Consider the following 44,860-nt stretch of genomic DNA (forward strand, 5'->3'; position numbering starts at 1 on the left):
ACGAATGCACTTTCTGCGTCTCCTGCACGACCGGTTCGGACAACCGGTGCCCCAGCTGCGGGGCGAGTTGCGGGGCCGCCACCCGGCGAGCCACCGAGAAGGCGTCGTGACCGCGGCCGAAGCGGCGTCCGCGAAACGGCCCGGCTACCTGGCGGTCGCGCTGCTCGCGTCGGGTGCCACATTCCTGGCGATCCTCGACTCCACCATCGCCAATCTGGCGGTCTCCGACATGCGGGAGACTTTCGCGGGTGCGTCGATCGCGGACTTCTCCTGGGTCATCACCCTGTACGCCATCTTCTTCGCGGCACTGCTTGCACCGGCCGGGCGGTTGGCGGACGTGGTGGGTCGACGCGCTCTCTACACCGCCGGCGTCGGACTCTTCACGGCGGCGTCTTTGCTGTGCGCCTTCGCACCGAACCTGCCCCTTCTGCTGGTGGCCCGCGCGGTCCAGGGCGCGGGCGCGGCGGCGATGATCCCGGCATCGCTGGTTGTGATTCTTTTCGATTCGCCCCCGGCGCGTCGGATGGCGGCCATCGGCCTGTGGAGTGCCGCCGGTTCCGCGGCGGCCGCCGTCGGCCCCAGCGTCGGCGGCGTCCTCATCAACGCGTTCGGCTGGCGCGCCGTCTTCCTCATCAATGTGCCGATCGGGATCGCGCTGATCATCGGGGCCCGCGCCGTGCAGCGGTCCCAGCTCGGTGCCGGGCGGATTCCCGACGTGCTGGGGACGCTGGCGCTGGCCGTCGGCATCGGGGGTGTGGCCCTCGGCGTGACGGAAGGCTCGGCTTGGGGCTGGAGGGATCCGCGGACGCTCGGATGCCTGCTGGCTGCCATCGCCGTGCTGGGAATCGGCCTGCTGCGGGCGCGCGCTCACCCGGTCCCGGCGATCGACACCACATTGTGGCGGAACCAGACTTTCTCGCTGGCGAATGTCGTGTCACTTTTCTACGGGGCGGCACTGTACGCCTGGCTGTTGTGCGGGGTGCTGTTCCTCGTGAACGTCTGGCGCTATTCGGAGCTGACGGCCGGGTTCGTACTGAGCCCCGGAGCGGTCTTCTCGGCAGTCGCCGCGGTCGGGATCGGCCGGGTGCTCGGCAAGCGTGCCAGTCCGCGGTTGATGGTAACCAGCGGTTCGCTGCTCATCGTGGCAATCGGGGTCTGGCTGGTCGCCGTGCTGCCCGCCGAGCCGCACCTGCTGGATCTCTGGCTGCCGACGACCGTCATCTCGGGCTTTGGCATGGGCGCGGTGAGCACCGGCGTATCGGCAGCAGCGGCCTTGTCCGTACCGCCCCAGCAGTTCGCCGGTGCGACGGGGCTCAACATGGCGGCGCGGCAGGTGGGCGGTGCGCTCGGCATCGCGGTCCTGGCCGCGATCCTCGCCGGTGAGGGCGCGTCGACGACCCGCCCGTACGCCCACATCCTGCTGTTCTGCACGGTGACGGCGGCGATCGCCGGCCTCGCCGGGCTGGGTCTGTCCCTGAAACCCAGGCCCGAGCCGGCCACGGCCGAGTCTGCCGAAGCCGCCGCCGGCGTCACCGCCCCCGCGAGCGGCGACGCGTGACCACTGGCACATGACACATGGACCAGCGAAGAACGGCGCGATGCAGGAAGTCTTCAACCCGGAGCACCGTGCCAATCCCTACCCGCTCTACGCTGCCGTGCGTGTGGCCGATCTCGTCCATTTCATGGCCCCCGGATACACCTGGCATCGCACCACGCGGACTGCCACAAGGTCCTCGCGGACCTGCGCTGGGGTCGACGGCGCTCGACATCGCCCGATACCGGAACAGCCCGCAGGGCGCACCGCGCCACCTCACCTTCAGCAGCGGCCCGCACCGCTGCCTGGGGGCCCAGCTGGCCCGGATGGAGATGGTCATCGCGCTCGTGCGCTGCTCGCCCGGTCCCGGGGGATGGAACTGCTCACCGACCAGCCGTGCTACCGGGACCTGTACCTCTTCCGCGGCCCGCTGGCCCTCCGGCCCGGATGCGACCCTGACGTGTGGACGTTGACGTCCGATTCCTGCTGGCATTGCCCAGCGCCGGGGCCCATGGTTGACAGATGACGGACGAGGAGCTGTACTACCGTGCCGCGCTGAGCAACGACAGCCGATTCGACGGCCGGTTGTACATCGGTGTGGCCAGCACCGGTATCTATTGCCGCCCGACGTGCCCGGCCATGACTCCCAAGCGCGTCAACATGCGCTTCTACCGGACGGCGGCCGCCGCGCAGGCCGCTGGGTTCCGGGCCTGCAAACGCTGTCGGCCGGACGCAACTCCGGGGTCGCCGGAGTGGAACAGCCGCGCCGACCTGGTCGGCCGTGCCATGCGTCTGATCGCGGACGGGCTGGTGGACCGGGAGGGTGTCAGCGGCCTCGCCGCACGGCTGAACTACAGCGAGCGCCAGCTCCAGCGGCAGCTCGTCGCCGAGGTCGGCGCGGGGCCGCTGGCCCTCGCCCGGTCCCAGCGTGCGCGAACGGCTCAACTCCTGCTGGAGACCACCGACTTGCCCGTCAGCGAGGTGGCCTTCGCCGCGGGCTTCTCCAGCATCCGTCAGTTCAACGACAACATGCGGTCGGTGTTCGCGCTGCCCCCGACGGAACTGCGGGCCCGCGCGGCCCCGCGCCGGCTCCGGGCCGCTTCCCCCGCGCCGCCGTGGGGCAACGGAATCCTGATCCGGTTGCCGTTCCGGACCCCGCTGGACCTGGCGGCGCTGCTGAGACAGGTCGGCGAGCAGGCAGTACCCGGCATCGAGCAGTACGCCGACGGTGTCTATCGCAGGGCGCTCTCGCTCCCGCACGGCACCGCCGTCGCCAGCTTCTCCCAGGACGCAACGAAGCCGGTGAGCAGGACCGACCAGCCCCCGGACCGGGGATTCGTGCAGTGCGAATTGCACCTCCAGGATCTGCGCGACCTGACGGCGGCCGTCCAGCGGTGCCGTCGGCTCCTCGACCTCGACGCGGACCCGCAGGCCGTCGACGAGGTGCTGCGGCGGGACACGCTGCTCGCCCCGCTCGTCGCGCACGCGCCCGGCCGCAGGGTTCCCGGCTCCGTGGACCCCGATGAGTGCGCGATACGCACCGTCCTCGGCCAGGGGGCCACACCGCAGGAGTCCAGAAGTGACGCGGCGTTGCTCGTCGCGCGCTATGGCAAACCGCTGACAAGGGAGATCGGCGAGATCACCCATACGTTCCCGGCGGCGGCGACACTCGCCCGGCTCGCGCCGGAGGACCTGGCCCGCAGCCCTGAGCGAGGACAGGTCGTCAAAACGCTCGTCACCGCCCTCGCCTCTGACGACCTCTTCCTGGACGCGGGCGCCGACCGGGACGAGGCCACCAGGGAACTGCTGAAGGTCGACGGCCTCCGGCCGCGGACCGCCGCCCGCATCAGAATGCGGGCGCTCGGCGACCCCGACGTCTTCATGCCCGCGGAACTGGAGTCGTACGACGCGCCCCAGCGGCCCGTCGACAACACCGTCGATCCGGCCCCGACCGAGTCCCGCGCCGAAAGCTGGCGGCCTTGGCGCTCGTATGCCCTCCACTACCTGTGGGGAGCCGGGAGCACAGGCCGTTGACTCAGACTCAGGACGACGGAGCGCTGTTCGCACGCCCGCCCCTGGCACGTCGGACGGCGGCGACGACTGCTCCATGCCTGCCGGGACTGGGCACGGGGGCCGACTGGTCTGCGCCGACCGAGCATGCCGGACTGCACCCCGATGCACGTGCAGTCGGTCTGTCTCGGATGGCACTACGCCCCGTGGTACGGCTACACCCCCACCACGGCCGATGCCAACGGCGCCCCGGTCAAACCGCTGCCTGGCTGGCTCGCGGCCCTGGCGCGCAGGCCGTCACCGAAGCAGCCCGACTCGACGACGGTCTGTGCGGACGGCCGGAGATGTACAAGGCCGACGCCGCGATCGTCAACTTCTATGACGATCAGGGCCGGTTGGGCCTGCACCAGGATCACGCCGAGGAGAACGCCGCGCCCGTGGTCTCGCTCAGCCTCGGGAACAGGTGTGTCTTCCGCTTCCGAAACACCGAGAGCCGCACCCGCCCCTCTGCAGGACCTGATCCTGCACAGCGGGGACCTGTTCGTCTTCGGAGGCCCCGCGCGGATGGCATACCACTCAGCGGTGCGCACACTGCCGGGCACCGCGCCCGGCGGGCTGGGGGTCCGTCACGGCCGGGTCAGCATCACCCTCCGCGAGTCGGGGCTCGCCACCGGCCCGTCGGCGCTCCACGACGGCTGACGGCGTCGCACGTCAGGAAAATCTCAGTGCCGTATCAGGGCCGGCTGACACGGTTGTCCGGTGCGGGGCCGCTGGGCCGGCGAAGTGCACGTATCGCCGCCCCGGCCCTGTGCGGGAACGACCGCTGAATCCCCTGACAAGCGTGCCTGTCCGGTACCCGGCGAAAGGCCTGCGCACATGTCTGCTCAGCTACCGCACCTTACGTACCCGGTCCAGCGGGCGACGGTCACTGACCCGCCGGAGGAATACACGCGGCTCCAGCAGGTGGCGCCGGTGTGCCCGATCACCCTGGCCACCGGGTTTCCGGCGCTGTTCGTCACCGGATACGGGGACGTCCGGACCGTGCTCTCCGATCCGCGGTTCAGCCGCGACGCGCTGTTCGAGCCCGGTGCGCCGCGCTCCCAGCTGGCCGAGCCCGACCAGGACAGCATCATCAGCATCGATCCACCGCGGCACACCCGGTTGCGCGGACTTATCAACCGGGAGTTCAGCCGTCGGCGAGTGGAGGGGATGCGCCCGAAGATCCAGGCCCATGTGACCGAACTCCTGGATGCGATGGAGGGTAAGGAACCGCCGGGCGACCTGAACGAACTGGTGGGGCGGCCGCTGGCGTTGCAGGTGATCTGCGACCTGCTGGGGGTGCCGTACGCCGACCACATGAGGTTCGGCCGGTGGTGCGATCACTTCATGTCGTACGCGAAGTATCCGTTGACGGAGGTCGGCCGGGCCAACAGCGAGATGCGCGCATATCTGGCCGACCTGATCCAGGACAAGCGGCAGCACCCCGGTGAGGACCTGTTGAGCGCCCTCGTGCACGCCCGGGACACCGACGGGGCGTTGACCGAGAACGAGTTGGTGAGCCTCGGCGTGATCCTGCTGCTCGCGGGACACGACACCACTGTGACCTCGCTGGGCGGCGGCGTGATCACGCTGCTGCGCAATCCAAAGACGCTTGCGGAGCTGCGCCGCGATCCGCTGCTGATACCACAGGCGATCGAGGAGCTGGTGCGGCTGAACGAGCCCGGTGACGGCTCCTTCCTGCGGATCGCGACCGAGGACGTCGAACTCGACGGGGGCCTTGTCACAGCAGGGACCGCGGTCGTCGCGTCCATCAGCACGGCGAACCGGGACCCTTCGGTGTTCAGCAATCCGGAGCTGCTCGATATCCACCGGAAGAGCAACCCACATCTGGCCTTCGGATTCGGAACACACTTCTGCGTCGGCTCCTCGCTGGCCCGAGTCGAACTGGAAAGTGCTCTGGGCGCTCTGCTCGTGCGGTTCCCGGACCTGCGTCTGGCGGTGCCGCTCGAGGACCTCCGCTGGCGCTCCTACGCCCACCTCGGCGGTATCGAGGAACTGCCGGTCAGTTGGTAGCACGGCACCACCCGTACCCCGGTACTTCCCGTCCTACAGCGAGGTCTGATGTTTCTGGACTGGCAGCCCGCTCAGCTCAAGGAGTACGACGACATGCTCTCGGCTGTCCGGGAGGCGTTCGACCAGCCGCAGGGGATGGGAGCCGGCTTGCGGGATGCCTGGCGGCGCTGCGGCGATCTGGGACTGCTGGGGCTCTGTGTCCCGACCGGTCAGGGCGGCGCCGGCAGGTCCGCGCTGGACACCGCGCACCTGGTCGAGGCGTTCGGCCGGGGTTGTGCCGACACCGGGCTGGTCTTCGCTGCGAGCGCCCACCTGTTCGCCTGCGCCGTCCCGATCGCGGCCTTCGCGCGGGAGGAAGTCCAGCAGCGACTGTTGCCCGAGATGTGCGCGGGATCGTTCGTTGCCTCCAATGCCATGACGGAGTCCCACGCGGGTTCGGACGTCTCCGCGATGTCCGCCCGTGCGGTGTCGGACGGCGACAGTTACGTGCTGACGGGGGTGAAGTCCTGGGCCAGCAACGCCCCGGACGCGGATGTCTTCTTGACCTACGTGGTGACCGATCCGGCAGCCGGATTTCTCGGCACCTCGGCCTTCGTCGTCGAGAGGGACACTCCGGGTCTATTCGTCGACGGGCCGTTCGAGAAGATGGGGCTCGACACCTGCGGCGCCGGATCGGTCCGGTTCGAGAAGTGCCGGGTGCCGGCGCGCAACCTCCTCGGCACGGAGGGACAAGGCGGCGCGATCTTCCAGCACTCCATGGCGTGGGAACGCGCTTGTCTGTTCGCCGGCTACGTCGGCCTGATGGACCGGCTGCTGGACCGCTGCGTGGCGCACGCCCGGGAGCGGCGCCAATTCGGGCGCAGAATCTCCGAGTTCCAGGCGGTGTCCCACCGGATCGCGGACATGAAGCTCCGGCTCGAAGCGGCCAGGATGCTGCTCTACCGAGCATGCTTCCGGCTGGACCGGGGCGAATCCCAGGCCATCGACAGCGCGTTGTCCAAGCTCGCGGTGTCGGAGGCCGCGGTGCAGGCGGCCGTGGACGCGGTGCAGATCTTCGGGTCACGTGGCTGTCTGGTGAGCGAGGGACTGGAGCGCGTACTGCGGGACGTGATACCCGCGAAGCTCTTCTCCGGGACGTCCGAGATCCAGCATGAACTCATCGCGAAAGGAATCGGGTTGTGAACCTCGGAACGCTGGTCACCGACAGCGCGCGCCGTGCGAGCGGCGAGCTGGCAGTCGTGAGCCCGGAGGGCGAGGTGACCTACGGCGAGTTGGAGCGGGCCGCCGACGCGCTCGCGCACAGACTCCGCGATCGAGGCGTGGGCCGCGCCGAGCGGGTGGTGATCTGGCTGGACAAATCGGCCACCGCGGTTGCCGCCATGCAGGCGGCGCTGCGCCTCGCCGCCGTCTACGTACCGGTGGACGGTTCGGGACCGTCGCGTCGGACCATGCTGATCGCGCGCGGCTGTTCCGCGGCCGTGATCATCACTGACTCCCGGCGCGCGGCCGAACTGCGCGCGTCGGGCGTCGAGCTGCCGGATCTCTGTGTCGTAGACGCTCTCCCCGGCGGAAACGGCCGGAGTCCGGTGATCACCGAACCGACCGAGCCGGACGACCTCGCCTACATCCTGTACACCTCGGGGTCGACGGGCGAGCCCAAGGGCGTGTGCGTCAGCCACCGCAATGCTCTGGCGTTCGTCCGGTGGGCTGCCGCCGAGTTGGGAGCAACGAGCCTGGACCGCTTCGCCAACCACGCCCCGTTCGGCTTCGATCTGTCGGTGCTCGATCTCTACGTGGCCTTCTTGGCCGGCGCGTCCGTGCATCTGATCCCATCCGAGATGGCCTATGCGCCACAACTGCTCTGCGAGTTCCTGCTGACCGAGCGCATCACAGTCTGGTACTCGGTGCCTTCGGTGCTCATTCTGATGATCCGCGACGGTGGGCTGTGCCAGGCGCCTCGTCGCCCCACACAGCTGCGCGCGCTGCTCTTCGCCGGCGAGCCCTTCGCGGTGGACTACCTGGCCGTCCTGTACCGGCACTGGGAGGGCATCCGCTTCCTGAATCTGTACGGCCCGACCGAGACGAATGTGTGCACATTCCATGAGGTGACCGCACCAGACATCGCCTCCGGGGAGCCGGTGCCGATCGGCCGGGCATGCTCGGGCGACGAGGTGTGGGCGGTCACGGCGGACGGACGGCGGGCGGCCGAGGGTGAGGAGGGCGAACTCGTTGTCGACGGGCCCACGGTGATGGTCGGCTATTGGGGCCTCGGCGCGCAGCGTGGCCCGTACCGGACCGGCGACACCGTGCGGGTGCGGGCGGACGGCGGCTTCGACTACCTCGGCCGACTCGATCACATGGTCAAGGTGCGCGGACACCGGGTGGAACTCGGCGAGATCGAGACAGTGCTGTCCCGGCACCCGGCCGTCGGCGAGGCGGCTGTCCTGGTGGACGGCGCCGGCACCTCCGCGCGGATCGTCGCCGTCGTTGTCCCCAACGGCCCGCCGCCGGGGTTGCTGGCGCTCAAGCGGCACTGCGCCGAACGGCTGCCCCGGTACATGATCCCCGACTCGGTCCTGACCGTGCCCGAACTGCCACGTACCCGGAACGGCAAGACCGACCGGCAGTCACTGCGCGACGCCGTACTCCAGCGATCGGCCGCCCGGCCGTGACCGTCGCATCCACCGAAAGGCAGACGCCACCGCATGGAACTCACGCCGGTGATGAGCGAGCTCGACGCGTACATCCGCAAGGAATTCCTGGATGGGGACACCTCGGTCGAACTGACCGCCGCCTCCCCGCTCCTCGAATGGGGAATCCTCAACTCCATGAACACGACCAGAATCGTCGCGTACATCCGTGAACGTTACGACGTGGCCGTGCCGCCGCAGTCCATGTGCTCGGAAAACTTCCGCACCATCGAGACCCTGGCGCTGATGGTGCTCGAACTGCGGGACCGGCCTGCCGCCTGACCGGACGGCTCGGCACCGAAACCCACCGAGGGAGTCGAAACCCGTGCGCTGGAACGACATCTATATTGCCGGTCTGGGAACCCGCCTGCCGCCGCCGGAACAGGCGGAGCTGGCAGTCTCCGAAGGCCGGTACTCCTCCAAGGAGTTCAAGGACAACGAACTGGTCTCCGCCCTTGTGAGCGAGCGGGAGCCGGCCGTCGACATGGCGAAGGCCGCGGGACGGCAGGCGATGGCGCGCAGCGGATACAGCGCCGAAGAGGTCACGCTGCTGCTGCACGCCCACACCTACCACCAGGGCGAAGACCTCTGGACGCCCGCGACCTACGTCCAGCGCAACACCATCGGCGGCAACGCGCCGTCGATACAGCTCAATCACGCCTGCGACGGCGGAATGGCCTCGCTGCACCTGGCGATCCCGTACCTGCTGACGGGCCCGAAGCGCGCCGCGGCACTGCTGACCACAGGCGACCGGTTCAGCCCGCCCGGATTCAACCGGTGGAGCAGCGACATCGGCCTGGCATTCGGGGACGGGGGCACCGCGCTGGTGGCCGCGCGCGACGGCGGCGTCGCACGGATCATGGCCACCCACTCCTCCTCGGACCCGTACTTCGAGGAGCTCTACCGGGACACCGAACGCGGGTTCACCGCCGCGCCCCACCTCGCCGGGACTCCGCTGGACCTGCGCCGCCGTAAGACCCGCTTCGCGGAACGTGAAGGATTCGTCACGGTGGTCGACCGGCTCTCGACCGCGCTGGCCGACAACGTGGAGCAGGTACTCGCCGACGCCGAGGTCGGCATCGACCAGATGGCCCGGATCGTGCTGCCGAACCTCGGGAAGCCGCTGCTGAGCTGGCAGTTACTCGCACCCCTGAAGATCGATCTGGGCCGGACACTGTGGGACTGGGGGCGGCGGACCAGCCATATCGGGGCGGGCGACCAGTTCGCGGGACTCACCCACCTCTTCGAATCGGGTCAGTTGCAGCGCGGCGACCTGCTGCTGCTGGTCGGTGTCGGGATCGGCTACTGCTGGACGACCGCGGTGGTCCAGGTCGAGAGCGTTCCCGACTGGTCCGGTCCGGACGCCGAAACCCTGCGCCTCCTCCTTGACACATGACGGAGCGGAAGCGGGCGAGCGGGTCCGTCATGGCGACGGGCGAAGCGGATGATCCGTGCTGCCTGGACGAGGTCGAGGCCAGGCAGCTGGTGGCCCGCTCCCCATGGCGTCGCGTAGTGGTGATCGGAGACGCCGCGGCCGAGGGCGTCGGGGAACCCGTCAGCGGCTTCGCCCTCAGGCCCTGGGCCGACCGTGTCGCGGACACGCTGCGCACCGCCCATCCGGAGCTGGCGTACTTCAATCTGGGCAGGCGCGGCCTGCTCGCGACCGATGTGCGCGCCCGTCAGCTCGCCAGGGCGCTCGCCCTGAAGCCCGCTCTGGCGATGATTGCCTGCGGGGGCACCGACATGCTCGGCGACTCGTTCGACGCATATGTCGTCGAGACCGAGCTGAGCCGGATGATCGGACCGCTGCGCGACACCGGTTGCGTGGTGCTGACCATGGGCGTTCCCGACATGTCCTGCTCCGGGCTGCTGCCGGCTCGACACAAGGCCGAAGCGCGGTCCCGGGCCCGGATCATGGCCGAACGCACCGAGGCGATCTCATTGCGGCATGGAGCGATGTACGTCGACCTGGCGCGTCGTCGAATCGGTCCCGGGCCGAGCGTCTGGAGCTCGAAGGCGCTGCACTTGAACAGCCGTGGCCACGCGATCGCGGCCACGGCGGCGATCCGGCGACTCGGCGCCTGGCTGGAGGACAACTCCCGGTAACGACGAGTACGTCGGGGCGAAGGGCGAAGCGGTATGCGCGACCAGCCACTTGTGTACCACCGGTGCCTTGTGGGCGGAGGGGTTGTCATAGATCACGTGGCCCGCCAGGCCTGGATCGTGGAATGGTGGGGCCACGCCGTACACGCCGTCGGAGTCGGGACCGTGATGCGCTCGCTGAGGCCGCCGGCCGGCGCGGGATCGAGGTGGGCCGCTCCCAGGTCCGTATGCAATTGAACGAAATGCCTCTCTAGATGTATTGATCACGAGCGTTGTTGAGTCGCAGGTCTTGATCATGGCGAAGGCCTCCGTGTGTGGTGGAGGTGTCGAATCTTCACCGCTCGGAGGCCTTCGTGTCCCACCGTAATGCCCGGCTGACCGTCTTTGGGAGGCGGCTGCTGGTTGAACGTGTCTGTTCTGGACGGCCGGTCGCTCACGTGGCTGCCGAGATGGGGATCTCGCGGGCCACGGCTCACAAGTGGGTCGGCCGGTGGCGGGCGGAGGGCGAGGCGGGCCTGCATGACCGCTCCAGCAGGCCGCACACCATCCCGCATCGCACGGCACCCGAGGCCGAAGCCCGTGTCTGCGAACTCCGGCAGACCCGCAAGCTGGGACCGGCCCGCATCGGCCCGATCCTCGGGCTGCCCGCCTCGACCGTGCACCCCATCCTCACCCGCCACGGCCTGAACCGCCTGGCCTGGCTCGACCGGCCGACCGGAGAGCCCATCCGGCGCTACGAGCGCACCCGGCCTGGCGAACTGGTCCACGTGGACATCAAGAAGCTCGGCAACATCCCTGACGGCGGGGGCTGGCGCACGGTCGGCAGGGCGACCGGCGACCGCAACCGCCAGGCCACCACCACCGCCCGCAAAAGCTCCCGCCCAGTGATCGGCTACAGCTACATCCACTCCGCCGTCGACGACCACTCCCGCCTGGCCTACAGCGAAGTCCTGACCGACGAACGCAAAGAGACCGCCGCAGCCTTCCGGCAGCGGGCGCACGCCTTCTTCACCGACCTGGGCATCACCGTCGAACGAGTCCTGACCGACAACGGCTCCTGCTACAAATCACGCCTCTGGCTCGACACGCTCACCGCGGCCGGCATCACGCACAAGCGCATACGGCCCTACCGCCCGCAAACGAACGGCAAGGTCGAACGCTTCAACCGCACCCTCCTGGACGAGTGGGCCTACCTGCGGCCCTACACCAGCAACACCGAACGCACCGCAGCCCTGACAGACTTCCTCCACACCTACAACCACCACCGCTGCCACACCGCACTCGCAGGCCAGCCACCCATCACCCGCGTCAACAACCCTGCGGGCCAATACATCTAGAGAGTTTCAATCGCCGGGGTTACGTGCCCGATTGCGCCGGTGACACCTGACGTTGCGTCGGCTACGCCCGTGCGCTCCGCGACGGGCTCGTCGACGCCTTCGTCACCACAACCGGCCTCGACTTCGCCCAAACCCCGGCGATCGAAGCTCTCTGGACACCGGCACGTCGGCGTCGCCACACTCATCCATGTGTGGGAAATTATGATTGGTGCCCTTGCGTGCATAGTTGGAGCTGGCGCAGCGGCGGTCGCCTATGCCCAGTATCGGCACCAGAGGCGCCAAGGAGTCCGCCTCGCCGAGAGGGAGCGCCAACTCCTGGAGAGGGAGCGCGCAGCCGATGAACGCGACAGACTCACGCAGGCTTCCCGTATCCAGGTCGGCTTCGTTCGCCAACACTCACCCTTCGTGGAGAGTGCGACGAGTTGGACGCTCCGAGTGATGAATGGCAGCAGCCAGCCGCTCCGGGGACTTACAGCTCAGTACGACGGTGAGCGACTCACCTTCGAAGAATCCGCTACTGGCCACCTGAACCCGGGCATGATCCGACACGCAAGGGTCCCCTCAAGGCTCGTCATAGACAGGCCACTCCATACGGCCACCATCATCGAGTTCACTGACGCCGCCGGACTGAGGTGGCGCAGGCTGGGCGATGGCTCACTCCAGTGTCAGAGACTGGACTCTAACGGCAGCCTTGAATGGGGCCCCAAGCAGACGCCCATCATCGAAACTGCCGCCCCGGACGTTTGGATAAGACCCGAACACTTCAGATCCCAATCACTATCCGCCGACGACTTACGCTTCGGCGAGGGCCGTTGGGAGGGCCTGGGTGACGCCCAGTAGGTTGCATCGGTGGTTTGTTGACGGCGGGTTTGTGGGGGAGTAGACCGCGAGGTGGAGGCGTCAACTACGGCCTGGGGAACCTGAGATGACGAAGCGACTGCCCTGTCGGCTGTGCTGTCCGAGGCCGGCCGCGGACGACACAGCCCGAGAATGGACCGGATGACAGCGGCTGCGGAGGGTACCGTCGTACACCCACCGCCGTCCCAGTACCCCGTGCTCGGACGTGCCGATGAGCGCCTGATCGGCTCCGTCGAGTGGTGCCCCGCGGTAACTGAGCGGTACCTGATACGTGAGCGGTTGATCGCCGGACCTGTCCGTGGCCACCAAAAGCTCGATTCCCACCTCGCCTTGCGGGTCATCGAGCCGGAAGCCGCCGGCCTTGGTCAGCTCCGGCTCACGCGCCGTGCCGATGTACCACGGCTGCGTGGGAAGCCAGGCCGCAAGAAGCTCCAGCTTGCCGGGCGTCATTGTGGTGTCGTGGATGACAGTCATACCCGACCGACCAGGCTCTGCCACGGTGTCTCGTCCTGATGTTCCGCCGTTTCGGCCCCCTTGACGCAGCGGGGCCCGGGGCAGGCCGGTGCGGGCGCCGTCCGCGTGCTGATGTGCCCGCACGATGGTGGAGTCCACCGCACCCTGCCGGCCTTCGCATTACGATCACCGGAATCCCGTCGGGAATCGGCGACTTCAAGCTGATTCCGGTCTCGCTGATGCCGTTCGGCAGAGAGATCGTCCCGACGGACACGCCCTTCGCAGCGAGGTGAGCCCGCACGTGCAGTTCCGGATAACCGGCGAGACCGAGAACGGGGACGAACCCGAGGAGACGCTGGCCCTTTGCGCGGAGGCTGACGGGTACTACGTGGACTCGCCGCCTCCCGCACGCCACCACTACGAACTTCGAGACTCCGCGCCGGAGGGACAACTGGCGAGTGCGGCGGTTCAGGCGCAGGAGAACGGGTCTGCGCCGCTCGGACTGCTGACCGTGCACGCCCTGGACCGGAACGGGACGCCCGTCGAACCCGCCTGGGACGTGTGGTGCCTCACGGACGTGCGGGTGCTGAGCGTTCGCCCGAGCTTCGCCGACCCGACCCTGGTCGACATCACTGTTGAGGGAAGCCTGGACGACGTGGCGACTGGGGCGAACGAGCAGCCGGAGATTCCCGAAGTACCCCCGGTGTTCCAGGGCTTCCACCTCTACGGCAGTGACGAAAGGCCCTGGGGACAGTGCAGGCAGGTGGCACTGATCGACAAGCGGCCTGAGCCCGACCCGGTACCGCTGCGACTGCTGGGGTGCGAGCCGAGCGGGCGGCTGCTTGCCGCACTGGAATCAGGTGACGACCAGTTAGACCTGGGCGGGGTTTATCTGGGTCCGCTCGACCGCACGGGCCGCGCCATCGAGGAACACTGGATATGCCTGCACGTCGAGTCGTGGTCATACTCCACTCCCGGAACCGGCCAGGTCGACCTCACGCTGAACGTCTCGTGCGACGACTTCCGGACCGCAGCGGCTCGCGAAGCCCATGAGCTCTGGTCGGCAGGACCGCCGACCGAACCCAATCTCTGGGCCCCACTCGGCACGGCCGGCCGCGCCGCGTGGTCAAGGGCGGCGCAGAGCAATCTGTCGGCCCGACGTACGTCCGATGCGCCACCGGGCGCCACGTATCACCTGGACGGCAGGTACATCACCGACGTAGTGGGCTTCAGCCTGGCCCTCGGCGAGGCCATGAACGGACCGGGCGGGTACTTCGGCACATGCTTCGGCACCATCGAGTACTGCCTCGAGAGAGGCCACGGAGTCCAGCGGCCGTTCACCCTGGTTTGGCACGACCACCACATCGCCCGCACCTGCCTCGGTCGGAACCCGCTCACACACGACGCATCCCCTTCCTTCGAGCAGATCCTCGAGTTCTTCGCCGAGCATGAGATCGAAGTCCTCCTGGCCTGACTGTCGGTGCCGTGATCAACGATGAACACGTGACCGGTTGGGGTCCCCGATCTCGCTCGGGTCTGGTCGTGCACCGCCTTCGACTTCCGCCCACGGTACGGACGCTGCTCATGGAGCACCGGCCATTCCTCCGCCGGTAGTTGGCGCAGCGCGCGCGGCGGCACCAGGTGGTCGCGGCCCATGTCGTCGTGGTGACGAATCTGCACATCCATACGGCCGCTCCCTCCGTCCCGCGCGCAGTATTTGATGTCGGCTGCGGGGCAACATCTTCATCAGCACCACGGCCCCACACTGAGCCTTTTCCAACTTGCCGCTGGTGCCTGGGTGCGCAGCAAGTCGAGTGCTGGAGGGGGACCGTTCAGGAGAGCCAGTCGGTGTAGTGGGTGGGGGCGATGCGGGCGTCGTTCGGGGCGGTGAGGACGTCACCGTCGACGGCGGCGAACATGCCGGCGCTGTCGTCGGTGACGACAGACCGTCCGTCGCTCTTGGCCGTGAGGGTGAGCCGGCCGAGTTCGTCGAGGGGATAGACGTCAGGGCCCGCGATGTTGAGGACGCCGTTCAGGGGGGTGCCCACGGCTGCTTCGGCGACAAAGCGGGCAACATCTGCGGCAGCGATCGGCTGGATTGGCGTGCGTGGCAGACGGACGGTGTCACCGTCAGTGGTCCAGGGCAGGACTGCGTCGATGAACTCCATGAACTGCGTGGCGCGGACGATGGAGTACGGGACGGGCCCGGCCTTGAGGATGTCCTCCTGGAGTACCTTCGCCCGGTAGTAGTCCAGGTCCGGAACTTGGTCCACTCCGACGATGGAGAGGATGACGAAGTGCCCGACTCCGCTCTTCTCGCTCGCGGCAAGAAGGTTGTCCATCGAGGTCTGGAAGAAGGCGAGCGAGGCGTCGTCGAAGGTCGGGGAATTCGTCAGATTGATGACGACGTCTGCGCCCGCTACCGCCGCCTCCAGGCCCTGGCCAGTGATGACGTCCACGCCCGTGGACGGGGAGTGCGGTACGGCCTGATGTCCGGCCGTGTTCAGGTTCTCCACGACCTGCGACCCGATCCGTCCGGTTCCACCGATGACTGCGAACTTCATGATCTAGCCTTCCTTCGACGACATTGACCGATACGCGGCTTATGCGGCCTTGGTTGCACCCTACGTGGACCCAAACTCGGACACTCTCTATCCGAGATAATACTCGGACATCGCATGTCCGAGTCAATGGCGCCGCGGGTAGGGTGAAGGGGTGAAGATGTCCGGTGGCGTGGAGTGGGCTCTGCACTGCTGCGTCGTGCTGACCTCGGTGGAGGAGCCGGTGCCGGCAGCGCGGCTTGCGCAACTGCACGACGTCCCGCCCGCATATCTCGCCAAGCAGCTCCAAGCCCTCTCGCGCGCCGGGCTTGTGCAAGCTGTGCAGGGAAAGTCGGGCGGCTACGTCCTGACCCGATCTCCCGCGTTGATCACAGTGCTTGATGTCGTCGAAGCAGTCGACGGGCCCGGCCCGGCATTCGTGTGCACGGAGATCCGCCAGCGCGGCCCAATGGCGACCCCGCCCGAGTCCTGCACTGCGCCGTGTGCGATCGCCCGTGCCATGGCCTCTGCCGAGTCGGCGTGGAGGAAGGCTCTGCGGTCCGTTACCATCGCCGACCTGGCCAACGACGTCGAATCCGACAACGGGGACGGCGCCCTTGCCGGCATCAGCGCCTGGCTGAGTGCAGCCGACACCTAGGGCTGGTCCGGATGATCATGTGCGGAGCCAGCTGACAAGGGCTGCTGCGGTGGCGGTGCCGAGGAAGACGTAGCCGCGTTTGTCGTAGCGAGTGGCCACGGCCCGGGACTGCTTCAGCCTGTTGATCGCCCGTTCGACGGTGTTGCGTTTCTTGTACCGCTCTTCGTCGAAGCCCGGCGGCCGTCCGCCACGTGATCCTTTGCGCAGCATCGGGGGCGGAGATCGACACGAGCTCGTCCGCAGGTGATCGGAATCGGGAACAGCAGCCCGAACAGCAGCCCGAACAGCAGCCCCCCGCGGCGACGGAAACCACGCGCGTCAGTCCTCGCGGTGCGCAGCGAAGGGGCTGATCCTGCGCGACTGGAAATGAGCTGGCGACGAGAAGGTCGACTACTCGTGGCCTTGCGGGGCGCCATCGATGCAGCAGCAGAGCGGGCATAGCCGCACCCGTCGGAGACGTCCGCCGGTGAACGATAAGAACGAAATGATCAGGTCATGGGATTGCGGCCCGCCCGTCCTTAGCATCGCCCCTACCGCGCAACGGTGCGCCAATGAGGACGAGGAGCACACCCATGTCCAGGCCCACATCCATCGCATCGGGTATCCGCAGGTGGTCCGGAACCCGTCGGCGCCGCCGTGCGGTCGTGACGGCATGTATTGCGGGACTTGGTCTCGGTTCGCTCGCCGGCCAGGCTTCACCCTCGGCGGCGGCGGCGGCGAGCGAACCGATATCCGCCGCGTGCCCGGCCGGCATGACGGGAAAGGCCACGTGTTACTCCGGCCAGGATGCCCATGGCGCCTACTACGCGATCGCCATCCCCAAGGAATGGAACGGCTCGCTCGTCATGCACGCCCACGGCGGCCCTGACCTCGGCGAGGGCTCCGACCCGGACCGCAGCATCGGCGACCTGGATCGCTGGTCGGTGATGGTGGACGAAGGCTATGCCTGGGCCGGCTCGTCCTATCGCCGCGGCGGCTACGGGACCCGGATGGCCGCCGCCGACACCGAGAACCTGCGCCGCCTGTTTGTCGAGGAGTTCGGCGAGCCGAGGCGGACCTATGTGCACGGCCAGTCCTGGGGCGGCGACGTCGCCGCCAAGGTCGTGGAGGTCTACGGCGCGGCGAAGCACGGGCGGTACGACGGCGCGCTGCTCACCAACGGTGTCCTCGGAGGCGGTTCGCGCGGGTACGACTACCGTCTGGACCTGCGCGTGGTCTACCAGTACTACTGCCGGAACCACCCCCGCCCGACCGAGGCTCAATACCCGTTGTGGGAAGGGTTGCGCGCTACTTCGACCATGACGACCGCGGGGTTGCGGGCCCGCCTGCAGGAATGCACGGGATTCGCCTCCGCACCGCATGAGCGGACCGCTCTGCAGCAGCGCAATCTCGGCGACATCCTTGGCGTCACAGGAATACCGGAGCGCGCCTTGGAGTCGCATCTGCGGTTCGCGACGTTCACCTTCCGCGACATCGTGCACAACCGGCTCGGCGGGCGTAATCCGTTCAGCAACCAGGGTGTGCGCTATTCCGGATCCCATGACGACGAGGCGCTCAACGCAGGCGTTGAACGGTTCTCCGCCGTCACGACCGCCGTGCGTGACCTCTCCTACGACAGCGACATCACGGGCAAGGTCTCGATCCCCGTTCTCACTCTGCACGCGATCGACGATCCGACGGCATTCGTCGAGCACGAGGCGGCCTACCGCGACAGCCTCCAGGGTGCCCACCGGGAGAGGAATCTGGTGCAGACCTTCACCCAGGAGAGCGAACACAGTGGGCTGAGCAACTCCGAGTACGCCAACTCGATCTCGGCCCTGGACGCCTGGGTACGCACCGGCAAGAAGCCGACGCCGAAGTCGATCGCGGCATCCTGCACGGCATTCGACGGCACGTACGGTACCGGCTGCTTCTACGAGCCGGGCTTCTTCCCCGATGCCTACGCCTCGCGGGTCAACCCGCGGCCGGGCGGTCTGCGCTGGCCGGCCATGACCGCGGCCCAGGAGAAATCCTGGAGCCGGTACGACGGCGTGGGCATCGCTCCCTGAGCCCGCCACCGATCTGGGCCCAAGCCCGCTGCCGCCCATACGCAGCGGGCTCCCCGCACAGACCTCACAACTGACGAGCAAGCAGGGGCCGGTGGGGGTTGACACCAGCCCCTCTCTTGCATCACGCTTCCACTACTCAATTAGTGAAAGGGTGGTGCAGCATCGTGGTCGAGTTCCGTATCGATCGGCGCAGCGGCGTCGCCACCTATCTCCAGATCGTCCAGCAGACCAAACAGGCCCTGCGCCTGGGCCTGTTGGAACCGGGCGACCGGCTGCCCACGGCCCGCGAGGTCGTCGAAGCGACCGCGATCAACCCGAACACCGTGCTCAAGGCCTACCGCGAACTGGAACGTGACGGCCTCGTCGAAGCACGGCGCGGCCTCGGCACCTTCGTCACCCGCACGCTCGGCGGCGGCACCCAGGCCGACCACCCGGCCCTGCGCGCCAACCTCACCGACTGGGTGACCCGGGCCCGCGACGCCGGTCTGGAGAAGGACGACATCACAGCGCTCTTCACATCCGTAATGGAAGAGCAGGACAAGGGGGACCACGCATGACAGTCGCAGCCATCGAGGCAAGGGGCCTCGGCCGGACATACGGCAGGCGGCGCCGCCCCGCTCTGCGCGAATGCTCGTTCCGGGTGCCCACCGGACGGGTCTGCGCCCTGGTCGGCCCCAACGGCGCCGGTAAGTCCACCCTTCTCGCGCTCGCGGCCGGGCTGCAGCGCCCGAGCGAAGGCGTCCTGCGCGTCCTCGGCACCAACCCCGCATCCGTACGCGAGAAGTTCGCGTACGTCGCCCAGGACAAGCCGCTCTACCCGCAGCTGACCATCGGCGCCACCCTGCGCCTGGGCCACGAGCTCAATCCCGGCCGCTGGAACGCCGCGATCGCCGAACGCGTCGTCGTGGAGGGCGACTTGGACCATGACACCCGCGTCCGGTCCCTCTCCGGCGGCCAGCGCACCCGCGTCGCCCTCGCGCTCGCCCTCGGCAAGCGTGCCGAACTGATGCTGCTGGACGAGCCGATGGCCGACCTCGACCCGCTCGCCCGCCACCGCCTGATGGGCACCCTGATGGCTGAGGCCGCCGAGCACGGCACCACCGTCGTGATCTCCTCGCACGTCCTCACCGAGCTGGAGACCACCTGCGACTACGTCCTTCTCGTCGACAGCGGCCGTATCCGCCTCGCCGGCGAGACCGAGGACCTGCTCACCGCACACACCCTGATCACGGGGCCGGTCGCCGACCTGGACCCGCACATCGTCGTCGAATCGCGGACGACGGGACGTCAGCTGACCGCGCTGGTACGGGGGTCCGGCGCGGTCAGTGACGTCTGGCAGACGGACCGGCCGTCCCTGGAGGAAGTGCTCATGGCCCATCTCCGCAGTCCCGGCGCCCCGGCACTGCTCACCCCGAGCGCGGAGGTGGCAGCGGCATGAGCGCCCCCGCCACCCCCCCAGTCCCGGCGGCCTCCCCGGCCCCGGCGGCCCCTGCCTCTCGTGGTCTCCACGGCCTGCCCTGGGCGGTGCTGCGGCTGCACCGCTGCGCGCTGCTGGTCGCCCTCGCCTTCGTAGCCGCCGGCACCGCCGCCCTCGTGTGGCTGCACGCCGCAGGCCCGGAGGCCGCACGGTCCCTCTCCTGCGGATCGCCCGACAGCGGCCTGCGGCCGTGCCTGGAGTCCACCACCACCTCCGCCGCCGCCGAATACGGCGGCAGCATGAGCACGGCGGCCACGCTGATCGCCTGGCTGCCGTTCGCCGTGGCCGTGTACGCGGGCGCCGTACTGATAGGCCGCGAGCTGGAGCGTGGCACGGTCGCCCTGGCCTGGACCCAGTCAGTCACGCCGACCCGCTGGCTGGCCGCGAAACTCCTGCTCCCCGCAGTGCTGATCACCTCGGGCATGGCGCTGCTCTCACTGCTGTACCGCTGGGCGCGCAGCTCCGGCACGGAAGCGCTGGTCGACGAGTGGTACTACGACGACGTGTTCCGTGCGCTCGGGCCCGCAGGCATCGCGTACACGCTCTGCGGCCTTGTCATCGGCGCGCTCGCGGGCCTGCTGCTCCGTCGCGCCCTGCCCGCCGCCGGGCTCGCCTTCCTCGCCACCGTCTTCCTGGCCGTCCTCGGCGACCGGCACCGCGGAGAACTGTGGCCGGCCACAGACCGGACCACCACCGGTTCCGCCTCCGAGCTGACCAACGGCGTCTGGCAGCTGGAGAACGGCGTGCTGAGCACCTCTGGGCAGCGCATCGCGGAGACCCCGTGCTGGGACCAGTACGGCGAGGCTCTGGCACAGTGCCGGTCGCAGGAAGGCATCACCGGCGCCTATGCCGTCTTCCACCCCTCCTCGCACTTCTGGCCGCTCCAGCTCGTCGAGACCGGTGTCGTCCTCGCCCTCACCGCGGTGCTGACCGCCGCGGCGTTCGTGGTGCTGCGCCGCCGCCACACCTGACTCGATCGGCGTACGCGTTCGCAGGGCTTGCGGGTTCCGACCGCCGGGAGCCCTGCCCCGCTGTCCCTCTCGGTCATGGTCGACGATCAGCGTCACCGGGTGGGGCTGAGCAGCCGCCGAGGTGTTCGCGACGCTCTGGTGGGTGGATCTGCCGCGGCCAAGACGCAGCCTGGTGGCCTGTACTCGCGAGCCAGGCGGCAGTGAGGTACGGGCCAGGTCAGGTGCTGGCGAGGGAGCCGGCGGCGGACGCGAGCATCACGGAGTACGACGTTCCTCAGACTCACTGGATCGGGGAGTCGGGCGGGGGGAGGTGGATGGTGCGGTCCCAGTCGACGGATTCGACGCCGGCGACCGCCTCCAGGGCCGGGATCCGGTCCTCCGCGATGGTGCCGGAGAGCGTGCCGAGGATCGGCTGCTCGCCCGTGACGGTCAGCCCGGCCCGTCGCGTGGCCTCGACCACTTCCGCGAACCGGTCGGGGTCGACCGCGAGGATGACCCCGACCGGCTCGGACTCGGACGACTCGCTCACGGGGCCTGGAGCAGACCCGAGCCGACGTCCCTGACGGGTTGCGTCAGCGGGAATGCACTGGACAGCAGACCGGCCTTGAGATCCGCAGGAGAAGCGTTGGGGTTGGCCTGGGCGAGCAGCGCGAGGACACCCGCGACGTGCGGCGTGGCCATGCTGGTGCCCGACATCGACTGGTACCCGCCGCCAGGGGCGGCCGAGCGCACGTCCCTGCCGGGCGCGGCGATGTTGACCTCGCCGCCCGCGCCGTTGATGCCGCCGCAGGAGAAGAACGACGTCGTGAGTGCCTTGTCGAGCGAGCCCACCGCGAGGATGGAGGGGCAGTTGGCGGGTCGGCCGACAGGCTCGATGGACTGGGGGCGTCGGCTCTCGTTGCCCGCGGCGGCGACGATCACCGTCCCGCGCTGGAGCGCACGCTGGGCCAGCTGCTCATACGTCTGGGGGAAGAGCTCACCCGGCCGGACCCGAGCGCCGAGCGACATGGAGATCACCAGTGCGCCGCGGGCGACGGCCCAGGCCATGCCCGCCAGGATCTGGCCGTCGGTGCCGCTGCCCGCGTTGCTGAGCACCTTCGCGGCGAGTACCCCGGCCTCGCTTGCCACGCCGTAGCGGGGCTCCTGCTGGGGATTGGCCGGACCGGCTGCGGTGCCGATGCAGTGCGTGCCGTGGCCATGGCCGTCCTCGACGGTCTCACCGGGCACGAAGGAGGCCGTCTCCTCTATGCGCCCGACCAGGTCCGGGTGGTCGGTGTCCACGCCGGTGTCGAGTACGGCGATCTTCACACCGCGTCCGGTCAGGCTGGACATGTTGGCCCGGATCGCCTGGAGGCCCCAGGTCCAGTTCTGCTCGTCCCAGGCCGGGCCCTGGCCAGCGGCGATTTCGGCCTTGGTGTGGCGTTCAACCACTTCCTCGTCGCTGCGGTAGGCCGGGAAGAACTCGGTCGGTGCCTGCTGCGGGGCGGTGATCACCGAGGCGTAGACCATGCGCTCCGGCTCGGCCGCGATGATCGAGGGCTCAGCCTCGGCCATGGTCACCAGCGCGTGGCGCTGGTCGGGCCGCACTTCGACAACGGCGGCGCCGAGTTCTTCGAAGAGCACCGAGACGTCGGGGCGCTCAAGGAGTTCGGCGACGTTCGCGGCCTCGGTTCCTCGGACACGCTCTACAGGCGCGATGTCGGCGGCGGAACGCAGTGCGTTCAATCCGCTCTCCTGGTTGCTCAGGTCGAGCAGGACCACGTACCGGCCTGTGTACTCCGCGCCCTGGCCCCCGAGGGGGCCACTGGGCCGATCCGGCTGCTCGCCGAAGGCGCGCCTGTCCATGGGTCCGTTTGCCATTGAATTCCCGCTTTCTGTGCGCTTCCCCGGTTCGTGGACGCGCGCCGATTCGCGGAGTTCAGGCGCCAAGGATGGTGGGGCGCGGTTCAGCCGCGTATCGACGCGTGATGCCGTCGCCTGCAAGGCTGTCCCTTGCCAGGCCGTTACCTCGGCAACGCCCCCTCGTACACCGTCGCACTGGGCACGGGGGCCCGCAACACAGCGCCGTCGCCGTCGCAGTCCGTCTGCGGGCCGTCGTACGCTGAGGCCCGTTGAGGATGGCACCGCATGCGCGGAGGGACGACTGACGCTCCTGCATGTCGGCCTGGCCGCAGCCGGCGCCGACAACACCGAGCCTGCAGCGGCCACCACAAACGCCGGGGCCACAGCCCATAAAGCTGTGGTGCCCCGTCACCATAAGCACGGTTGCAGTACGGTGGCAGCCATGCCCTGGGCGCGCATGCGCAGGGTGAATCCGGCGCACCGGAAGGCAAGTCCCTCGGCGAGCCGCTGCCCCAACGAGACGAGGTGACCCCGGACTTGGCCATGGGGGCGGCAGGAACGGATCCGGAGACCGATCGTGGTCCGGGGACCGCGGCAGCCGGGGGCACCACCGCTCCTTCACCGTCACCAGCTCGCGGGTACCTGCGCTGGCTGCGTCGTGTGGTCGCGGTCGTGGTCAGTGTCTGCGCCGTCATGAGCGCGGTGCGGCTGGTCGGGCCCGCCACCACGGGAACGACGGGGGAGCCGCCCGGGGTCCTGCGGCAGCTGGCCTTCCTCCGGGCGCAGTTGAACAGTCAGGCCGGTGACGAGGCACAGCGGCAGTTCCCGGAGGGGTACTTCTTCCTGCACGCGCTGTACGGCCTGAGCTGGGTGGAGATCGGGTTGCGCGATCCGGCCGGTGAGCAGGCGGAGGCGCTGCGGGAGGCACGCTGGGCGTTGCACCAGCTCGACTCGCCGGCCGGCCGCGCTCCGTTCAGCCCCAACCTCGTCCCACCGTACGGTGTCTTCCATCGCGGCTGGAGCAACTGGCTACGCGGCGGGGTACTGAGCCTGCAGCCCGCCGGGCAACGCCCGCGTAGCGAACTGCAGCGATTTGTCAATGATTCCGCCGCCCTCGGGGCGGCGTTCGATGCCTCACCGTCGCCTTTTCTGCCCGCCTACCCCGGGCAGGCGTGGCCGGTTGACTCCACCGTGGCGATGGCGTCCCTGCGGCTGCATGACACGCTGCTGCCGCCCCGGTTCGCCGAGAGCGTCCAGCGCTGGCTAGGGGGAGTACGGCAGCGCCTCGACCCGCGCACCGGACTGCTCCCGCACCGGGTCGACGTCGCCACCGGTGAACCGGTGGAGGTGGAGGGGCAGCTCACAGAGCATCATCCAGCGCTTCCTTCCGGAGGTGGATTCCGTCTTCGCCGACGAGCAGTACCGGCGCTTCCGCGACCAGTACGTGACCTGGCCACTCGGCCTCGGGCCGGCCGTGCGGGAGTACCCCGACGGTGTGGACGGCCCGGCCGACGTCGACTCCGGCCCGCTTCCCCTCGGCGTAAGCCTGTCGGCGAGCGTGGTCACCATCGGCGCGGCCCAGGTTCACCACGACGCTCCGCTCGCTGCGGCACTGGCCAACTACTCCGAGCTCGTCGGCCTGCCGGTCGACACCCCGTGGACCAAACGCTATGCCTTCGGCCTGCTCGCCATCGGCGACGCGTTCCTGGCGTGGTCGAAGACGGCACGTCCCTGGGTGGCGCGCGCCGCTTCGCCACCGCCGAGTACTGTCTCGTCGTTGTGGCCCACACCGCTGCTGTCGCTGCTGGCCGTCCTCGGTGCCGCGCCGTGGTTGCCCGCCCTGCTGCGGCACCGCCCACGCAGCCGCGCCAATCCCAGGGGCCTGGAGACGCTGTGATGCGTGCTGTCTCAGGGAGGTTCTGTTCCGGCTTCGCCTGATGCACCGCGAGACCACCGTGTCTGGGCCGACTCCGCCTACTTCGGCCAGCTCGTCACCTGGGCGAAGAAGTACTTGAGCCTCACCATCAACATCGTCGCCCGGCCTCCGGGACAGCCAGGCTTTGTGCACCCACCAGCGGAACCGGTCTGCCTGGCCGAACACGGCACCGGCCCTGCTCGCGCAGGCCGTGTGAGACGCCTCCGGCGAGTGGATGACGGTGGGTGTCGTTCATGAGGCGGGCCGCGTTGCTGGCCCTGGCACCCGCCGCGGTGGCAGCGGCCGCCTACCTGGGCGCTGTCCAGGCCGCCCTCGCCTACGGGGAGTCAGTGCACAGTGCCTTCGACCTCCATCGCTTCGATCCTCTGAAAGCATTGCACCTGCCGCTTCCCGCCAATCGGGAGGCCGAGATCACCCTGCACACGTCGCTCTGCAACGAATGGCGTCAGGGGCTGCCCTTCAGGCCGACGTACCGCCACCCCGAACCATGAGCATGACCAGCCAGTGGTTTCCCTGGCTCGGTGTGCTCGAGGTGACTCAGGACCTTGACGGCGATCAGGCTCGGCCGAATATGAGTACGTCAGGACGAACGAGCTGAGTACATCGTTCGATTCGCGCCCGCGCCGCTGCTGATCGAATGAGCACCATGATTCCTGAGGCACCGCGGAAGATCCGCTTGCAGCACGTCACCACCACCGGCTGGGCCTTGGCCCCGGCCCTGCTCCCGCTGGTGGCCGGCGTACTGCTGGCCAAGACGATGGCCGCGGATCCGCTCACGCCGGTCAATGCGATGATCACGCAGCGGGGGCAGCGTGTACGTATCTCACCGTCGCAGTGGCGCAGTTGCGGCCAGGATGCGCTGCGCAGGGGAAAGGCCGCTGCTGCGCAGGTCGGCAATGCGCCCGGTTGCCGGCATGCCGAGTCCTGTACCTGGCGATGCCGGACGTCTCGTATGCGGTCCGTCCCAAGGGCGGCACTGGGCTGCTCTTGTGGTTGCACTGCCGGGAGGCCCCCGGGACCGCCGATACGTTGATCAGGCATGCCGTTTCAGCGCTCGCGCGGCCTGTTCACGCGTTCCACTTTGCCCGGCTCTGTCCCGGGGTCCGGAAGCCTGCCGACTCGTCACTTCCCAGCCACCACAAGGGTGTTGGAGCGCGCAGGATTCTCGGGAGAGCGGCTGCAGAGGTATGTGCGGCCGACCTGCCCGCACACGGACCGTTCGCCTGCATCGCCGAGTTGGAGGACGAGCGGGACGAGCCGGGTCGCCGTCTGGTGGTCCGCAACGGCGGGAGTCGGCCGAGTCCTGGGCGGCGTTGAGCCCCCTATTTCCGGCCACCCCTCAGGCAGGCGTACCCAGAGGCGGGTCGGCTCGTCGGGGACCCGTCGGCGGCCCAGGAGGTTCACCTCGAGCGCCCGTCGCCGGGCGTCGGTGATTGGTGTCGGTGTCGGTGTCGGTGGGCTTCCTGGAGGGAGGCAGTCGCGGTGCCGGTGCCTCGGCTGCGGCCCGGGGACGGTGACGGGACGTGAGTGGTGGGTGGCCGGCTGTGGGATCGGGGTTGGTTTTGATCAAGCAGTTGTGTGGGTGAGTGGATAGAATTTGGGTGTGGGTGAGTGGCCTGTTGGTTCGGCTGCGCCGGGGTGTGTCTTCGGGGCCGATTCGGGTTGCGTGGCGATGGGTTCGAGCGGGCACCGCGGGGTGTGGGGTGTCGGGCCGGGGAGGGTCGTCTGCTTCGGTGATCCGGCTGGTGGTCGGTGTGTCTGTCTCGCGGCTGTCGCACGGTTGGATGGTGGTGGCGTGTGATGGGCGCGGCGTCGGATGGGATGAATCTGTATTCGGGTCGGGCTTCGGGCCTGATCGGGGCGCAGATTGCTGGTTACCGGGTGGAGCGTGAGATCGGTCGTGGGGGTATGGCCGTTGTGTACTGTGCACGGGATTTGCGTCTTGACCGTACGGTTGCGCTGAAGCTTCTTGCCCCGGAGCTGGCCCGCAATGACACCTTCCGTCGCCGTTTCACGCACGAGTCGCGTGTGGCTGCAGCGATCGACCATCCTCATATTGTGCCGATCTTTGAGGCCGGTGAGATGGATGGTGTCTTGTATATCGCCATGCGTTATGTCTCGGGGCTGGATCTGCGGGCATTGCTCGACCGGGACGGTCCGTTGCCGGTTGCGACTGCGCTGCGTATCGCCGCTCAGGTGGCGTCGGCACTTGATGCGGCCCATGAACATGACTTGGTGCACCGGGATGTCAAGCCCGGCAATATTCTGGTTGCCCGGGGCACTGACAGTGATCACCCTGAGCATGTCTATCTCACGGATTTCGGGCTGACGAAGAAGTCGCTGTCGCTGACCGGGTTCACTGAGGTGGGCGAGTTCGTCGGCACACTCGACTATGTGGCACCGGAGCAGATTTCGGGCCGCCCGGTGGATGGCAGGTGCGATCTGTACAGCCTTGCCTGCGTCGTCTACGAAACCCTCGCGGGTGGGCCGCCTTTCCAGCGGGATGAGGACATGGCGCTGCTGTGGGCGCATCAGTACGATCAGCCGCCTGCCCTGAGCGAGAGACAGCCGGGGATCTCGTCGGCGGTGGACGGCGTTCTGGCAAAGGCCCTGGCGAAGGTTCCCGCGGACCGTTACGGCTCCTGCCTGGAGTTCGTGGCGGCTCTGCGTGCCACTGCGAGCGGTGTCGGCAGGGGTTCGCATCCGCCGACACAGGTGGATCCCGGGGTTGTCGCAGTTGCGCGGCACCCCGGGCCGGCCCCGGATCCGCCTGTCTGGGCCCGGCCGGTCTTTGTCCGTCCGCCCGGTTAGGTTCTGTCCGGCGGACCATGCTGGGTTACGAAGGGCCCGTAAACGCTCCCCGGCTGTGGCCGACAGGCCGGCTGCCGCCTGCGGTGGGGGGGGGTGTGAGCGACACGCCTTGAGCGCCTAACCCGACAGGCACTCCTGCACTGGCGGCTTGGTCGTGACCGGTCCTGGAAAGACCTCGACCCCGTTCGCACGCCGCAGGCTCGGACATCGTCGAGACCGCGCGGCTAGCACGCCTCGGTGGCTGGGCTGGCCCGGCAGGTCGGCACGAGCACTTGGCGCACTGTGTGGCGCTCTACGCGGGCTCCACATCGGTCGGGGGGCGCAGGCCGTCGAGCGCAGCCTGGAGGATTGGCTCGAGGTAACGGGTGTCGCCATGGATCGTGGCGATGGCGATGATCATGTCGAGGATCTGCTCGAGCGTGAGGTCGTCACGGACTTCCTGGACACGCTGTGCGGCGGCGAGGAGTGGTCGGCCGGCGGCGAGCACTCGGGCGCGGTTTTCGCTGAATACGGGGTTGCTGCTGTCCAAGTGCGCCAGCAGCTCGGAGGCGATGTGGCGCTTGCTGGTCGAGAAGGCGAAGAACTGGTGCAGCCAGGCCATGAGCACCGCTCCCGGCGTCTCGCCGTCGACAGTCTCGGCGGCCTCGCAGATGGCGTTGACCTCGTCGGTGTAGAGGGCCTCCAGGAGCTCTCGGCGGCCAGGGAAATTGCGGTAGAGAGTCGCCATGCCGACCCCGGCGCGACGCGAGATCTCGGCCATCGACACCTGAGCGCCGGGTTCGGCGAATGCGGCGCGAGCGGCCGCGAGGATCTTGTCGCGGTTGCGCTCGGCGTCGGCACGTCTCGACGGTGAGGGCAGCTGGGCCGAGGTCATGAGTTCCTAAGTGGAGAGGTTATCCGGTACGTTGAACGGACAGGCTATCCGTTTCTGCGTGGAGCCTGATTGTACCCACCTGCCGCGACTGATTCGCGGTGACTTGAGGAGCCTCCATGGACTACCGACCTCTCGGACGCACCGGCGTCTCCGTCAGCCAGCTGTGCCTGGGTGCGATGATGTTCGGCGCTTTCGGCAACCCTGATCACGACGACTCGGTCAAGATCATCCACCGCGCCCTCGACGCCGGGATCAATTTCATCGACACCGCCGACGTCTACTCCGGCGGGGAGTCGGAGCAGATCGTGGGCAAGGCGCTCGCCGGCGGACGACGTGAGAACGTCGTGCTCGCTACGAAGGTCGGTCTGCCGTTCGGCGAGGACCCCAACCAACGTGGAACGTCGCGGCGGTGGATCACGGAGGCGGTCGAGGGTTCGCTGCGCCGGCTGGGGACCGACTGGATCGACCTCTACCAAGTCCATCGTCTCGATGCGGCCGTCGACATTGACGAGACCCTGGGCGTCCTGTCTGAACTGGTCCGCGCCGGAAAGATCCGGGCATTCGGCGCCTCAACAGTCTCTGCCTCCGAGATCGTCGAGGCGCAGTGGACCGCCGACCGCCGCGGCCGCGAGCGGTTCCGCACCGAGCAGCCCCCTTACTCTCTCCTGACCCGCGCCGTCGAGAGGAGATCGCCGGGCCGGGTTCGATGGCTCGGCAGCGCCGTTTCCCCGGCGCCTACGACGTTACGTCCCCGGCGAACGCGGCAAAGCTCGACGCAGCCGACGCTCTCGGGGCGCTCGCCGACGAGGCCGGGATGACCCTCACCCAAATGGCGATCGCGTTCGTCACCCGCCACCCGGCGGTCACCTCCGCGATCGTCGGCCCGCGCACGATGGAGCACCTCGAGTCCTACCTGGCAGCCGACGACATCGACCTGTCCAGCGACCTGCTCGATCGCATCGACGAGATCGTCCCGCCCGGACACACGATCAACATCGCCGACAACATGTGGGGCACGAGTACGTCAGCGCTGGACACCGCATTCCGCCGCCGGTAGAGCATCGGTTTACGGGCTCATTTTGCCCGCGCTGGGTGTGAGGGACACGCGGGCGGATACGCGTCGAGGCTTTCCGGGATCGGGAGCGACCAAGCTGCCCAGCCGGAATGCCTCGACGATGTCCGAGCCTACGACGTGCTCACGTGCGCGCTCTCACCCGCGCAACCCTGCCTTGCCGCGCCTCGTACGCTCGCCCTCCGTTCCCGCATCGGCGCCGGGCCGGGGGAAGGGGGTGGGGCGATGTGGGACGGGATCGAGTTGTGGCTGCGTAAGGCCGGTGGGCTTCTGCTGACGGGTGTGCTCATGACGGGATACGCGTTCGTGAGCGGTGGTGGCTGCCATGGCGCGTGATGGTCATCCGCGCCGGCATCGGGGCAGTAGTGGGGTGCGGGGTCGAGACGTGGAAGCTGCTTCGCAGTCGGGAATCGGCCAAGCCCCGCATTGGATCGCCTGGAGGCAGCCGAGCGTGGGGAAAGCGTGTCGTGAAGGCCCGTCAGTTTTAGACTGCTGTCGGCCCCTTGGGCCCCTCGACTCTTGCCATGTCCAACCGCAGGTCGGAGGCGCGAACGGTCGGTCAGTGACCTTACGTGCTCGTCCGTGGCCCGTTCTGTGCGCGCAGGTATCGCTTAGGATCGGTCGCTTATGCGGTGGCGTGACTGAACGGCAGCGCCTTCTCCAACAGCGGGGACCGCGCAGTCGATGCATGGGGGAGACAGGTCGTGGACGCGGTACGCAGGGTTGTCACACGGGATGACCTGGAAGGCGTCGCGCGTGCGGCTCTGGGCGCCGAGCATCGCCTCGTGGGCGTATCGCGACTCCGGGGTGGAAGTAAGAAGGGCGTGTACCGCCTCACTTTCGACGATGAATCCACTGCGATCGTCTACATCTGGGATGACGCCGAGAACTATTGGCCCACCATGCAGGCCGACGACGCCGACAACCACGCGGACCCGTTCTCGCCCGCCTCCGGCATCGAACTCTTCGAGGCCGCCCACCGGCATCTGGACACCCTCGGAATCCGCACGCCCCGGATCCGGCTCACAGACCGAAGCAAGAGCCACTACCCGGCAGATGTCGCCGTGGTCGAGGACGTGCCCGGCGACAACTTGGAAGCACTGCTCCGCCAGGACCCGCGCAGCGTGGGACCCACCATGGCGGGACTCGCCGAGGCACTCGGTGCGATGCAGCGGCACCAGGGTCCACGCTTCGGCAAAGTCGCCCTGATCGACAAGGGCGGCGCCTCTGAGGGCAGCTCATGTGAGCAGGTCGTCCTGGACCGCGCGCTCGACGACCTCACCGAAGCAGCGTCTCGCGACACGCGGATCACGCGTTCCCGCGACCAGCTGGAGACTGTAGTTCGCAAACTGGCCGCCGCTGTGCGCCCGCGCTCGCAGTACGGGCTCATCCACGGTGAGCTCGGGCCGGACCACGTGCTGGTGGACCGGCGTGAGCAGCCGGTCCTCATCGACATCGAGGGACTGATGTTCTTCGATGTCGAGTGGGAGCACGCGTTCCTGCGACTGCGCTTCGGCGAGCACTACCGGTGGCTGGACCACAGTGACCTCGATGAACAGCGTCTGACGTTCTACACGCTGGCGATGCGCCTGTCTCTCGTCGCCGGACCACTGCGGCTCCTTGACGGCGACTTCCCCGATCGCGAGTTCATGAGGGGAATCGTCGAGCACAACATCCAAGAGGCGCTCGCCTTCCTGCCCATGGGCGAACGCTGAACCCCTTGCAATAGATCATCTGGTGCGGTTCCTCCTCCTCGGGTCCGACACGCAGTTGGAGCGCGCGTCGTACCGGCCGCATCCGGCGCCGGCGCGAACGGCGGGCCTGGTATCGCCGGGAAGGACGGCGGCGCGGCACTGTAGCCCACCTTGCCCCGGCCTCAACCGTGCCGGCGGCGCTCATGAACCGGCGCGGGCCTGCACGCGGGCTCACGACGCGCGCCAGCCGCTCCAATTCAGGACCGAGACTTCGACCACCGGTCCGCCGGGTGGCCGGTCGGCATACTGCTGGTATTTCGCCGTGAGCAGCCGGATGCCGTGGGCGGCCTCGGGGGACTGGTCCGGTGATGGGAGCACTCGGGCTTTGCCTTCGGCCCGGGCCCACCACAGGCGGTCCCAGTCCTCCTCGTAGTGGTCGGTGAGCAGGCAGACTGACGGGTTTGCGGCGATGTTGGCGAGGCGTTTGAGTCGCGTCGTCCGCTTCGGTTTGTGGTCCACGGCCAGCATTACCGTGTCGCCGTCCAGGGCGAACACCACCGGCACCAGGTGCGGGCGGGCCGTCGGGTCCGCCGTGGCGAGGTGGGCGATGCGCGCCGCGGCGAACCGCTCCCGTGCCTCAGCGCTCGTCAGAGTGGGCATGGCACCCCTTTCGGCAGTCACTGCGGTTATGGCGGTTACGGATCTTCGTATCGGTCCCACATTCCCGGATTCCCGGGGCGCAGCGGTTTCCGGCGTCTCAGCGGTACCGGGCAGCGACGTGGGCCAGCCGGTCCAGGTACTCCAGCGTCTCCCGTTCGGGCATCGTCGGGACGTAGAACAGCAGCCGCTCAACTCCCAGTCGGCTGTAGCCCTCGATGTGCTCGGGATCGTCGGGAACCGCGTACACCGTCACCGGCACCTCTCGATCGGCAAGGGCGCGCAGCCGCTCGATCTTCGGACCGAGTTCCTGCGGCGGCAGGCTGTTGGCCAGCCACGCGTCTCCGAACTGCGCCACCCGGTGGAACGCGCCCTCGCCGCCGCCGACGTAGATCGGCGGATGGGGGCGCTGCACGGGTTTGGGCCAGGCGTAGACCGGATCGAGGTTCACGAACTCGCCGTGGAACTCGGCCTTTTCCGTGGTCCACAGCTCTCTGATCGCGCGCAGCCGCTCGTCGGTGAGCCGGCCGCGGGTGGAGGGGTCGGTGCCGTGGTTCCTCATCTCCTCACGGTTCCAGCCGACACCGACGCCGAAGATCACGCGGCCGCCGGAGATCAGGTCGAGGGAGGCCACCTCCTTCGCCGTGATGATCGGGTCGCGCTGCGGGATGAGCGCGATGCCGGTGCCCAGCAGCAACCGCTCGGTCACCACACCGACCGCGGTCAGGGCGACGAAGGGGTCGAGGGTGCGGTAGTACATCTCCGGCAGCTCACCACCGCCCGGGTAGGGCGTCTGGCGGTCCGCCGGGATGTGGGTGTGCTCGGCGATGAACAACGAGTCGAACGCACGATCCTCAAGCGCGGTTCCGAGCGAGGTCGGGCTGATGCCCTGGTCGGTGATGAAGGTCGAGACTCCGAGTTTCACGACGGCTCCGTGGAGGGGCGAGTACGGGATAGGACGCGTGGCACAGAGGTGCTGACTACCCACCCCGGGCGATCCCGCTCCCATGACCACCCGGGAGAACCATCGCGGAGCACGTTTCCGGGCCCGCGGTCGCAAGAACGCGCCGGGGTTGCCGGCGGACGCGCGGCCCAGAACCACGGCGTGGCGTCTCCCGCAGGGCCGTGCGCCGACGCCCGGGCGGGCCGAGGACGGGCACGTTCTCGGCCCGGCCCGGCAGCCGATCCTCGGACGGGAAACTGATGGGCACGTAGCGCGATACGCGGCCGGCGCGGAGCCTGGCGCAGTACTGCGGACCAGTGTCTCGTGGCGGGACCTGCCCGTGTGGTTCGCTGCCGGTCTTCCACGACCACGCCAGGGTCGCGGTCTCCTACGCCCCGGCGGAACCGGCCAACTGGGACTGACCCGACGGCCTGAATGATCCAAGAACCGACCCGGACGTGGCCCGGTGCCGCCTGAAGCGAGAGGATCTGAGCGTCGTCGTACGTGAACAGCAGCTGGCCGGACTGCGTTGGCTTGTGGTGTCAGGGCCCCGGCGGGCGGCATTCCAGGCCCTCGGCGAGACCGCGAGGGCGGACGTCCGGGCGGTACAGGAGGCGATGCCGGAGCGCGACGGCCTGCGCCGCTGGGTCGGCACCGAGGAGGGCTCCGGACGGGACCCGCGGACGGCGGCGCCCCCTCCACCGACTCCCTCGGCCGGTACGAGGAGAGCATCGCCCGGGGTCGCGCACTGGAGAAGCTGCATCCCGAGGGGCCGGTGCCGTCGAGCGCATGGTTCCTGACCGCCCTCACCGGTGCCCCTCTGCCGTACGGAGTCCATCGCACGGCCGCCGACGGTGACCCGCTGATGACCCTGTGCACATTGGTGGCCGATCTGGCCGGCAATCGCATCGTCGTGCGCGGCCCCCAAGGGAAAACCGCCGAGCTGCCGCTGTCCGACTTCGCCCGGGGTATCGCGCCCGGGGTGATGTCGCGGCGGCCGCGGTGACCCAGGAGGGCGGCCACGGCGGCGATGCGGCGGGCCCGATCGTGGCGGCGGTTGTCCGCGCGGGGGCCGAGGAGGGGCCGCACATCCGCCGCCCCTAGTGTGGGGGACCTCTTGGTGAGGAGCCGGGGGATCGGCGAACGGCGGAGGACTTGTGGGCAAGAGAGGGCGCGCCGCGCGCAGGAGAACGCACCCTGCGCTGATCGGCGGCGTGGTCGCGGTGGCCGTGGGCGGCGCGGGGTTCGCCGCGTACAGCATGTACGGCGCCACGGCGGACGAGGACACGACGGCCGACGGTACTGCGAAGACGTTCAAAGCAGGCCCGGTGACGGCCGCGGAAGTCCGGGCCACGGCCGACGGGTTCCTCACCGCGTGGCAGGGAGGCAACGCCGCGAAGGCCGCCGCGTACACCGACGACACGGTGGCGGCGCAGACCGCGCTGACCGGGTTCCGCAAGAACGCGCACATCGACGATGTGACGCTGGCCCGTGGCGAGGCGACCGGCGCCACGGTGACGTTCAAGGTCTCCGGCACCGTCTCGTACAAGGGCAAGAGCAAGCCCCTGGTCTACGACTCCCAGCTCACGGTCGTCCGCCGGGCGAAGGACGGCAAGCCACTCGTCGGGTGGCAGCCGTCCGTCGTGCACCCCGACCTGAAGCAGGGCGACACCCTGGTCACCGATGAGGCCGGGGACCCGCCGGTCAAGGCAGTGGACCGTGACGGCGTGGAGCTCACCGAGGCGAACTACCCCTCGCTCGGCACCGTCCTGGACGGGCTGCGGGAGAAGTACGGCAAGAAGGCCGGGGGTAGGGCGGGGATCGAACTGCGGGTGGTCCGCGGGGACAACGCGGACGCCTCGCAGAAGGACGATGGCTCGGGGAAGAGCGAGGAGAGTGACGACGAGACCCCCGACAAGATGCTGCTGACGCTGTCCGATGGCACGCCGGGGACACTGAAGACCACGCTCAGCGCGACCGCGCAGGCCGCCGCCGAACGGGAAGTGGGTAAGCGCAAGCGGGCGTCCATAGTCGTCATGAAGCCGTCGACCGGTGAGATCCTCGCCGCCGCCAATTCGAGCCATGGCTTCAACACGGCGCTCCAGGGGTCCCTGGCGCCCGGCTCCACGATGAAGATCGTGACGTCGTCGATGCTGCTGGAGAAGGACCTCGCGTCGATCGACAAGCCGCATCCGTGCCCCAAGTACGCGTCGTACGGCGGCTGGAAGTTCCAGAACGTGGAGAAGTTCGAGATCAAGAACGGTACGTTCCGTTCGAGCTTCGCTGCCTCCTGTAACACCGCCTTCATCACGCAGGCCGAGAAGCTCGACGACGACGATCTGACCAAGCAGGCCCAGCAGGTCTTCGGGCTCGGGCTCAACAACTGGTCGATCGGGGTGTCCAGCTTCGACGGGGCCGTGCCGGTGCAGAGCAATGCGCAGATGGCGGCGTCGCTCATCGGGCAGGGCGGGGTACGGATGAACCCGCTGAACGTCGCATCCATCATCTCCACGGCCAAGACGGGCGTCTTCCGGCAGCCGTACCTGGTCTCGCCCGACGTCGACGACCGCACGCTCGCGACGGCCGCGCGCAAGCTGGACGCGTCCGCGCAGACGCAGCTGCACGAACTCCTGAACTACACCGCGACGTCGGGCTCCGCCGCGGAGGCCATGGCGGGCGTCGGCTCGGACCTCGGCGGCAAGACGGGCTCCGCGGAGGTCGACGGCCAGACCAAGCCCAACGGTTGGTTCACCGCATGGCGCGGCGACCTCGCCGCGGCGGCGGTGGTCCAACAGGGCGGCCGGGGCGGCAAGTCGGCGGGGCCGCTGGTGGCGGCGGTGCTGAAGGCGGGCAGCTGACGGCCGCCCACAGCGGGAACGGAACTCACTCGAGTGCTCAGTACACCGACCGCTGGCGTTCCGTGCATGACGAGGTCGCCGTGGAGCGGATGTGGGGCGCCGTGGAGGAGGTCGGTCCCCAGCCCAGACCAACCGACGGGCACGTTGTCGACGAGGTGCCGGGGCAGGGCCTCGATGCCGCGGGCATGCGGCCAAGTCGCTTACGTCTGAGCATGTGTGTCCTCGGGTGAATGGGGCGGCAGGTGTGCTGCCGCGATGAGGCAGTATCGGTGATCAGGCGTGTCGTCCGGCCAGGGTGTCCGCCAGACAGCGGTGCTGTGGGCCGATGCATTGTCAGGTGCACGAGACATGGGGCTCGGGCACAACGCCCGGCGGCGGCGGTTCGGTTCGTCTGCCGGGAAACTCCTGGCCAGACCAGGAGTCGCTCCGTCGCGTTTCATGGCCTGCGGTGGTCGGTGGCGCCGCGGACGTACGCCCCCTCGCACCGCGGCTGGAGCTCATCCAGAAGATGCCAGTGATGCTGGTGTCCCATGAGCCGAGGCCCACCAGGTGGGGGATTCGGCGCGTGGTGGGTCCGCCGAGATAGAACAGCAGGCAGCCGGTGGGGCATGTGATGGTCTCGGCTGCGCCGGTGTCGTCGACGTAGGGGAGGGTCAGGGCGGGTCGGCGGTGTGGTGGCGATCGCGACGCAGTGGTGATGGGTCTTGCCTGCGTCGATGCCGGGCCAGATCGCGGCCATGGTGCATCTGTGCGGTGCGGTGCGGTGCCCTGATGCCTCCCGACGGACGACCTCGCTGTTGATTCCCCTACGGAGCGATCATTCGCAATTCCTCATTGGCAGCCCAGTCGTCGTGGGGCGTCGGGCGGCCAATCAGTGGAAGCCACAAGCGGCAGAAGGTTGAAAGCCACACCCGACACCCCTAGGCAGCGTCCGACGGGTCGTGTGACTGGGTTGTGCCCGCGTCGTTCCGATCCCTGTGGGGCGGGGTGATCTCTCGGATGCGGAGTGGGCTCGGTTGGAGCCGCACCTGCCGAGGAACGTGGGCCGGGGTGGGCGTTGGAAGAGTCACCGTCGGGTGATCAACGGCATTCTCTTCCGTCAGCGGACCGGTATCCCGTGGCGAGATCTGCCAACGCGGTTCGGTAGATGGAAAACGGTCTGTGACCGGCGTCGCCGATGGTCAGCGGACGGGACGTGGGACAGGATCCTGCACGCGGTCCAGGGTGACGCCGACGCGGAGGGCCGGATCGATTGGCGTGTGGTGAGTGTGGACTCCACGGTCTGCCGTGCCCACCAGCATGCTGCAGGGGCCCGCTACCGCCCGGCCCGGATGCCGGGACGACGCCGTCGACCTGTCTGGCATCGTCCCGATGAGGCGGTCGGCCGTTCACGCGGCGGGCTCACGACGAAGATTCATCTGGCGAGTGATGGCGGCTGCCGCCCGCTGGCCATTCTGGTCACGCCCGGACAGTGGGGTGACGCCCCGCAGCTGATCCCTGTCCTGGATCGCATCCGTGTCCCGCGTCCGGCCGGCGGTCACCCGCGGACCCGTCCGGACCACCTGTGCGGCGACAAAGCGTGGGTCGGGGCACGGACTCGGCGGATGCGCCCCGGCGGGACCTGGACACGGACACACGTCGGCGACCCGTGGGATCGCCGACGCGTCGACACCGGATCAGGTCTGCTGTTCGCTGACGTTGACCATCCACGTGATACCGAACTTGTCCGTGCACATGCCGAACACGTCGCCCCACATCTGCTTCTCCAGGGGGACGGACACTGTGCCGCCGTCGGACAGCTTGTCCCAGTAGCCGCGCAGTTCGTCCGCGTCATCGCCGCTCAGACTCACCGCGATGTTGTTCCCGGGTTTGTGTTCCGTCCCTGGCGGATTGTCGGCGCCCATCAGCGTGAATCCCCTGGCGGTCTCGAGCATGCTGTGCATGATCTTGTCGGCGTATCCGGGGGGCGCCTCGGAGCCGAAGTCGCCATAGGTGTTGACGGCCAGGTTGCCGCCGAAGACCTCCTTGTAGAACTCCATGGCTTGTTTCGCTTCACCAGAGAAGCTGATGTACGGGTTGAGACGAGAGGCCACATCCAGTCCTTTCATGACGAATAGTCAGTGCGGGCAGCCTACGTGCGTCAGAGGCGAAGTCGGATGACCTGCACCCGCCCCACGGGCCGGAACGACACGAACGCACCCCAAACACAGGACCCGTCGGACACTGCCTGGGCCGGTGCCGGGGGGCGTCCTTATCTTTTCCTGGTCCGACGGGATGTCGCCCTGGCCCTGCGGAACTGCTTGAGCGCCTCCATGCGGAGTTCGGCGTGTTCACTCCGGTATCTGATCAGGCGCAGGCCGACGTTCTGCCTCTGCTCATCGGGGAAGGTCGGGACGAAGGGTCGGAAGATCCGGCAGGAGGCGTTCTCGGGGCGATTGCGGAAGCTTGCTCCGGCCAGGCGGAGGGCGGTCAGGGTGGGCTTTGCGCGTTGCAGGCCGCCCAGCTGCCATTCGACGACTTCGTGCACGTTGCCGCAGCAGTCCCAGACACCGTCAGGCGACTTCCCGGAGTGGAACAGCCCCACCGGCCGCATTTTCTGGGACCGGCCTGGGAAACGGAGGTTGGCGTGTTCGGGTGTGGGCAGCTCGGTTCCCCAGGGATACGGGCGGCCGTCGGCTGCGCATCCGGAGAGTGCCAGCCACTCGGGCGCCGTGGGCACGGCCCAGGTCCAGTCCTTGTCGGGTTCGGAGTCGGTCTTCAGCAGGCAGCGGCCGATGAGGTCCTGGAGGAACCTCCCCAGGGCGTCGTCCCTCTCGTCGCCCTGTCCTCCGAGGACGTACGGAAGACGGGGATCGGCGCCCGTTGGCACCCTGTCCGGCCAGAGGACCGCCATATCGCTGACGGTGAGCGGGTGGCACATCGCCTGGAAGGAATAGCGTCGAGGTTCCTCCTCGAGTGCGGGGACGACCAGCGAGCCGATGGCCACGAGTTGCGGGTCGAACGACCGTGGGCCAGCGTTGTGCAAGCCCGGGAACTTCGCGCCCACGTACCGCTCCCATGCCCGACGCAGGCTGCTGCTCACGACGCGGTCGTCGGAGAAGACGTCAAGAAGCCACTCCATGATCCTTCTGGTGCGTTTGGGACTCGAGACCGTCATCTTGTCGACGTCCTCGACGATCTGTCGCGGCGGCCAGTCGCACTGCTCCGGTGTGTCGGAATGGAGCAGTAGCTCGAACAACGTCAGCCAGACCAGCCGGAGTTGTACCAAGTGCTCCTGGTTGTTGTCCTTGATGACAATCTCGGTCTGTTTGATCAGCCAGTGCCGGGTACCCTCGAACCGCCGGAGCATGACATCTGCCGCCACCAGGGTCCAGAACCGCTCCGGAGACTCGACCGGCACGGTGATGCCACGGTAGTGGGTGACGACCTCGACCGTTATCAGCCAGTCTGTCAGGCGTCCGAGAGTGCTGGGAAATTCAGTCAGATCGCAGGTGTCCTGGCCCTCCGTCGACGGTCTGGGAACACGCCGGAGCAGGTCATTGGAGTAAGGGCTTCGGTCGTAGAACTTCACCCACGGCTTGAGCTTGATGGACACGTCCGCGCCGGAGCGGGCGGGGCACGGAGTCGGTTCCGCCCTGCGCCCCAACCGCCCGGGTCTGACGCGCCTGTGGGCGTCGGCCCACGCGTCCGGATCCGCGCCGCAGGCCTGGACGAACAACTCCAGTGATCCCCTGCGGGGGAACGACTTCCCGTTGCACATGCCGTGCACGGTCGACGTGGACAGCCCAGCAGCCTCGGCGATGCTGACGTAACTGAGGCCCGTTTTCTCGTACAGCTCCCTCAGGCCACGTGCCAGTTCAACTGGGGTCCGGATGGATTCCGGATCCGGCGACGGCTCCCTCCCCACCGCTCCTCACGCCCCTTCGGATTGCCTTCGGTTTCATTCGGAACCGTACGGGCTTCGCCGCCTTTCCGAGCCCGGCTTCCGACGATTTATCGATCCCGTGATGCGATCGAACGGCCTTTGCGCGCACGGTGGTTGAGGCATCCAGCCGAGCATTCGCAAGAGGAGCAGACGATGAGCCACCCAACGCCCCAGACCCCGAACGACAACCAGCCCCAGCCGGCGACGTCAGAACCTGCGCTCTTCAGCGTGCGCACCGCGTTGGTGCTCCTCATCTCCGCACTCGTCGGGCTGGGAGTCGGCGCGCTTCAGCTGCTCGCCGGTAGCTCCTGGCCGGAAGCGGTGGAGACTGCCACGGTTACGTTCGGCGGGTCGCTCGTGCTGGTCGATCAGCTCATCAAGAAGGAGTGACGGGCCCGGCCAGGGCAGTGAGGCCCTGGCGCGCCCACTCCCTGGCGTACGCCGGGCCAATCATGCGGAGACCCAACGTGGTGAACAAACGCCTCGTTGCGAGCCCGGACCGTGAGGCGGCTGGCGGGAGTCCTGCAGCGCCGGAATCGTGGGTCAGCTTCTGGGGGGTGGGAAGCGGCGCCGGGGGAACTTGCGGTTGATCTCAGCGCGCATCCGGTCGTAGGGCACCGCCTCGGTGTAGACCGCCAAGTGCTCGAAAGAGCCGAACAGACCGCCGCCCTGCTGTGCGTCCAGACGTCTGCGTTCCATGCGAATGAAGGGCTCCATCGCCCGCCAACTGGCCTTGATGCCCGTGTAGTGGACAGCGATGGCGATGTCCTCCTCAATGACTCTGGTGACGACAAGCATGCCCAGGTCCTGGTAGAAGCCGCCCACCAACAGGAGATGTTCACGCGCTGGCGACGGCAGGTCGGAGATCCCTAACACGGGGTCGTACGCACGCAGGGATGTCCGCACGAAGTCCATTGCCTCACGGAATTCCGGAGTGCGGGTGCGGCTGCCCAACTCGGCTGTATAGACGAGGAGATTGGTACGCCGCGTATCAGACGCCTGGCGCAGTGAGGATGCGGCAGCGATGACGACGGCAACGAGTGCCACGGCCAGTGTGAGGACGTTGAAGAACGCATCATTCAGGCTCACGGCCCCAGTCTCACCACCGGCAGGGCCTACCGACAGACCCCCGCGCATGCACTGCAGGCGTTACGGAGCTCTCCGGTTGCCGCTCCCTAAGCCGTTAGGCTGCTGCGGCGAGTTCGGCGGGGAAGGCGATGTGTTCATCGAACAGTTCGTGGCGCTGGCGGCAGTGGTAGAGCTGGCCGGGCATGCGGTTGAAGGGGTTTCGTTGGGCAGCTGCGTGCCAGTCTCCGTGCTCGCCCCGTTACCGATAGTGGCCGTGGGCGCCCGGTGAGGTCGTCGGGGAGGCGAAGGCCCACAGGTAGTCGGCGTGGTTGAGGCGGTCGTTCTTCACCCAGCGGCGGGTGATGCCCGCCTTCTTGCCGGAGGCGCGGGTGACGGGCGAGGACCCGGCACTCAGGGAACGGCACGCCCATCACCACGAACGCCGACATCGACGACGCCTGGGGGCCTGCGCCGCCCCGCTTGCGCCGGTCAGGCAGGCAGCACCCAGGCGGATAGCGGGGGCCACGGCGACAGCCTGACCACGGCGGCCCCCGGGAGGTGACCGCCATCGGCCCCCAGCGCGGCAACGCCACGTACGGCCGTACGCCTTCGCCCGGGCAAGGAGTACCCTACGGGCCGCGTCGCGGCCACCCCGCAACGGTGAGCCCCCAGCCTGCCGAGCAGTCCGGCCGCGGACTGGATCACGAGGTCCAAGCTCCCCCACAATGACCCGGCAGTCACAGCACAGCACGTCACGAGAGGAAGCACCGTCGGATGGCCGGCAACACAGACATGGTGACCTTCATCGAGGCGCGGCTCACCGAGGAGGAGCAGGTCGCGCGGGACGCCGGCGGCGCGAGCTGGAGATGCCCGGCCGAAGTGCCCGGAGAGGTCCACGACAGAAGCTCCGGTATTGCGTTCACGGTCAGAGGAGCTGGCTACGACCGGCACATCGCGCTCCAGGACCCGGCTCGCACGCTGGCCCGCATCGAAACCAGCCGCGTCCTGCTCGGCGAGTACACCGAAGTAGCCGACCGCGACACCGACCGCCCGGCCGACGACTACACCTCCGGCCGTGCCGTCGGACTCGGCTTCGCAGTACGCCAACTGGCCGCCGAATACGCCTGGCACCCCGAATACAAAGCGAAATGGCTCCCCCGATTCATCCGGTAGCGCTCGTACCAGGTGTGAGGAATTGAGCGGTGATGAGGTCCTGGCGAGGTGGACGGCCGTCTCGGACGATGCCTGGCCCGCCCGAGGAACAGGGGCCCGCTGGATCGGCCCGTCTTGGGGCGGGGAAGCCAGAACTGCGTGATGTGGGGGCAGCGCCACCTCCAGCGCCTGGCCGAGCTCCTCCCACATCACGGCCTGCGGCTTCGCCCGCAGGTCCACCCAGATGTCCCACTCGCGGCCGGTCGCCTCGGTCAGCGGGCCACTCGGGCAGCTCACCGGTACGGCCCTCGGCAGCAGCGTCCGCCAACCCGCCTGATCCATCGGTCGGTTACGCCCGCAGCGCGTTGGGATCCGGTGCCGGTCCGGATGTGGCGTACCGGGCTGGCGAGCGGGTGGGTCAGAAGTCGGGGCAGATGTTCTTGTGCGCCACGTCGAGGATCTTGGCGGCCTTGGCGAGGCCGTGGCCTTCGGGATGCATGGGGCTGCTCCAGCGCCTGTTGCTCTGGTCGATCTGCTTGGCCCGGTCGCCGGGGAATCGCTTGAGGATGCCGCAGGTGTCGATGCCGCGGCTGACGGCCTTGTCTTCCTTGCCGTGAACGACGTCCGGGTCGATGGCGTTCAGGCCGTCGATGAAGGCCTGGCGCTGCGCGCCTTTGGGTTCGGCCGGGAGGCCGGCGGCTTCGCGCGCCTTGTCGCGGTCAGCTTGGCTGATATCGCTCTTGGTGGCCGCGGGCTTGCTGTCCATGTCCCCCTTGTCCTCGCAGGCGGTGAGGCTGGTGATGATGAGCGCGGCGGCGATGGAAGCGGTGCGGGTGCGCATGGTTCCCCCTAGGACGTTGCAGATGAGAGGGGTCATCATGCGGCTTGCCTGGGTGGCAAATGTGCCGGGGTGGTTCGGTGTGGCCGTTCTGTGACACGGAGGTAGGGGCGCCCGTTGCGCGGGTTGCCGCCCACGGGCGCCCACCTCCGAGGGTTAGCAGTCCTCGGTGAACTTGACTGCGTCGATGGTGACGGGCTGGCCGTTGAGCTTGGCTCCGGCCGCCGGGTCCGTCTTGCAGACCTGCCAGTTCGACTCGACGATCACCATGCGATCCTGGCCGGTGCCGTCGTTGACCGTGATGCTCGTGGACGAGTCGAGGGCCTGGCGTGCCACCTTGACCGACTTGCCGTTCAGGTTGGGCATGGTCCCGCCTGCTGCTTCTGGCTCGGCCTGGTTGCCGCCGGCCGGGCATTGCTCTTCGAGCTTCACCGTGCCGAAGTCAACCTTGGCGTCAGTGGGGTGCTCGCCGGGTGCTGGGGTCTGTGAGCAGACCTTCCAGTTGCGATCCAGGGCCTGCATGCGTCCGCGGCCGAAGGCGTCATGTGAGGCGAGCCGGTAGAAGCCGACGGCTTGGGCTTCGTCCTGAGCGGACTGGAGGCCTTTACCGACGAAGTTGGGCAGCGCGGCCGTCTCGGCGCCGCCGCTCTTGGCGGCCGGAGCTTTGGCTCCCGTCTCGGCCGGCGAGCCTGATGAGGATCCAGTGGTTGAGCCGCACGCGGTGAGCGTGGCGAGCAGGAGAGCTCCGGTGACGGCGGCGGTAATTCTGGTGCGCATAGTCCCCCCAGGACGTTGCGTGATGAGGGGGACATCATCGGGCATCCGGGGTGATCGGGGCAGGGGAACGATGAAGACCCCGACCGGGGGGCGGGGCCTTCATGAGGTCTGCGTCAGCGGTATGCGGGCACGCTGAACATGCTCCGAGTCCTACACCCTGCAATCATGCTGGTCAAGCAGCCTTGTTGAGGGGTTGCTCCTGGAGTTCGTGCAGGTCGCGATCGCCGCATCGAGCATGCTGTCCGGCATGCTGCTGACCTTTGGCCCCGACCGCCAGACTCGCGAGTTCAAGTGCGACTGTTGCAATGCCCCCATTGAGAGGGCGTGGGACTTCATCTATGCCGACGGTGCACCGCGCGCCGTGTACTTCGCGAACTGCTATCACCACACCGACCGAGACCACGACGCATGGATAGACGTGATCTTCGGTACCTGGGGCGACGGGCCGGACAAGTGGAACGATCACGTTGCCTTCGCCTGCCGTGTCGGCCCCGTGGTGGGCCGGACTCAACCTGCCTCCACACTGGTGACCGCTGGACTTGCTCACCCCGACGGACCTCTCTTCGGGCACAAACTCGACCGTGAAGCCGCCTTGCAGCACCCGCAGCTGAGCGAGTTCTGGCAAGTCTCGGATTTCATCCTGGAGAACGACCCCCTGGTACGGGGACACATCTACGGTCACCAGACGGATCAAGGTCGGTGGAGTCTCAACGGCCCAGTCAGGTGCCGGCGCATCGGGTCTTGGAGCCCCAGTTTGGAAGACCCCGTACGCGGATCCCGGATAACCTGACAACTCGCTGACCAGGTCGAAATAGTGCGAATTCCTGCAACTCCCCGCCACTCCCCGCTCGTCGCCCCTGCATGGGGCACGCCAGGGGCACGCAACGCCCCCTGCCGCCGATCGTGGACATCGGCACCGGGCGTAGCCACCGGCTCATGTTTCCGCCCATGCGCGCAGGAGGGCCTCACGCGCGCGGTTTCGACGTGCCGTGACCGCTGTTCTGCCGGCCCCAAGCGGCGATGGTCCGCGGGTCGGCCGTGCCCGCCACGAAACGGGCTAGCAGGGACTGGGAAAGGGCAATCTCCTCGGGGTCGTAACCGGCTGCCGCCGAGTACACCGGCAGCTCCTCCGCGTCGCCGCCTACCGTCTCCAGGCGCAGAATCATCTCCGCCGGCTCGTTGCCGAGGCCGGACGCCGCTGTGAGCAACACTTCCAGGGCCATCCCCAGTCGGCTGCCTGGCGTGCCGCGTACGGGTGCAGCCTCGACAGCCGCAGAACGCAGGTCCGTCCACGTCCACGCCTGGGATCCCTCGGGGCCCACTGCGTCGAGCCCGTCGGCGGTAAGCAGGACACAGCGCCCGTCCCCGGTCGGCGGGGAACCCACGTACACCGCGTCCTCGCTGATCCAAAACAGTCCGACCATCGCCACGGTTCACTCCCACCTCCTACTCCCGGCGCGGGGTGCGCGCGGCCATGTCGAGGACGCCGTGTCAAGCCACCGTCGATCTTGAAAACCGTCGTGGCGGCAACGTCGCCGCGGGTCAATTCCCACACTCTCCGTGCGCAGCCTGGGATCAATAGTCCAGTGTGGGGAACCAGTTGCCGCGGCCGGCGGGGGTGAGGTCGAGGAGGTTCCATACGGGGGCGAGTAGGTCTATGC

Annotated in this window: 39 protein-coding genes and 8 pseudogenes (1 of these 47 running past the window's edge); 32 read left to right on the plus strand and 15 right to left on the minus strand. The window is 68.4% G+C overall.

Annotation, left to right across the window (positions count from 1 at the left end; translation table 11 throughout):
- The 13 genes and pseudogenes from ACZ3H8_RS35155 to ACZ3H8_RS35215 form a co-directional block, all read left to right on the plus strand.
- Positions 1-110 carry the 3' portion of a DUF1272 domain-containing protein gene (locus tag ACZ3H8_RS35155; RefSeq protein ID WP_467408711.1) on the plus strand. 73 nt of this gene lie to the left of the window's left edge, so 110 of the gene's 183 nt are visible here — the last part of the coding sequence; its start codon lies beyond the left edge, outside the window; its stop codon occupies positions 108-110.
- Positions 107-1,558: an MFS transporter gene (locus ACZ3H8_RS35160; RefSeq protein WP_467408713.1), complete on the plus strand. Its 1,452-nt coding sequence runs from the start codon at positions 107-109 to the stop codon at positions 1,556-1,558. The genes ACZ3H8_RS35155 and ACZ3H8_RS35160 overlap by 4 nt, the downstream gene beginning before the upstream one ends.
- Before the next feature lie 17 nt (positions 1,559-1,575).
- The gene (locus tag ACZ3H8_RS35165) at positions 1,576-2,007 is read left to right on the plus strand and encodes a cytochrome P450 (RefSeq protein WP_467408716.1); all 432 of its coding nucleotides are present in this window, start codon (positions 1,576-1,578) and stop codon (positions 2,005-2,007) included.
- Between the two features lie 49 nt (positions 2,008-2,056).
- On the plus strand, positions 2,057-3,568 hold the full coding sequence (locus ACZ3H8_RS35170; protein WP_467408717.1) for an AlkA N-terminal domain-containing protein: 1,512 nt from the start codon (positions 2,057-2,059) through the stop codon (positions 3,566-3,568).
- Positions 3,569-3,735: 167 nt separating this feature from the next.
- Positions 3,736-3,987: pseudogene (locus ACZ3H8_RS35175) on the plus strand (alpha-ketoglutarate-dependent dioxygenase AlkB); the annotation flags it as partial.
- Positions 3,923-4,243, plus strand: a complete 321-nt coding sequence (locus tag ACZ3H8_RS35180) for an alpha-ketoglutarate-dependent dioxygenase AlkB (RefSeq protein ID WP_467408718.1) — start codon at positions 3,923-3,925, stop codon at positions 4,241-4,243. The pseudogene ACZ3H8_RS35175 and the gene ACZ3H8_RS35180, both read left to right, overlap by 65 nt.
- A gap of 177 nt (positions 4,244-4,420) precedes the next feature.
- Entirely contained in the window at positions 4,421-5,617 is a 1,197-nt protein-coding gene (locus ACZ3H8_RS35185; RefSeq protein WP_467408720.1) for a cytochrome P450, read from the plus strand.
- A 48-nt stretch (positions 5,618-5,665) separates the two neighbouring features.
- A complete protein-coding gene (locus tag ACZ3H8_RS35190; RefSeq protein WP_467408722.1) occupies positions 5,666-6,799 on the plus strand; it encodes an acyl-CoA dehydrogenase family protein in 1,134 nt (377 codons plus the stop codon).
- Positions 6,796-8,289 (plus strand): amino acid adenylation domain-containing protein, encoded by a 1,494-nt coding sequence (locus tag ACZ3H8_RS35195; RefSeq protein WP_467408725.1) that lies wholly within the window; start codon positions 6,796-6,798, stop codon positions 8,287-8,289. The genes ACZ3H8_RS35190 and ACZ3H8_RS35195 overlap by 4 nt, the downstream gene beginning before the upstream one ends.
- Positions 8,290-8,322: 33 nt before the next feature.
- Entirely contained in the window at positions 8,323-8,589 is a 267-nt protein-coding gene (locus ACZ3H8_RS35200; protein WP_467408726.1) for a phosphopantetheine-binding protein, read from the plus strand.
- A 43-nt stretch (positions 8,590-8,632) separates the two neighbouring features.
- The gene (locus ACZ3H8_RS35205; protein WP_467408728.1) at positions 8,633-9,703 is read left to right on the plus strand and encodes a ketoacyl-ACP synthase III family protein; all 1,071 of its coding nucleotides are present in this window, start codon (positions 8,633-8,635) and stop codon (positions 9,701-9,703) included.
- Positions 9,700-10,413, plus strand: a complete 714-nt coding sequence (locus ACZ3H8_RS35210) for an SGNH/GDSL hydrolase family protein (RefSeq protein ID WP_467408730.1) — start codon at positions 9,700-9,702, stop codon at positions 10,411-10,413. Before ACZ3H8_RS35205 ends, ACZ3H8_RS35210 begins: the two co-directional genes overlap by 4 nt.
- Before the next feature lie 350 nt (positions 10,414-10,763).
- Positions 10,764-11,747 carry an IS481 family transposase gene (locus ACZ3H8_RS35215; RefSeq protein ID WP_467408731.1) on the plus strand — a complete coding sequence of 328 codons (984 nt, stop codon included), beginning with the start codon at positions 10,764-10,766 and terminating at the stop codon, positions 11,745-11,747.
- Between the two features lie 1,017 nt (positions 11,748-12,764).
- On the opposite strand, the pseudogene ACZ3H8_RS35220 reads toward ACZ3H8_RS35215, so the two are convergent.
- Positions 12,765-13,079, minus strand: a pseudogene (locus ACZ3H8_RS35220) (maltokinase N-terminal cap-like domain-containing protein); the annotation flags it as partial.
- Positions 13,080-13,231: 152 nt separating this feature from the next.
- On the opposite strand from ACZ3H8_RS35220, the pseudogene ACZ3H8_RS35225 reads away from it, so the two are divergent.
- Positions 13,232-13,351, plus strand: a pseudogene (locus tag ACZ3H8_RS35225) (YccF domain-containing protein); the annotation flags it as partial.
- An 8-nt stretch (positions 13,352-13,359) separates the two neighbouring features.
- Positions 13,360-14,532, plus strand: a complete 1,173-nt coding sequence (locus ACZ3H8_RS35230; RefSeq protein WP_467408734.1) for a barstar family protein — start codon at positions 13,360-13,362, stop codon at positions 14,530-14,532.
- Positions 14,533-14,890: 358 nt separating this feature from the next.
- Here the strand turns inward: ACZ3H8_RS35230 and ACZ3H8_RS35235 are convergent, their stop codons facing one another.
- Positions 14,891-15,622: an SDR family oxidoreductase gene (locus ACZ3H8_RS35235; protein ID WP_467408736.1), complete on the minus strand. Its 732-nt coding sequence runs from the start codon at positions 15,620-15,622 to the stop codon at positions 14,891-14,893.
- Positions 15,623-15,779: 157 nt separating this feature from the next.
- On the opposite strand from ACZ3H8_RS35235, the gene ACZ3H8_RS35240 reads away from it, so the two are divergent.
- Positions 15,780-16,256, plus strand: coding sequence for an RrF2 family transcriptional regulator (locus tag ACZ3H8_RS35240; RefSeq protein ID WP_467408781.1), 477 nt, complete (start codon positions 15,780-15,782; stop codon positions 16,254-16,256).
- A gap of 15 nt (positions 16,257-16,271) precedes the next feature.
- Here the strand turns inward: ACZ3H8_RS35240 and ACZ3H8_RS35245 are convergent.
- Positions 16,272-16,463 (minus strand): annotated as a pseudogene (locus ACZ3H8_RS35245) (IS5/IS1182 family transposase); the annotation flags it as partial.
- A 545-nt stretch (positions 16,464-17,008) separates the two neighbouring features.
- Between ACZ3H8_RS35245 and ACZ3H8_RS35250 the strand changes: the two are divergent.
- From ACZ3H8_RS35250 to ACZ3H8_RS35265, 4 genes are all read left to right on the plus strand, one after another.
- Positions 17,009-18,304 (plus strand): hypothetical protein, encoded by a 1,296-nt coding sequence (locus tag ACZ3H8_RS35250; protein ID WP_467408738.1) that lies wholly within the window; start codon positions 17,009-17,011, stop codon positions 18,302-18,304.
- A gap of 164 nt (positions 18,305-18,468) precedes the next feature.
- A complete protein-coding gene (locus ACZ3H8_RS35255) occupies positions 18,469-18,861 on the plus strand; it encodes a GntR family transcriptional regulator (protein ID WP_467408740.1) in 393 nt (130 codons plus the stop codon).
- Positions 18,858-19,742 carry an ABC transporter ATP-binding protein gene (locus ACZ3H8_RS35260; RefSeq protein ID WP_467408743.1) on the plus strand — a complete coding sequence of 295 codons (885 nt, stop codon included), beginning with the start codon at positions 18,858-18,860 and terminating at the stop codon, positions 19,740-19,742. Before ACZ3H8_RS35255 ends, ACZ3H8_RS35260 begins: the two co-directional genes overlap by 4 nt.
- Positions 19,739-20,752 (plus strand): hypothetical protein, encoded by a 1,014-nt coding sequence (locus ACZ3H8_RS35265; protein ID WP_467408745.1) that lies wholly within the window; start codon positions 19,739-19,741, stop codon positions 20,750-20,752. Before ACZ3H8_RS35260 ends, ACZ3H8_RS35265 begins: the two co-directional genes overlap by 4 nt.
- Before the next feature lie 280 nt (positions 20,753-21,032).
- Here the strand turns inward: ACZ3H8_RS35265 and ACZ3H8_RS35270 are convergent, their stop codons facing one another.
- On the minus strand, positions 21,033-21,281 hold the full coding sequence (locus tag ACZ3H8_RS35270) for a hypothetical protein (protein WP_467408747.1): 249 nt from the start codon (positions 21,279-21,281) through the stop codon (positions 21,033-21,035).
- Positions 21,278-22,612: a S8 family peptidase gene (locus ACZ3H8_RS35275; RefSeq protein WP_467408748.1), complete on the minus strand. Its 1,335-nt coding sequence runs from the start codon at positions 22,610-22,612 to the stop codon at positions 21,278-21,280. Before ACZ3H8_RS35275 ends, ACZ3H8_RS35270 begins: the two co-directional genes overlap by 4 nt.
- 1,375 nt (positions 22,613-23,987) lie before the next feature.
- Here ACZ3H8_RS35275 and ACZ3H8_RS35280 point away from each other — a divergent pair.
- The 4 genes and pseudogenes from ACZ3H8_RS35280 to ACZ3H8_RS35295 all read left to right on the plus strand — a co-directional run bounded on the left by ACZ3H8_RS35280 (position 23,988) and on the right by ACZ3H8_RS35295 (position 27,341).
- The gene (locus ACZ3H8_RS35280; RefSeq protein ID WP_467408749.1) at positions 23,988-24,491 is read left to right on the plus strand and encodes a hypothetical protein; all 504 of its coding nucleotides are present in this window, start codon (positions 23,988-23,990) and stop codon (positions 24,489-24,491) included.
- Positions 24,490-24,668, plus strand: a pseudogene (locus tag ACZ3H8_RS35285) (IS5-like element IS4811 family transposase); the annotation flags it as partial. The gene ACZ3H8_RS35280 and the pseudogene ACZ3H8_RS35285, both read left to right, overlap by 2 nt.
- Before the next feature lie 86 nt (positions 24,669-24,754).
- A complete protein-coding gene (locus ACZ3H8_RS35290; protein ID WP_467408752.1) occupies positions 24,755-25,021 on the plus strand; it encodes a hypothetical protein in 267 nt (88 codons plus the stop codon).
- A 1,309-nt stretch (positions 25,022-26,330) separates the two neighbouring features.
- Complete coding sequence (locus ACZ3H8_RS35295) at positions 26,331-27,341, plus strand: serine/threonine-protein kinase (protein ID WP_467408753.1); 1,011 nt, start codon at positions 26,331-26,333, stop codon at positions 27,339-27,341.
- Between the two features lie 292 nt (positions 27,342-27,633).
- Here ACZ3H8_RS35295 and ACZ3H8_RS35300 read toward each other — a convergent pair whose 3' ends face one another.
- Positions 27,634-28,215: a TetR/AcrR family transcriptional regulator gene (locus tag ACZ3H8_RS35300; protein WP_467408755.1), complete on the minus strand. Its 582-nt coding sequence runs from the start codon at positions 28,213-28,215 to the stop codon at positions 27,634-27,636.
- A gap of 116 nt (positions 28,216-28,331) precedes the next feature.
- Between ACZ3H8_RS35300 and ACZ3H8_RS35305 the strand changes: the two are divergent.
- Positions 28,332-29,272 (plus strand): annotated as a pseudogene (locus ACZ3H8_RS35305) (aldo/keto reductase).
- A 719-nt stretch (positions 29,273-29,991) separates the two neighbouring features.
- Entirely contained in the window at positions 29,992-31,002 is a 1,011-nt protein-coding gene (locus ACZ3H8_RS35310; RefSeq protein ID WP_467408756.1) for a phosphotransferase family protein, read from the plus strand.
- Positions 31,003-31,212: 210 nt separating this feature from the next.
- Here ACZ3H8_RS35310 and ACZ3H8_RS35315 read toward each other — a convergent pair whose 3' ends face one another.
- The gene (locus ACZ3H8_RS35315; protein ID WP_467408757.1) at positions 31,213-31,641 is read right to left on the minus strand and encodes a TIGR03668 family PPOX class F420-dependent oxidoreductase; all 429 of its coding nucleotides are present in this window, start codon (positions 31,639-31,641) and stop codon (positions 31,213-31,215) included.
- 97 nt (positions 31,642-31,738) lie between these two features.
- Positions 31,739-32,563: an LLM class F420-dependent oxidoreductase gene (locus ACZ3H8_RS35320; protein WP_467408760.1), complete on the minus strand. Its 825-nt coding sequence runs from the start codon at positions 32,561-32,563 to the stop codon at positions 31,739-31,741.
- A gap of 793 nt (positions 32,564-33,356) precedes the next feature.
- Here ACZ3H8_RS35320 and ACZ3H8_RS35325 point away from each other — a divergent pair.
- The 3 genes and pseudogenes from ACZ3H8_RS35325 to ACZ3H8_RS35335 all read left to right on the plus strand — a co-directional run.
- Positions 33,357-33,587, plus strand: a complete 231-nt coding sequence (locus ACZ3H8_RS35325; RefSeq protein ID WP_467408785.1) for a hypothetical protein — start codon at positions 33,357-33,359, stop codon at positions 33,585-33,587.
- A gap of 151 nt (positions 33,588-33,738) precedes the next feature.
- The gene (locus ACZ3H8_RS35330) at positions 33,739-35,439 is read left to right on the plus strand and encodes a penicillin-binding transpeptidase domain-containing protein (RefSeq protein ID WP_467408762.1); all 1,701 of its coding nucleotides are present in this window, start codon (positions 33,739-33,741) and stop codon (positions 35,437-35,439) included.
- Positions 35,440-36,416: 977 nt separating this feature from the next.
- A pseudogene (locus ACZ3H8_RS35335) lies at positions 36,417-37,043 on the plus strand (IS5 family transposase); the annotation flags it as partial.
- Positions 37,044-37,115: 72 nt separating this feature from the next.
- Here the strand turns inward: ACZ3H8_RS35335 and ACZ3H8_RS35340 are convergent.
- Both ACZ3H8_RS35340 and ACZ3H8_RS35345 read right to left on the minus strand, forming a co-directional pair.
- Positions 37,116-37,532 carry a VOC family protein gene (locus ACZ3H8_RS35340; protein WP_467408783.1) on the minus strand — a complete coding sequence of 139 codons (417 nt, stop codon included), beginning with the start codon at positions 37,530-37,532 and terminating at the stop codon, positions 37,116-37,118.
- 158 nt (positions 37,533-37,690) lie between these two features.
- Positions 37,691-39,346, minus strand: a complete 1,656-nt coding sequence (locus tag ACZ3H8_RS35345; protein WP_467408764.1) for a helix-turn-helix domain-containing protein — start codon at positions 39,344-39,346, stop codon at positions 37,691-37,693.
- A 171-nt stretch (positions 39,347-39,517) separates the two neighbouring features.
- Here ACZ3H8_RS35345 and ACZ3H8_RS35350 point away from each other — a divergent pair, with 171 nt between their 5' ends.
- Positions 39,518-39,754, plus strand: coding sequence for a hypothetical protein (locus tag ACZ3H8_RS35350; protein ID WP_467408766.1), 237 nt, complete (start codon positions 39,518-39,520; stop codon positions 39,752-39,754).
- Positions 39,755-39,907: 153 nt separating this feature from the next.
- Here ACZ3H8_RS35350 and ACZ3H8_RS35355 read toward each other — a convergent pair whose 3' ends face one another.
- Positions 39,908-40,453: a DUF4760 domain-containing protein gene (locus ACZ3H8_RS35355; protein ID WP_467408767.1), complete on the minus strand. Its 546-nt coding sequence runs from the start codon at positions 40,451-40,453 to the stop codon at positions 39,908-39,910.
- A gap of 94 nt (positions 40,454-40,547) precedes the next feature.
- Positions 40,548-40,841 (minus strand): annotated as a pseudogene (locus tag ACZ3H8_RS35360) (IS110 family transposase); the annotation flags it as partial.
- 365 nt (positions 40,842-41,206) lie between these two features.
- Between ACZ3H8_RS35360 and ACZ3H8_RS35365 the strand changes: the two are divergent.
- Positions 41,207-41,605, plus strand: coding sequence for a DUF6221 family protein (locus ACZ3H8_RS35365; protein ID WP_467408768.1), 399 nt, complete (start codon positions 41,207-41,209; stop codon positions 41,603-41,605).
- A gap of 397 nt (positions 41,606-42,002) precedes the next feature.
- Here ACZ3H8_RS35365 and ACZ3H8_RS35370 read toward each other — a convergent pair whose 3' ends face one another.
- Together ACZ3H8_RS35370 and ACZ3H8_RS35375 are read right to left on the minus strand one after the other, a co-directional pair.
- A complete protein-coding gene (locus ACZ3H8_RS35370; RefSeq protein ID WP_467408769.1) occupies positions 42,003-42,425 on the minus strand; it encodes a hypothetical protein in 423 nt (140 codons plus the stop codon).
- Between the two features lie 153 nt (positions 42,426-42,578).
- Complete coding sequence (locus ACZ3H8_RS35375; RefSeq protein WP_467408772.1) at positions 42,579-43,199, minus strand: hypothetical protein; 621 nt, start codon at positions 43,197-43,199, stop codon at positions 42,579-42,581.
- Positions 43,200-43,407: 208 nt separating this feature from the next.
- Between ACZ3H8_RS35375 and ACZ3H8_RS35380 the strand changes: the two genes are divergently transcribed.
- Positions 43,408-43,989 (plus strand): hypothetical protein, encoded by a 582-nt coding sequence (locus ACZ3H8_RS35380; protein ID WP_467408773.1) that lies wholly within the window; start codon positions 43,408-43,410, stop codon positions 43,987-43,989.
- A gap of 175 nt (positions 43,990-44,164) precedes the next feature.
- On the opposite strand, the gene ACZ3H8_RS35385 is transcribed toward ACZ3H8_RS35380, so the two are convergent.
- Positions 44,165-44,623 carry a hypothetical protein gene (locus ACZ3H8_RS35385; RefSeq protein WP_467408775.1) on the minus strand — a complete coding sequence of 153 codons (459 nt, stop codon included), beginning with the start codon at positions 44,621-44,623 and terminating at the stop codon, positions 44,165-44,167.
- Positions 44,624-44,860: the final 237 nt, after the last annotated feature.

This window comes from Streptomyces sp. NPDC002868 (assembly GCF_055563295.1).

What these genes read in the sequence shown, in the direction of transcription:
- ACZ3H8_RS35265 (WP_467408745.1), top strand. Translation starts at nt 19,739, where the DNA reads ATGAGCGCCCCCGCCACCCCCCCAGTCCCGGCGGCCTCCCCGGCCCCG.
- ACZ3H8_RS35190 (WP_467408722.1), top strand. Translation starts at nt 5,666, where the DNA reads ATGTTTCTGGACTGGCAGCCCGCTCAGCTCAAGGAGTACGACGACATG.
- ACZ3H8_RS35350 (WP_467408766.1), top strand. Translation starts at nt 39,518, where the DNA reads ATGAGCCACCCAACGCCCCAGACCCCGAACGACAACCAGCCCCAGCCG.
- ACZ3H8_RS35375 (WP_467408772.1), bottom strand. Translation starts at nt 43,199, where the DNA reads ATGCGCACCAGAATTACCGCCGCCGTCACCGGAGCTCTCCTGCTCGCC.
- ACZ3H8_RS35260 (WP_467408743.1), top strand. Translation starts at nt 18,858, where the DNA reads ATGACAGTCGCAGCCATCGAGGCAAGGGGCCTCGGCCGGACATACGGC.
- ACZ3H8_RS35315 (WP_467408757.1), bottom strand. Translation starts at nt 31,641, where the DNA reads ATGCCCACTCTGACGAGCGCTGAGGCACGGGAGCGGTTCGCCGCGGCG.
- ACZ3H8_RS35385 (WP_467408775.1), bottom strand. Translation starts at nt 44,623, where the DNA reads ATGGTCGGACTGTTTTGGATCAGCGAGGACGCGGTGTACGTGGGTTCC.
- ACZ3H8_RS35180 (WP_467408718.1), top strand. Translation starts at nt 3,923, where the DNA reads ATGACGATCAGGGCCGGTTGGGCCTGCACCAGGATCACGCCGAGGAGA.
- ACZ3H8_RS35370 (WP_467408769.1), bottom strand. Translation starts at nt 42,425, where the DNA reads ATGCGCACCCGCACCGCTTCCATCGCCGCCGCGCTCATCATCACCAGC.
- ACZ3H8_RS35185 (WP_467408720.1), top strand. Translation starts at nt 4,421, where the DNA reads ATGTCTGCTCAGCTACCGCACCTTACGTACCCGGTCCAGCGGGCGACG.
- ACZ3H8_RS35210 (WP_467408730.1), top strand. Translation starts at nt 9,700, where the DNA reads ATGACGGAGCGGAAGCGGGCGAGCGGGTCCGTCATGGCGACGGGCGAA.
- ACZ3H8_RS35240 (WP_467408781.1), top strand. Translation starts at nt 15,780, where the DNA reads ATGTCCGGTGGCGTGGAGTGGGCTCTGCACTGCTGCGTCGTGCTGACC.
- ACZ3H8_RS35200 (WP_467408726.1), top strand. Translation starts at nt 8,323, where the DNA reads ATGGAACTCACGCCGGTGATGAGCGAGCTCGACGCGTACATCCGCAAG.
- ACZ3H8_RS35295 (WP_467408753.1), top strand. Translation starts at nt 26,331, where the DNA reads ATGGGCGCGGCGTCGGATGGGATGAATCTGTATTCGGGTCGGGCTTCG.
- ACZ3H8_RS35170 (WP_467408717.1), top strand. Translation starts at nt 2,057, where the DNA reads ATGACGGACGAGGAGCTGTACTACCGTGCCGCGCTGAGCAACGACAGC.
- ACZ3H8_RS35235 (WP_467408736.1), bottom strand. Translation starts at nt 15,622, where the DNA reads ATGAAGTTCGCAGTCATCGGTGGAACCGGACGGATCGGGTCGCAGGTC.
- ACZ3H8_RS35300 (WP_467408755.1), bottom strand. Translation starts at nt 28,215, where the DNA reads ATGACCTCGGCCCAGCTGCCCTCACCGTCGAGACGTGCCGACGCCGAG.
- ACZ3H8_RS35165 (WP_467408716.1), top strand. Translation starts at nt 1,576, where the DNA reads ATGGACCAGCGAAGAACGGCGCGATGCAGGAAGTCTTCAACCCGGAGC.
- ACZ3H8_RS35250 (WP_467408738.1), top strand. Translation starts at nt 17,009, where the DNA reads ATGACGGGAAAGGCCACGTGTTACTCCGGCCAGGATGCCCATGGCGCC.
- ACZ3H8_RS35365 (WP_467408768.1), top strand. Translation starts at nt 41,207, where the DNA reads ATGGCCGGCAACACAGACATGGTGACCTTCATCGAGGCGCGGCTCACC.
- ACZ3H8_RS35275 (WP_467408748.1), bottom strand. Translation starts at nt 22,612, where the DNA reads ATGGCAAACGGACCCATGGACAGGCGCGCCTTCGGCGAGCAGCCGGAT.